The organism is bacterium (assembly GCA_035505375.1).
Classification (GTDB): domain Bacteria; phylum Hydrothermota; class Tepidihabitantia; order Tepidihabitantales; family Tepidihabitantaceae; genus UBA2258.
Genome location: DATJQV010000039.1, coordinates 1 through 57,671 on the forward strand (window position 1 = coordinate 1; position 57,671 = coordinate 57,671).

At 62.2% G+C, this 57,671-nt stretch carries 46 protein-coding genes and 1 pseudogene (1 of these 47 running past the window's edge); 25 read left to right on the forward strand and 22 right to left on the reverse strand.

Features of this window, described 5'->3' with window-relative positions:
• From VMH22_06200 to VMH22_06220, 5 genes are all read left to right on the forward strand, one after another.
• Positions 1 to 371, forward strand: a 371-nt coding sequence (locus VMH22_06200; GenBank protein HTW91284.1) for a hypothetical protein, incomplete at its 5' end; no start/stop codon positions are given.
• A 21-nt stretch (positions 372 to 392) separates the two neighbouring features.
• The gene (locus VMH22_06205; GenBank protein ID HTW91285.1) at positions 393 to 2,186 is read left to right on the forward strand and encodes an FAD-binding protein; all 1,794 of its coding nucleotides are present in this window, start codon (positions 393 to 395) and stop codon (positions 2,184 to 2,186) included.
• Positions 2,186 to 3,022 (forward strand): succinate dehydrogenase/fumarate reductase iron-sulfur subunit, encoded by an 837-nt coding sequence (locus VMH22_06210; protein HTW91286.1) that lies wholly within the window; start codon positions 2,186 to 2,188, stop codon positions 3,020 to 3,022. Before VMH22_06205 ends, VMH22_06210 begins: the two co-directional genes overlap by 1 nt.
• 100 nt (positions 3,023 to 3,122) lie before the next feature.
• Positions 3,123 to 4,538 (forward strand): aspartate ammonia-lyase, encoded by a 1,416-nt coding sequence (locus VMH22_06215; protein HTW91287.1) that lies wholly within the window; start codon positions 3,123 to 3,125, stop codon positions 4,536 to 4,538.
• An 11-nt stretch (positions 4,539 to 4,549) separates the two neighbouring features.
• Positions 4,550 to 6,481 carry a DUF3160 domain-containing protein gene (locus VMH22_06220; protein HTW91288.1) on the forward strand — a complete coding sequence of 644 codons (1,932 nt, stop codon included), beginning with the start codon at positions 4,550 to 4,552 and terminating at the stop codon, positions 6,479 to 6,481.
• A 140-nt stretch (positions 6,482 to 6,621) separates the two neighbouring features.
• On the opposite strand, the gene VMH22_06225 is transcribed toward VMH22_06220, so the two are convergent.
• Both VMH22_06225 and VMH22_06230 read right to left on the reverse strand, forming a co-directional pair.
• Positions 6,622 to 7,281 (reverse strand): hypothetical protein, encoded by a 660-nt coding sequence (locus VMH22_06225; GenBank protein ID HTW91289.1) that lies wholly within the window; start codon positions 7,279 to 7,281, stop codon positions 6,622 to 6,624.
• A gap of 333 nt (positions 7,282 to 7,614) precedes the next feature.
• Entirely contained in the window at positions 7,615 to 10,062 is a 2,448-nt protein-coding gene (locus VMH22_06230; GenBank protein ID HTW91290.1) for a TonB-dependent receptor, read from the reverse strand.
• 377 nt (positions 10,063 to 10,439) lie between these two features.
• On the opposite strand from VMH22_06230, the gene VMH22_06235 reads away from it, so the two are divergent.
• Positions 10,440 to 12,896, forward strand: a complete 2,457-nt coding sequence (locus VMH22_06235) for a TonB-dependent receptor (GenBank protein HTW91291.1) — start codon at positions 10,440 to 10,442, stop codon at positions 12,894 to 12,896.
• 250 nt (positions 12,897 to 13,146) lie between these two features.
• The gene (locus VMH22_06240; protein ID HTW91292.1) at positions 13,147 to 15,231 is read left to right on the forward strand and encodes a FlgD immunoglobulin-like domain containing protein; all 2,085 of its coding nucleotides are present in this window, start codon (positions 13,147 to 13,149) and stop codon (positions 15,229 to 15,231) included.
• A gap of 298 nt (positions 15,232 to 15,529) precedes the next feature.
• Here VMH22_06240 and VMH22_06245 read toward each other — a convergent pair whose 3' ends face one another.
• The 7 genes from VMH22_06245 to VMH22_06275 form a co-directional block, all read right to left on the reverse strand.
• The gene (locus tag VMH22_06245; GenBank protein ID HTW91293.1) at positions 15,530 to 16,225 is read right to left on the reverse strand and encodes a helix-turn-helix transcriptional regulator; all 696 of its coding nucleotides are present in this window, start codon (positions 16,223 to 16,225) and stop codon (positions 15,530 to 15,532) included.
• 938 nt (positions 16,226 to 17,163) lie between these two features.
• Positions 17,164 to 17,760, reverse strand: a complete 597-nt coding sequence (locus tag VMH22_06250) for a hypothetical protein (protein ID HTW91294.1) — start codon at positions 17,758 to 17,760, stop codon at positions 17,164 to 17,166.
• 59 nt (positions 17,761 to 17,819) lie between these two features.
• Positions 17,820 to 18,947, reverse strand: a complete 1,128-nt coding sequence (locus tag VMH22_06255) for a hypothetical protein (protein ID HTW91295.1) — start codon at positions 18,945 to 18,947, stop codon at positions 17,820 to 17,822.
• 107 nt (positions 18,948 to 19,054) lie between these two features.
• Complete coding sequence (locus VMH22_06260; protein ID HTW91296.1) at positions 19,055 to 19,363, reverse strand: type II toxin-antitoxin system RelE/ParE family toxin; 309 nt, start codon at positions 19,361 to 19,363, stop codon at positions 19,055 to 19,057.
• On the reverse strand, positions 19,360 to 19,539 hold the full coding sequence (locus VMH22_06265) for a hypothetical protein (GenBank protein HTW91297.1): 180 nt from the start codon (positions 19,537 to 19,539) through the stop codon (positions 19,360 to 19,362). Before VMH22_06265 ends, VMH22_06260 begins: the two co-directional genes overlap by 4 nt.
• Before the next feature lie 52 nt (positions 19,540 to 19,591).
• Positions 19,592 to 19,885 (reverse strand): nucleotidyltransferase family protein, encoded by a 294-nt coding sequence (locus VMH22_06270; protein ID HTW91298.1) that lies wholly within the window; start codon positions 19,883 to 19,885, stop codon positions 19,592 to 19,594.
• A 45-nt stretch (positions 19,886 to 19,930) separates the two neighbouring features.
• Complete coding sequence (locus tag VMH22_06275) at positions 19,931 to 20,917, reverse strand: NAD-dependent epimerase/dehydratase family protein (GenBank protein ID HTW91299.1); 987 nt, start codon at positions 20,915 to 20,917, stop codon at positions 19,931 to 19,933.
• 405 nt (positions 20,918 to 21,322) lie between these two features.
• Between VMH22_06275 and VMH22_06280 the strand changes: the two genes are divergently transcribed.
• The 12 genes from VMH22_06280 to VMH22_06335 all read left to right on the forward strand — a co-directional run bounded on the left by VMH22_06280 (position 21,323) and on the right by VMH22_06335 (position 31,389).
• Positions 21,323 to 21,739, forward strand: coding sequence for a hypothetical protein (locus VMH22_06280; GenBank protein ID HTW91300.1), 417 nt, complete (start codon positions 21,323 to 21,325; stop codon positions 21,737 to 21,739).
• A 130-nt stretch (positions 21,740 to 21,869) separates the two neighbouring features.
• A complete protein-coding gene (locus tag VMH22_06285; GenBank protein ID HTW91301.1) occupies positions 21,870 to 22,655 on the forward strand; it encodes a ParA family protein in 786 nt (261 codons plus the stop codon).
• A 98-nt stretch (positions 22,656 to 22,753) separates the two neighbouring features.
• A complete protein-coding gene (locus tag VMH22_06290; GenBank protein ID HTW91302.1) occupies positions 22,754 to 23,593 on the forward strand; it encodes a ParB/RepB/Spo0J family partition protein in 840 nt (279 codons plus the stop codon).
• Positions 23,594 to 23,738: 145 nt separating this feature from the next.
• Entirely contained in the window at positions 23,739 to 24,491 is a 753-nt protein-coding gene (locus tag VMH22_06295) for a M23 family metallopeptidase (protein ID HTW91303.1), read from the forward strand.
• A gap of 101 nt (positions 24,492 to 24,592) precedes the next feature.
• Positions 24,593 to 25,498, forward strand: a complete 906-nt coding sequence (locus VMH22_06300; protein ID HTW91304.1) for a nitroreductase family protein — start codon at positions 24,593 to 24,595, stop codon at positions 25,496 to 25,498.
• A gap of 209 nt (positions 25,499 to 25,707) precedes the next feature.
• Positions 25,708 to 25,920, forward strand: a complete 213-nt coding sequence (locus VMH22_06305; protein ID HTW91305.1) for a hypothetical protein — start codon at positions 25,708 to 25,710, stop codon at positions 25,918 to 25,920.
• Between the two features lie 67 nt (positions 25,921 to 25,987).
• Positions 25,988 to 26,536: a hypothetical protein gene (locus tag VMH22_06310; GenBank protein HTW91306.1), complete on the forward strand. Its 549-nt coding sequence runs from the start codon at positions 25,988 to 25,990 to the stop codon at positions 26,534 to 26,536.
• Positions 26,537 to 26,634: 98 nt separating this feature from the next.
• A complete protein-coding gene (locus VMH22_06315; protein ID HTW91307.1) occupies positions 26,635 to 27,345 on the forward strand; it encodes an ABC transporter ATP-binding protein in 711 nt (236 codons plus the stop codon).
• A 118-nt stretch (positions 27,346 to 27,463) separates the two neighbouring features.
• Positions 27,464 to 28,753, forward strand: coding sequence for an ABC transporter permease (locus VMH22_06320; GenBank protein ID HTW91308.1), 1,290 nt, complete (start codon positions 27,464 to 27,466; stop codon positions 28,751 to 28,753).
• 59 nt (positions 28,754 to 28,812) lie between these two features.
• The gene (locus tag VMH22_06325) at positions 28,813 to 29,253 is read left to right on the forward strand and encodes a CpXC domain-containing protein (protein ID HTW91309.1); all 441 of its coding nucleotides are present in this window, start codon (positions 28,813 to 28,815) and stop codon (positions 29,251 to 29,253) included.
• A 308-nt stretch (positions 29,254 to 29,561) separates the two neighbouring features.
• Entirely contained in the window at positions 29,562 to 30,284 is a 723-nt protein-coding gene (locus VMH22_06330; GenBank protein HTW91310.1) for a redoxin domain-containing protein, read from the forward strand.
• A gap of 901 nt (positions 30,285 to 31,185) precedes the next feature.
• Positions 31,186 to 31,389: a hypothetical protein gene (locus VMH22_06335; GenBank protein HTW91311.1), complete on the forward strand. Its 204-nt coding sequence runs from the start codon at positions 31,186 to 31,188 to the stop codon at positions 31,387 to 31,389.
• Between the two features lie 185 nt (positions 31,390 to 31,574).
• Here the strand turns inward: VMH22_06335 and VMH22_06340 are convergent, their stop codons facing one another.
• A complete protein-coding gene (locus VMH22_06340; protein ID HTW91312.1) occupies positions 31,575 to 31,970 on the reverse strand; it encodes a T9SS type A sorting domain-containing protein in 396 nt (131 codons plus the stop codon).
• Between the two features lie 658 nt (positions 31,971 to 32,628).
• On the opposite strand from VMH22_06340, the gene VMH22_06345 reads away from it, so the two are divergent.
• Positions 32,629 to 33,882 carry an ABC transporter substrate-binding protein gene (locus tag VMH22_06345; protein HTW91313.1) on the forward strand — a complete coding sequence of 418 codons (1,254 nt, stop codon included), beginning with the start codon at positions 32,629 to 32,631 and terminating at the stop codon, positions 33,880 to 33,882.
• A gap of 68 nt (positions 33,883 to 33,950) precedes the next feature.
• Here the strand turns inward: VMH22_06345 and truA are convergent, their stop codons facing one another.
• The 6 genes from truA to VMH22_06375 form a co-directional block, all read right to left on the reverse strand.
• Positions 33,951 to 34,757, reverse strand: a complete 807-nt coding sequence (gene truA, locus VMH22_06350; protein HTW91314.1) for a tRNA pseudouridine(38-40) synthase TruA — start codon at positions 34,755 to 34,757, stop codon at positions 33,951 to 33,953.
• Between the two features lie 90 nt (positions 34,758 to 34,847).
• Positions 34,848 to 35,210, reverse strand: coding sequence for a TraR/DksA C4-type zinc finger protein (locus VMH22_06355; protein HTW91315.1), 363 nt, complete (start codon positions 35,208 to 35,210; stop codon positions 34,848 to 34,850).
• Positions 35,210 to 38,182: an isoleucine--tRNA ligase gene (ileS, locus tag VMH22_06360; protein ID HTW91316.1), complete on the reverse strand. Its 2,973-nt coding sequence runs from the start codon at positions 38,180 to 38,182 to the stop codon at positions 35,210 to 35,212. Before ileS ends, VMH22_06355 begins: the two co-directional genes overlap by 1 nt.
• A 67-nt stretch (positions 38,183 to 38,249) precedes the next feature.
• On the reverse strand, positions 38,250 to 39,722 hold the full coding sequence (locus tag VMH22_06365; GenBank protein HTW91317.1) for a PQQ-binding-like beta-propeller repeat protein: 1,473 nt from the start codon (positions 39,720 to 39,722) through the stop codon (positions 38,250 to 38,252).
• Between the two features lie 233 nt (positions 39,723 to 39,955).
• A complete protein-coding gene (locus VMH22_06370; GenBank protein HTW91318.1) occupies positions 39,956 to 41,761 on the reverse strand; it encodes a PQQ-binding-like beta-propeller repeat protein in 1,806 nt (601 codons plus the stop codon).
• 30 nt (positions 41,762 to 41,791) lie between these two features.
• Positions 41,792 to 42,823, reverse strand: coding sequence for a hypothetical protein (locus VMH22_06375; GenBank protein ID HTW91319.1), 1,032 nt, complete (start codon positions 42,821 to 42,823; stop codon positions 41,792 to 41,794).
• A 457-nt stretch (positions 42,824 to 43,280) separates the two neighbouring features.
• On the opposite strand from VMH22_06375, the gene VMH22_06380 reads away from it, so the two are divergent.
• Complete coding sequence (locus tag VMH22_06380) at positions 43,281 to 44,924, forward strand: DUF362 domain-containing protein (GenBank protein HTW91320.1); 1,644 nt, start codon at positions 43,281 to 43,283, stop codon at positions 44,922 to 44,924.
• A 141-nt stretch (positions 44,925 to 45,065) separates the two neighbouring features.
• Positions 45,066 to 47,264, forward strand: coding sequence for a hypothetical protein (locus VMH22_06385; GenBank protein ID HTW91321.1), 2,199 nt, complete (start codon positions 45,066 to 45,068; stop codon positions 47,262 to 47,264).
• Between the two features lie 154 nt (positions 47,265 to 47,418).
• On the opposite strand, the gene VMH22_06390 is transcribed toward VMH22_06385, so the two are convergent.
• Positions 47,419 to 47,622 carry a hypothetical protein gene (locus VMH22_06390; protein HTW91322.1) on the reverse strand — a complete coding sequence of 68 codons (204 nt, stop codon included), beginning with the start codon at positions 47,620 to 47,622 and terminating at the stop codon, positions 47,419 to 47,421.
• Here VMH22_06390 and VMH22_06395 point away from each other — a divergent pair.
• Complete coding sequence (locus VMH22_06395; GenBank protein ID HTW91323.1) at positions 47,621 to 47,818, forward strand: hypothetical protein; 198 nt, start codon at positions 47,621 to 47,623, stop codon at positions 47,816 to 47,818. The genes VMH22_06390 and VMH22_06395 overlap by 2 nt on opposite strands.
• A 200-nt stretch (positions 47,819 to 48,018) precedes the next feature.
• Here VMH22_06395 and VMH22_06400 read toward each other — a convergent pair whose 3' ends face one another.
• Positions 48,019 to 48,360, reverse strand: a complete 342-nt coding sequence (locus tag VMH22_06400; GenBank protein HTW91324.1) for a DUF3795 domain-containing protein — start codon at positions 48,358 to 48,360, stop codon at positions 48,019 to 48,021.
• A gap of 320 nt (positions 48,361 to 48,680) precedes the next feature.
• Here VMH22_06400 and VMH22_06405 point away from each other — a divergent pair, with 320 nt between their 5' ends.
• Together VMH22_06405 and VMH22_06410 are read left to right on the forward strand one after the other, a co-directional pair.
• Entirely contained in the window at positions 48,681 to 50,210 is a 1,530-nt protein-coding gene (locus VMH22_06405; protein HTW91325.1) for a hypothetical protein, read from the forward strand.
• Between the two features lie 102 nt (positions 50,211 to 50,312).
• On the forward strand, positions 50,313 to 51,362 hold the full coding sequence (locus tag VMH22_06410) for a trypsin-like peptidase domain-containing protein (protein ID HTW91326.1): 1,050 nt from the start codon (positions 50,313 to 50,315) through the stop codon (positions 51,360 to 51,362).
• Positions 51,363 to 51,401: 39 nt separating this feature from the next.
• Here the strand turns inward: VMH22_06410 and VMH22_06415 are convergent, their stop codons facing one another.
• The 4 genes and pseudogenes from VMH22_06415 to VMH22_06430 form a co-directional block, all read right to left on the reverse strand.
• Entirely contained in the window at positions 51,402 to 51,746 is a 345-nt protein-coding gene (locus tag VMH22_06415; GenBank protein ID HTW91327.1) for a T9SS type A sorting domain-containing protein, read from the reverse strand.
• Positions 51,732 to 52,838, reverse strand: a pseudogene (locus VMH22_06420) (C25 family cysteine peptidase). The gene VMH22_06415 and the pseudogene VMH22_06420 overlap by 15 nt, the downstream one beginning before the upstream one ends.
• Positions 52,839 to 52,904: 66 nt before the next feature.
• Positions 52,905 to 55,676: a S8 family serine peptidase gene (locus VMH22_06425; protein ID HTW91328.1), complete on the reverse strand. Its 2,772-nt coding sequence runs from the start codon at positions 55,674 to 55,676 to the stop codon at positions 52,905 to 52,907.
• Positions 55,677 to 55,726: 50 nt separating this feature from the next.
• Positions 55,727 to 57,671, reverse strand: the 3' portion of a protein-coding gene (locus tag VMH22_06430; protein ID HTW91329.1) for a S8 family serine peptidase. 467 nt of this gene lie beyond the right edge of the window; 1,945 of the gene's 2,412 nt are visible here — the last part of the coding sequence; the start codon falls outside the window, past its right edge — the gene reads right to left on this strand; it ends in the stop codon at positions 55,727 to 55,729.

Sequence of the window (57,671 nt, forward strand, 5' to 3'; positions counted from 1 at the left end):
TTGACGGCACCACCGATGAAGAGCTGAACCTTCCCGGCCGCTACAATTCCTACGACGGTGTGCAGACCTGGTTGCGGGCCGTGCCACTGATTTCCGGAACTTCCTTCCGCGACAACCTTGTTATCCCATCCGAGTTCCGAACCGTGCCGGTCAAGTTACTGGTGCTCGGGACCAAGCTGGTGACAACCGGCGTCGGCGACATCATGTGTCGGGAGATCGTGCTGATACTCCCAACCCGCGAGGTGAAGTTCTGGTACGAGCTCGCCCAGCCGCACCGGTTCATCGGTTTCAACGACGCGCAGAACAACACCCAGATGCTGCTGCAGAGCTTCCGGGCCGGCCGCGCCGATTCGCTGCCACCGGCGCCCTGACTTGATGCGGCGATGGCAGGAATGTCGCTTCACACTCACGACATCGTTATCATCGGTGGCGGACTCGCCGGCCTGCGAGCAGCGATTGCGGCCCACGATGCAGGCTGCGATGTCGCCATTATCTCGAAAGTCCACCCGCTTCGTTCTCATTCAGTAGCCGCCCAGGGCGGCATCAACGCTGCACTCGGGAACGCTCCCGGCGGCGAGCACGACCGGTGGGAGGACCATGCCTTCGATACTGTGAAGGGCTCCGACTATCTTGCGGATCAAGACGCGGTTGAGGTTCTCTGCCGCGAAGCGCCGGCCGCGGTATTCGAAATGGAACACATGGGTACGGTGTTCTCCAGGCTTCCTGATGGCCGAATCGCCCAAAGACCGTTTGGCGGTGCCGGCTTTCCGAGAACTTGCTACGCCGCGGACCGCACCGGGCACAACTTGCTTCATACCCTCTACCAGCAGCTCATGACGCGCGGAATCACGCTCTACGAAGAGTTCTACGTTGCCGCCCTCGTCGTAGACGGGAACACCGGCGAAAATGGGGACTGTACCACAGCGAATCCGATGAGCTGTTTCGAGGGACTGTCCCCTTTTTCGCCCCACTGCAGCAGTCACGAGCGCAGGTGCGTCGGCTGCGTGGCCCTCGACGTCGCTACCGGGGAGTTGCACGGGTTTGCCGCCAAAGCGGTCCTGCTGGCGACCGGCGGATATGGCCGTCTCTTCGCCCGCTCTACCAATGCTGTCATCAACACCGGAGACGGCACGGCCTTGGCGTTTTCGGCCGGGGTGGCGCTGGAGGACATGGAGTTCGTACAGTTTCACCCCACAACGCTCTTTGGCACCAACATCTTGATATCTGAGGGCGCGCGTGGCGAAGGCGGCGTCTTGGTCAACGCCCGGGGCGACCGCTTCATGCGGGACTATGCAGCCAAGGCGATGGAGCTTGCGCCGCGCGACATCGTGGCACGGGCGATTCAGACCGAGATTGACGCGGGACGCGGTTTCGACGGCGGCTATGTGCTTCTCGACCTGACTCATCTTGGTCCCGACAAGGTCAAGGAACGGCTGCCCGGCATCCGTCAGATTTCCATTGACTTCGCCGGGCTCGACCCCATCGAGAAGCCCATACCCGTCCAGCCGGGGCAACACTACTCGATGGGTGGCGTCGCAACCGACAACGATGGTCGGACTTCGCTTCCCGGCCTCTACGCTGCCGGTGAATGCGCCTGCGTGTCCGTGCACGGCGCGAATCGCCTTGGTGGGAACTCGCTGCTTGAGACCCTCGTATTCGGCCGCCGGGCAGGCGCGGCGATGGCGCAGTATGCGGCGCGAGTCGAGCCGCCCGGGTCTGAAGTCGTGCAGGTGAAGCTCCGGTCCGAGAGAGAGCGGGTTGACCGGTTGCGCAGCCGGAGCGGAGGCGTTCGTGCGGCTCAAGTCAGGCAGGAACTCCAGACGACGATGTTCCGTGACTTCGGGATATTCAGGGAAGAGAAGCAGATGCGCCGCGGTCTTGACCGGCTGGCCGTTCTTCGCGGGGAATCACGCCGGGTCAGTCTGAGCAGCCGTGAACCCAGATACAACTTCGGCCTCGTCGCCGCGCTTGAACTGGAGGCGATGATGCTGATCGCAGAGCCAGTGGCGCTGGGAGCGCTCGCAAGAGAAGAGAGCCGCGGCTCCCACGCTCGAACTGACTTCACCAAGCGCGACGATGCCAAGTTCCTCAAACATACCATGGCCTGCTTTGTCGACGGCAGGACGGTGCTTGAACACAAGCCTGTAAGCATTACGCAATTCCCGGTGAGGGAGCGGACCTACTGATGAGGTTGAAGGTCTATCGATCTGGACACGACACGAGCTCACACTTCGACTTGTTCGAACTAGTGGCGGTGCCCGGTGCTACCGTTCTATCGCTGCTGTTCGATGCTCGTGACCGGTACGACGATTCGTTGGCCTTCCGATACTCGTGCCGCGGGGCGGTCTGCGGCAGTTGCGCGATGCTCATCAACAACGTGCCGCGACTGGCTTGCCGAACTCAGGTCGAACCCTTACTGGGAAGGGGTCCCAGTGGTCAAGGGTTCCAGGGTTCCGGCCGGCCCGGACCCTCGGACCCCAGAACCCCAGAACCCGATGAGGTGCTGGTCGAGCCGCTCCCGCATCTGCCGGTCTTGAAGGACCTTGTCGTTGACATGACGAAGTTCTTTGTTTTCTTGCGGGAGGTGCAGCCCGTGCTTCGCCCGGCCAGGGAGGCACCCGGACGCGAATACCGGATGGAACCATCAGCGGCGAGAGAACTCGAACGCTACACCAACTGTATCCTCTGCGGCGCATGTTACGGGGCTTGCCCGGTTTGTGGTGAGAATCCCGAGTACCTGGGGCCGGCCGCGCTCGCGCAGCTCTACCGTTTCCACATCGACCCGCGCGAAGCCCGTGACGGTTCGCGTCTCGCACTAGCCGACAAGCCCGACGGCTGGTGGGCCTGCCGGTTCTACGCGAATTGCCGTGATGTATGTCCTAAGGGAGTGCCGCCAAACCTGGCCATCGGCCGGGCGCGGCAGGAGCTGAAACCGAGAAACCCTCACCCTTGCCCTCTCCCAGAGGGAGAGGGAAGGGGGCAGGGCCCTAACGTGGGAGGAGAGGCCGATGTCGAGAACTGAGCGGGATGCCCTTGGTGAATGGAGAAAATGGGGACTGCACCGGATTGCGGCCGAGTCCTCTCGACCGGGGGCTGTCCCCATTTTCTGAGGCAGAGACGAGATGTCGAGAACTGAAAGAGATGCGCTTGGTGAGCTGGTACTGACGGACGAGGCATACTACGGCGTGCAAACGGCCCGCGCCGTCGCCAACTTTCCCGTCAGCGGCTTGAAGGCTTCGCCGGACCTTGTCCGCGCGTACGCTTTCGTCAAGAAGGCGGCCGCCCTCGCGAACGTGGAGCTCGGGGCGCTGGACCCGGACAAGGGCAAGGCCGTTGTCCGTGCTGCTGATGAGATTCTGGAAAACGGGGACTGTACCGCGCGTCCTCGCGCTCCGGGGGACTGTCCCCGCTTTCCAGAGGACCAGTTCGTGGTCGACGCGTTCCAGGCCGGTGCCGGCACTTCCTTCAACATGAACGTGAACGAGGTCATTGCCAACCGAGCGCTCGAACTGATGGGCCGGCACAAGGGCGACTATGCCTTCATCGGGCCGAATGACCATGTGAACATGTCGCAGTCATCCAACGATACCTACCCGACTGCGTGCCACCTCGCGGTCGTCTTCGCCACGGATTGTCTACTCCCGTTGCTATCATCTCTTGCCACGGTTCTTGAAGGCAAGGCTCGGGAGTTTGCAGAAATCTCGAAGGTCGGGAGAACTCACCTGATGGACGCGCTGCCGCTCAAGCTCGGCGACGAGTTCCGAGCCTGGGCGATTGCGCTCAAACGGGCAGGCGAGAGGATTGAGCAACGGAGGGCGGATCTTCTTGAAGTCGCCATCGGCGGAACTGCGGTGGGAACCGGCGCGAATGCCCCGGCCGGATTTCGTTCGCTCGTCATAGCGAAGCTGTCGGAGCTGACCGGTCTCGCGCTTGCCCCGACGCGCAACAGCTTCGAAGCGCTGCAAAGCCGGGCGCAGTTGGCGGCGTTCTCCAGCTCGCTTCGGGAACTGGCACAGGAGCTTGGCAGGATTGCGAACGACCTGAGGCTGCTCGGTTCGGGACCGGTTGCGGGACTGGGAGAGATATCGCTCCCGGCAGTGCAGCCCGGCTCCTCAATAATGCCGGGCAAGGTCAATCCATCGCTGCCCGAGTGCCTGAACATGATCTGCTTCCAGGTCATCGGCAACGACCTTGCCGTGTCGCTCGCGGCACAGGCCGGGCAGTTGGACTTGAACGTCTTCGCGCCGGTGATGGTCCAGAACATCCTGACGTCGCTCAGCCTGCTCACTAACTTCCTGCCGGTTTTCACAGAGCGATGCGTGGCCGGTATCACGGCTGACGTGGAGCGTTGCCGCGCCTGGCTCGAACTTGACCCGGCGTTGGTCACGCTGCTCGCGCCTCGAATCGGCTATCTGGCCGCGGCCGAGCTCGCCAGAGAGGCTCGCGAGAAAGGCACGTCGGTCCGTCAGCTCTCCATCGATAAAGGCATCGTCGATGCTGAAGAGGCCGACCGGCTGTTCGGCTCCGGCCGTAACTGAGGAGGTTGAACATGACTCGGACTCTAATCCTGCTCGCCCTCACGACCGGCGTCGTTGTGGCCGGTTCATTCCCGCTGGACTCTGCGGCCAATATCAGCCAGTTCAAGTTGACCACGACCGAGCGGGGAATGCTCAGCCGGAACGGCTTCGTAGTCGTGCCCGACTCGCAGGAGCAGCTCTTCCAGTTGTACGTCAGCAACTGGTGGGACAGCATCCCGAGCTTTGTCACGTCCGACCTGATGCTTCAGGCCTTCCATTTGTGCGTGAACTCTACGCTCCGGCGAATCGAGGAGGACAAGCTATACTTCAGGTTGGTTGAGTTCTCCGTGAAGATGTCGGACAAGTTCGGCGAGCAGCGCTCCATCCCGGCGCTGGGTGCCTACTTCGGCGTTGCCTGCCACCTTCTGGGCGTTGACATCCCGCAGAGCCCTGAGGTCGAGTCCCTTTGCCAGAACGAGCTCGCCCTGATTGAAGGACATGCGGGCCGTCACCAGTCTGCGATATTCCCGTTCGAGCTCGACTACTCACAATTCGTGCCGCGTGGTCACTACACGCGCAGCGACCGACTGCAGCGGTACTTCAAGGCGATGATGTGGTACGGCCAGGTTCCTTTTCCTCTCGACGACCCCGGTATTCCCTTCGAGACGCGGGCGAAGACGACATACTACGCACTCTCCATAGCCACGGCCATGCACGAGAGCGACAGCCTTGTCACGCTTTGGCGCGAGATCGCTGAAATTACGGGCTACTTCAGTGGGGCGAGCGAGGCATACACTCCGGTCGAGTACATGACTGCGCTAAACAAGGTCTACTCGGACAACGGCGACCGCCGAATGCGTTGGACAAACCCTGGACAGGTTTTCATGGACAGCTTCTCCGCGGTGGTGAAGCGAATCAGGGAGCCGAAGATTCACGCCATTTTCGTGGGTGTGCCGACCGGCAGTCAGTTCCGGGTGTTCGGCCAGCGATACGTGCCGGACACTGACATCATGCAACGGCTGGTCGAGTGGCCGGACAGACCTTTCCCGAAGGGGCTGGACGTGTTCGCTGCGCTCGGCTCCGGGCGGGCCGAACACATCCTGACCGACGTGTACCGCGAGCAAGACCGATGGCCGGACTACCCGGAGAGCCTGGCGCAGGTCAGGGCCGAGTTCGCCAGGAAGGACACTGAGTTCTGGTACCAGAACGTCTACTATGCGTGGCTTTACGCGCTTCAGGCCCTGAATGAGCCGGTGCCGAGCAGCGCTCCACGGCTTATGCAGCATGAAGCCTGGCAGGACAAGAGCCTGAACACGTCGTGCGGAAGCTGGGCCGAGCTTCGTCATGATGCGATTCTGTACGCGCAGGGGACTCTGGCTGAAGCCTCGGTGCCGGCGATGACCACGGGTTACGTCGAGCCGAACCCGGAGCTCTATCGCAGGCTGCTGCGTGCGGTCGCGACCATGGAGAACCTGCTTGCAAACCGGGGTCTGGAAACCAGCCGCATCCGGGAGGATCTGCTCTGGTTCAAGCAGACCCTCGGCGAGATGCAGGCCATCTCCCAGAAGGAACTCGTCGGCACAGACCTGACAGAGGATGAACGGAGCTTCATCTGGAACATCGGTAACGACGTGGAGAGGATTTCCTGCAGGCTCGTGGACGAAGGAATCGTGCGATGGTTTGCGCAGGCCCAGGGCACGGACCGGTTCATGGCCTGTATTGCAGACATAGCGACGGCACAGAACCGGTGCCTCGAAGTCGGGGTCGCGGCAGGCAATGCGATGTACGCGCTTGTGCCGATTGAGGGCAAGTGGATGCTAGCGAGGGGCGCAGTCTTTTCGTACCGGGAGTTTGAGTGGCCGGCAAGCGACCGGCTGACCGACGAGAAGTGGCAGCAGATGGTGAGGGACGGCAAAGCGCCGGCCGCACCCGTCTGGACCAAGAGTTTCACTGCCGGCGAGTAGGTTGGGCATTTGCCCGCGCCTTGACCGGCCGGAACGAACCCAGATAGTGCCGCTCCAAGCGCCAATGCGTGTGGACTTCGGGTCGCGATCCCCAGTCCCCGGTCTGCTGTCTACTGCTTACCAATGTCTCTTTCGGTGAACTACTCTCTTGTCGGGATGATGGCTTGCTCCGCAAGGTCGGCCGCGACCGGTGTGGCAACGTTCGTAAGGACTTCTTCCAAGGTCGCCGGGTCGGTCTTGTTGCTCGTGCCGCTCCAGACCATCGCCTCGCGGCCGTTGTCAACCAAGTACACGTCGACCTCGTTCCGCGGGTGCGGTAAGGTATCGACTTTTCCCGGCTGCTTGTAGTACCACCACGAGCGGTCATAGTGATCCCAATAGGGCGTGAACGAGGAGGGACCGGTCGTCCCACTGCTGGGTACGTATTCCTTGTCGGTGTTGAGCGTAAGCGGGGCTATCATCAGTATGCCGTCAAAGTCGCTGGTGTTGAGGCATGACCGCATCAGTTCGGTGTCAGGCCCCGCCACGTTCCGGCAAAGCCGGTACGACTGCGTGGCGGTTACGCCGTACTTCGACAGCTCGGTTGCGAATGCGTCCTCCCACATTCGCTGACGCGTTGCGTCCTTGCACATTGAGATGACGAGTATCTTCTTCAGTCGGGGTCGCGCGACAGATGGGTTGCGCCAGACATCTACGAGTGCGGCCGGCGCGCAGCCGACCATGGTCGCCAGCAACATCCCGGACAATGCCAGGAGAACACTCAGCTTCGGCCTCAAGGCGGCAACGTTCCTTCGGTTCATCACTGCTCCCTTCCAGGAATAAGTCGGAACTCCAAGTCGTTCATCGGGACAAGGCAAGCGCTCGCTCCGGCCAACGTAAGTCGAACTCGTCTGCTTCCTTCCTCGCGCCGCAAGTTGTGTACCACGAAGTCCTTCGGTCCCCATGCCTGGAGGCCCAGGCGTTCCTTGACCGGGTTCATCCGCAGCCGGCGAGGCACTTCGGAAACAATGCGAATGTCGTCCGTCCATAGGAAGGACTGAGGACCGCGGACGGACGTGCCGCATTTCCGTGTTGGCCTGATAACCATTCGGGGCAGGCGACGCGCCCGCCCCGGTTTGATGCCTTCGAAATGGCTATTGGCCGGTGTCGCCACCGTTGTCGATGTTGTCGTTCTGAAGCCGGTTGCTGAGCTTGAAGTTGTTGAAGTTCCAGTTCAGGCTGAGCGAAACGATGCGCGCCGGGCGCATGGTGTTTGAGTGCGTGTAGAATCCCGGTCCTTGCGTGGACGATTGATTCCCGCCCGTGCCGAGGATGTCGCGCACTTGCAGCACCAGCGCGAGCTTGCGGTCGAAGAGCTGCTGTCGGACCGAGGCGTTGAATATGTACGAGCCGGTCTCAGTGCCCTGCGCCGAAACTTCGGGCGCCTGATAGCGGGCGACTACCTGGAATCGAGTCTGGGGCAGGATTTGGAAGTCGTTCGTCAGGTTGCCGCTCCAGATGAAGGTGTGCACGGTGGAATCGGCGGCGATCGCCGGGTCGAGGGCGAGGCGGTAGTCGTAGGCGTCGTCGTTGAGGCTGACGGTCCACCACTTCCGCGGCCGGTATTCGCAGGTCAACTCACCGCCGAGCGAGCGGTCGGTGCCGATGTTGGCCGACTTGCGGAGAATCACGTTCTGGTATCCCGGATAGACCGACAGGATATCGTCCATGACGTTGTGGGTCACGCGGTAGTAGCCATCAACCGATAACTGGCTGGGGCCGAACGGCATCTGGTAGCCGGCTTCGTAGGAGTCGATGTTCTCCGACTTGAGCGCCGGGTCGCCCTGGCGGACGTCGTAGGCGTCGAACCACGTAATGAACGGTTCAAGGTCCCAGCCTTCCGGCCGTTCTATCCGACGGGTGTAGCTCGCCATTATCTGTTTTTCACCGGGGAAGTTGTACGATGCGTGGACGGTCGGGAACAGGTCCCAGCCGCGCACCGTCACGCTCGAATCGATGTCGAGCAACTTGACCAGCCGGTCGGTGTACTCACCGCGCAGGCCGAGCTGGTATCCGAACTTGCCGAGGTTGCCGGAGTAGAGGCCGTAGAGGGCGTGGAAGTTGTCGCGAAAGTCGACCCAGTGACTGTAGGCGGCCTGATACTCGAAGCTGTGGCTGGCGGGGTCGTACTGCTCGGCGTAGCTTGAATCGCGGGACAGGTCGAAGCGGCTCTGGTAGCCGGCTTCGAGCTTGTCGTCCTTGCGCAGCGGCAGGGCGTAGTCGAGCTTGAGCGTCAGCTCTTTGTCGGGCCCGGTTCCGGTGGTGCGCTGGCCGCTGGTGGTGTCTCCGGCCGAGTCGGTGAGCACCGTGGTCTGGAGCTCCGTACCGCTGCGGCCGACGAGGTCGGCGTGGGCCGTGAGTTGGTGCCCTTTCTTCTTGCCGAAGTCCTGCGCGTCGTCGAGGTTGAGCATGTAGAAGTTGCCGTTGCGGTTGAACGCGTCGACGCTGTTGTAGGTGTATGCGCCGGCGCCGGGGCGTGTGGACTCGGCGTAGACTGCCGTCTGGGAACTGCCGAAGCTCCGGCTGCCGTATCTGCCGCCCAGGCTGAGCAGGTTCTGCTTCGTGACCTGGAGGTCGCCACCGGCGCGCACGCCGTAGGGCAGGCCGTAGCGTGTGTTGTTGCCGCTCGTGCTGGTGAACAGCGTATCCTTTCCGGTAGAATCCACGGTCCAGCGGTCGCTTTGGCGCTTCCGGCCGAACTGACGCCGGTTGTAGTCCGCGCCCGCGAACAGGTTGGCAATGCCCTGGCGATAGCCGAGCAGGAAATCGCCGCCGTAGCTGCCGTCGGTGCCGCCCCGAAGGTTGGCGATGCCGTTGATGCCCAATTGTCGCTGTTTCTTCAGGATGACGTTCATGATGCCGGCCATCCCCTCGGGGTCGTACTTGGCGGAGGGGTTGGTAATCAGCTCGATATTGTCGATGGTGCTGGCCGGTATCTGCTGCAGGGCCTCGCTCGGGTCGAGCGGCGAGGGCCTGCCGTCCACGAGCACCTTGAAATTGCCGCTGCCCCGCAGGGTGACGTTACCGTCCGGGTCGACTTTGACCGAGGGGACGTTCTCCAGCACATCTACGGCCGTGCCGCTTGCCACGGTCTGCTGGTGGGCGACGTCAATGACCTTCTTGTCAATCTTGAGGGTCACGACCGGCCTTTCGGCAGTGGCCTCGACGCCCTGCACCGCGAGGGCACTCTGCTTCAGCGTCAGCCGTCCCAGGTCACGGGCAGCGCCGGGACCGACGGTGATGTTGTCCACTCGCTTGTCGCGGTAGCCGATGAATGACAAGTCCACGAAGTACCGACCAGGGCGGACACCGGTGATGGTGAACCGGCCGGAATTGTCGGTAGCCGCGCCATTCACCTGCGTGCTATCGGGGAGACTTCTCAGCACCACGTTGGCGTATTCGATGGGGGCGTTCAGGTCGGCGTCGTACACCTGACCGGACACAGTTCCGGTCGGCATCGAGAAACCGGAGTTTCCCGGGCGAGCGGGCTGCGCGAGTAGAGCGCCGGTCGAAAGCAGGGTAATAATGATTACGGCTGCCATAGGCAGCCGGGGTTTCCAGAGTTCCATCAGGTATCATAGCAAGAACTCAGTGCCCAGGGAAGCGATGCGGAGACGAATGACAAAGTCCTAAGGACAAAGGACTAATCAAGGGGAAAGTAGTAAGGACTAAGGACAAAGCAATGGGAAAGGACGAAGTACGGACCTCGGGTCTTACCCTTTGGGATTGCTTTGTCCTTTGTACTTTGTCCTTAGTACTTGGCCTCCGCGGCTGCCTTGTCTTGACTGGGTCGTGAGGGAGTGTACGATAACGCGTGATGACACACGCGACAACAGGGGTCGGATGCAATCTGCAACATAGCAGAGAGCAACCCTCGCCGGTGTGGCTGCGTCCTAACCACCAATAACGAAGGGAGCTCATGAAGAGGCGCGTAGTGCTGGCGGCAGTAGCTTTTTGTCTGGTCGGCGTCGTCGCGGCGCAGCCGGGCGCGGGTCAGAAAGCCGGGACAATCATCGGGCACGTGTTTGATGCCGTGCAGGGAGAGCCGGTGCAGTATGCCAATGTCGTGCTCCGTTCACTGCCGGACAGCACGCAGGTGGCCGGGGCGGTTACGGACAAGACCGGCTTGTTCCGGCTCGATGGGGTGAAGCCGGGCCGATACTGCGTTGAGGTCTCGTTCATCGGGTATCGGGACAAGGTCATGAAGGAGTTCGAGGTCGCGGCCGGCGCTCCGCTGGACCTTGGCCGGATCGAACTGCAACAGAAGCCGGTGTCGATGCCGGGGGTCGAGGCGTCGGCCGAGAAGCCGGCAATCAGCTACCAGGTAGACAAGAAGGTCGTGGACGTCGGCAAGCTCCCGAACGCCGCATCGGGCACCGCCGTCGACGCGCTGCGCGACGTACCCTCAGTCAAAGTCGATATCGAGGACAACGTGACCCTGCGCGGCAGCTCGAACTTCAAGGTGCTGATTGACGGCAAGCCTTCGCTGCTCGACCCGAACGAGGTGCTCAAGCAGACCCCGGCCCAGACCATCGACAAGATTGAGATCATCACCAATCCCTCGGCCAAGTATGAGCCGGACGGCGCGGCGGGAATTATCAACATCCTGTTGAAGAAGCAGAAGGGCCGCGGCACCAGCGCGCTCTTGAACGCGAACGGCGGGATGAAGAACCGCTACGGCGGCGATGCGCTGCTCAGCCTGAAGCAGGGAATCGCCAACGTCTACGCGGGCGGGAACTACCGGCACTACACCTATGACTGGAATACGGCCGCGGACAGGCGGACATTCGGCGCGACCGACACTCTCGCCATCGCCGACAGCGGGCTTGGCGGGTCGAACGGGATGACCGGTGCCGGCCGAGCCGGGCTTGACCTGACGTGGAGCCCGAGCGACAAGTCGAGCGTCTCCGGCCGCTTCGGCAAGTTCACCAGCAATACAAATGGCAGCTCAATCGAGGTCGACAGTGCCATTCCCGCCGGCACGACGCAGTTCCATCAAGTCGGCAGCGGCGGGGACTACAGCCGGCTCTTCTATTTCGTGACTGCCGACCACGAGCACGATTTTGACACGGCCGGACACAAGCTGACCGCGAGCGCGTACGTTGTCAGCAATGGCGGCAGCAGCAACTCGCTGTCGTCGCAAATGGACTCGGCCGGAACGGACACGACCAGCGGCCGGCGTTCCGAGGAACTGGGGCCGATGAACCGCGCGACCCTTGAGGTCGCGTACACGCTGCCCCTGCGCAAGAACGACAAGCTCGAGGTCGGGTATCAGGGCCGGTTGGAAGGTACGGACCAGGAACTCCGTATCACACTGTACGACACGACGGCCCGGAAGTGGAACCGGGACTCGCTTTCCAGCCACAAGTACGGCGGCACGCAGGACATCCAGTCACTCTACGCGACCTACACGTGGAACTGGCGTCAGCTCGGGCTACAGCCCGGCCTGCGGGGTGAGTACGGCAACCGGATTGTCAAGGTCACCGATACCGACAGCAGTTGGCGGGTGGAGGGCTGGAACTACTTTCCGAGCCTGCACGCGAGCTACGGACTGGGCTCAGGCCGGCAGTTGACGGCCAGCTACTCGCGCCGCATCGACCGGCCCGACGAGTGGTATCTGCGACCAGTCATGGTCTGGTACGACCAGCACTGGGTGAGCCGCGGCAACCCGGAGCTCCGTCCCTCGTTTACCAACTCATGGGAGGCGGGTTGCGAAGTGCCGTTCGGCGGCAACTTCCTGTCGCTTGACGGGTACTGGCGGACTTCGAGCGACATCGTCGAATGGGTCACGGAGCGGTATCAGCCGGACTCGTCGGTGCTCTATCAGACCGCGGAGAATGTCGGGCACGACCGGTCAATCGGCTGCGAGGCGACTGCCAACGTTTCCCCGTGCAAGTGGTTCACCGCGTACCTGACCGGCGACGTCTACCAATATCGGGAGGAGGCGACCCAGCTCGGGCAGGATACGGCCCGCACCGCCCTGGGGTGGAACAGCTCGGCCAACCTGACTTTCCGGCCTACTACTAACACGCAGGTCCAGCTCAACGGCTACTACACGGGGCCGAACCTGACTGCCACGAGCACGTCGGACGGCTGGCTTGGCGCCAGCCTTGCGGTCAAGCAGAGCCTGCTGAAACGGGCGCTCTCGATCACCCTGCGCCTGAACAACGTGCTTGGTTCGAGAATCCAGCACTGGTCATCCGACGGCCCGGGGTTTCGCACGCGCTCAGCGTACAGGACCGAAGGCCTTACGGCCTCGCTGGCGGTCAGCTATAACTTCAACAACTTCAAGTACGATGCGAAGATGCGCGCGGGCGAGGGAGTCGAGCAGGAAGGCGCCGGCGGCGCGGGCGGTGCCGGCGGTCCGCAGCACTAGACTCTTGGATTGTGGGAGCGCAACTCCCGCCCTTCCGAGGCTGCCGAAGGGCGGCGGCCCCGCTGCCGGATGGTAGCTCCCGCAGCAAGCGCGGCCCCTGCGCGGCTTGACTCCCGAGCCAATCCGCCGCAATATTGGCGTGTGACATGGCCGTTGGGGCCGCGTACGACCTTGACGAGAGCGGACTTGATTGTTGCGCCCCAGACCTCTCTCAAGTTCCTTGCGGCGGAATTACCTCGGGAGGAGTTCTATGAAGAAAATGATCTTCGCTACCGTACTTGCGCTGGTGTTCGTGAGAGCTGTCGGCGCAGCAGAGGAATGGCTGAGACCGGATGCGCACTCGATGGGCGCACCACTTGACACCGCGTGGATTACATACGCCGACTGGAACAAATCCTGGTGGATATCGTCGGATGGTCCTGAGCGTGCGACGAAATTCGACCCAGTCGCTTTTGGTCTATCCTATCCATTCCGCATTACCAAGGTCAAGACAGAGTTCTTCCTGCATCCGAGCCTCCCGTGGTCCGATTCGAGCTTCTACTTCAAAGTGTACGGCGGCGACGGTCAGACGCTCCTCTACCAGTCGCCAGTGTTGGAGGCCATACCTGGTACGCCAGGCCCACCCGTGATACATCAGCTGAGTTCGCCGGTGTGGATCACCTCTGGTCAGTTCTATGTGTCAGTCGACCCAGTAGATGGCAGCGGGCGCCCGACAAACCTCAGTGACAGTTGCGCGCGGGGCTACAACCAGCACAGTTGGTACGGCAGCGCCGGCAATTGGACCCAGTACACCTCTGGCGAGTGGCTCGCTTCCGCGCTGGTGTTCTCTTACTACTGCAAGCTTGTAGTCCCGAACGGAGGCGAGCATTGGGCCTCCGGTGACACACATACGGTCACATGGTCGGTGAGTCCCAAGGACTTCTCCCATGGAAAACTGCTGCTGTCCACCGACGGCGGAAACTCATTCCCCAGTGTCATCGCTACAGGCATTGCCCCGAACGAGACAACCTTCAACTGGACCGTTCCATCGGTGAACTCTGCATCCTGCCGTGTGAAGTTCCAGGCCCTCGACTCGACAGGTTCCCCAGTATGCGAGGACGCAAGTGACGCAAATTTCACGATTGGCTCACAAAGCCCACCTGCACCGGCTCTGATCTACCCACCGGACAGCGGAGCGGTTAACAACCAAACGGTAGTGTTTCGCTGGCACCGAGCTTCCGATGTGTCGGGCACTGCCTATTATACCATCCGAATCGCCTACGACTCGATGTTCGGAGCGTTGGCGGATACGGCGCGGTTAACAGACACCACCTACGCGAGGTCGCTACCCGGAGATACGTCATACTACTGGCACGTGCGCGCGACTGACAGCTTGGGGCACGTCGGTCCGTGGTCGCAGACGTGGAAGTTCGAGATAGATTTGCAGACCCCGGAGCCGCCGACCCAATTGGATCCGACCGATGGCCAATGGTTCAAGTCATCAACCATACAATTCCACTGGACTCCTGTCGTATTTGAGTTGAGGGTATGTTCTCCGATCCGCTACGTCATCGGACTAGACACCATACAGAGCATCAGGCCTATGTACGCGGACACCACTGTATCGGTCTACGACACATTCAGCTTCTTGCCTGAGCACCGTTACTGGTGGCATGTCCGGGCGTGCGACTTGGCGGGGAACCAAGGGCAGTTCTCACCGACTTGGCGATTCGGGATCGACATGACTGGACCGCTAGTACCGAGTCCCATCTACCCGCCGAACTACGGCGGAGTTCAGACCGACACGGTCAGTCTAGTCTGGCACAAATCCGTAGACGCCGTCAGCGGAACGTCGCTCTATCACGCTCAGCTGGCCCGCGACAGCTTGTTCGTAGACACGATCGCCTTGCCCGGAGGCCCAACCTTGCAGGATACGATGGGGGTCGCGAACCTCCCGGGCACGGCGGCGTACTTCTGGCGGGTGCGCGCCCAAGACACGGTTGGCAACTGGTCCAACTGGAGCCTCGTGAGGAAGTTTACATGCACCATCGGTATTGCTGAACAGCCATCCGGGCTACCAGGCAGGGCGCGTCTAGGGTGCGTGCCTAATCCATCGAGAGGACGGACTGCGATCACGCTAGCCCTGCCTTCGGCTACGAGCGCCTCTGTAGCTGTCTACGACCCTGCGGGGGCTAGGATAGCGGTGATGTGGAACGGGCCAATCCCGGCGGGTTGGCACACCTTGGACTGGGATTCGAGAACTAGCTCGGGCCGTGCAGTCGCACCTGGGGTGTACTTCGTTCGAGCGACAGCGGCCACACTGTCACTGGTTGTCTGCCTGCGTGTAGTGCAGTAGCGAGAGAGCGAATTGGACTGCTGACCCGCGGGCCGATTCACGTCTGTCTGCTTGCATCCCAGGCCGAGCCGAAGCCCTCTACGTCAGTCCATCCCCAGACTTTACTCCTATGATCACGTTCCTCTCCGCCCAGTCCTCGTTCCTCACTCCTCCTACTTCTGTCCCTCCCTCCTTCCGTCAACTCCGCCCGCGTCAGCGCTTGACCCGGACTGGCGGTAGTTCTAGGCGAATTCCGGGGACCTCGGAGATCATCCACCCCGCTCGGCGCATTCGAGCACGAAGTGCAACCGAATAGGCGTCAGCTTCGGTCGGAAGCGAGTGCAGTGATGCGCTCGCGCAGCACGGCACGTACCGGAAGCGTTCCGATTCCGACCTCCGCCGCCCAGCGTTCGAGTTCCTCAAGCTTGGGCTTGAGCTTGCGCTCATCCTTGCTGCGGCTGAGGACCCGATATAGCTTCCGCGCGTAGACCCTTGTCCAGGCCGCCTCGACCGAGGCCGACTTGATGCCTGCGGCGGAAAGTTCGCTTTCCACCAGTCGATTGAGGCGGCGCTGCGCCTCCTGCGCGTGGGCATAGGATTTGGCGTTCCTGATTCGCTGCCTCAGCGGCTCGGGCTTCTGCCTTGAGCGCGTGACCCCGTGGTCGTAGTTCTCGACTGCCTTTGCCACGCGTTCCGACAGCTTGCGCGTGAGGCTTTGCACACGCTTGTACCCGCGTTGCTCTATCACGGTTGGCTGCGAGGTGTAGGCATTGAGCAGGTCGGTGATGTCGTTGAACGAAGCTTTACAGGCACGTAGATAATCGGCGACAAACCCGAAGGAAGGATAGGGGACATGTCCGCTTTCGAAGCGGCTGATGAGAAAGGCATTCCCCTTCCCCTGCCTGCCCATGAGCACGGCAAGCTCCTGCTGGGTCACACCGGCCTTCAGCCGCAACTCGCGCAGCCGCGCACCCATATCGTCTGTGAACTTGAACGTCTCTTTGGACCGTCTCATATGGTAGCCGTGCTTATCCGCATTATACTGCTCAGTATAATGCGGGTCAATGGCCGGGATAGGGGATAAGACAAGGAACTAGAGGGAGTTGAAGTCGCTATGCGAGTCGCCCTGGGGGTCACAGGGGGAACGGTTCGGAGGGTAGTTCGCAAGGTGGTCCGGGTAGGGACTCTGAAGGCGAATCGGACGGCGATGTTCCGGGCAATTCGAAAGGTTACTTGCAGGGTCGTTCGGAGGGCGAACTGGAACGCGACCGGCGGAGCTACCCCGACGGCGATTTCCACCGCTGTCTGCGGCGTCACTCTCAAGGTGACTCGCGACGCAACTCGCAGGATGACCCGCAGGGCAACTTACAGGATGACTTGCAGAGTTATCTGTGGGGCAGCGGTCGGGATGATGCTGGGGATAGGAGAGTCGGGAATGAGATGCCGGACTCTATTGCTGCAATCCGTGTCCATCTGTGTTCATCCGTGGTTGTTCTCTTCGAGGCTAGGTTCCGGCTCAGTCTCTTGGCGTCCTTGGCGGTTGTCACGGTCTGGGTTCAAGGGTTCAGGGGTTCTGGGGTTCGAGTGAATCTGCGTCCATCTGCGTGCATCTGCGGTTACTTCCGTCCGGGCTATGGAATCGGTGTAATCTGCGTAATCTGCGAAATCTGTGGATGTCCTGTCCGAGCTATCTGCGGCATCTGCGCCATCTGCGGTTACCTCGGGTTCGGTTGCGGCCTCCGGGACCGCGCTATGTCAATCCGTGGTTGCGCGTGCGCCTTCGTTCGAGCCCACCGCCGGTACCTTGGTGATGGAGTCCCCGTATCGTTTTCTTGTCCTTCGCGCTTTCGTGGCGACCCAATCCGTGTTCATCCGTGTCAATCCGTGGTTGCTCGTCCCATTTCTGGATTCCGGTCTCTGGATTCTGAACTCTGAACTATCCGACCGGATGCGCTACGGCAGGTCGGCGGACTTCAGCTCGAACTGCCACGTTGGCGACGTGAGGGCCTCTCCCTTCACCGCTCCGACCCCGTCCGCATAGCATACTCGATAGAACAACTGCCCGAGAAGCCCGTAGTAGTCAACCTCGTAGCAGTTCTTGAATGTCCCGGCCGGAACAATGACGTCCGTCTTGCCTGCCACCACTGCCGAGTCGGTCCAGATCGCGTAGGTCCAGCGCCATGACGCGATTGAGTCCAACGGCTGCACCATCACCATGAGGGGCGTTGAGCCGCCGCTAGGCCCGAGCCAGGTCGTGTCACCGCTTACCGTGTAGAAACAGGACGTGTCGCCGTCGAGGTTGTTGAACGGGAACACATTCTTCAGTGACACGCCGCTGTCGGCAACTGCTTTGGCATAGTGCTTGACGTCGCCGACCTCGGTCACGGAGACGGTGAAGGTCCCATTCCCGGCGGAACCGGTCAGGTTGTACGTCCATTTGCTGCCGAGAACCAGCGGAAACCAACCTTGGGACACCTTCTTGTGGCAGCTCATGGTGAGCAACATTACCGGGACGATCAGGAAGGCGAGAAGCCTATCGCGGCTCAACATAGGTTGACCTCGATTCTAAGATTCGCACCCAAGATGTCAAGTGCGTTGCCCAGCGTAGGCTAGCGCTTTCCCTCCGGCGTGAGCTTTGTTAGGAACATGTAATTGACGCCCTGGGAGCCTGCTGACGGGTCGAACCGGCTACCCGTGGCGATGTATCCCCCGTCCCAGGTCTGACGGACGCATTCTGCCCCTCCGATGCAGAGGGTGTCCATCCATGATGGAGTCCCGTCCGATGACATCCGGAGCAGGATGGCCTTGGACCATACGTTCTTGCCGGGCTGGACTGCTCCTGCCACAATGTAGCCGCCGTCAGCAGTCTGTTCGACCCAATTGCCGAGACTGTACTCGCTTGGCGCGTACGTCTTGAGCCAACCGGCACCACCGGCAGTATCACCATTCGCGTTGGTCTTGAGCAGTCCGATTCCTCCACGTGTGGGCCCAACCGCGGCGTAGCCACCGTCGGACGTCGGTATCGCGCAACTTGCTTCTGCTAGATTGGCAAAGGTCTTGAGCCATTGCTGGGTACCTTGGGAGTTCACTCTCAACAGCGTTTGGGTGCCGACTATGAAGCCGCCGTCCGACGCTTGCCGCAAAGAGACCGATACCGGTTCGTGATAAGGATAGGCCACCGGATAGAGCTTCCATCGCGGGAAACCCGCGAGACTGTCCCCGAGGCTATCGGTCCAGCACAGCAAGAGCCCACTGTCGCTCACGATTCTCTGTGCGGCTACGACGAATCCCTGGTTCGCCAAATGTACCACCGAGTAGCCTTGGCCGTACACGCCTGGGGCGACCGTGTGCAACCATAGCAGGTTGCCCTGCGCATCGGTTTTGAACAGGCTCACACTGTCGGGAGGTTCAGTCCCGGCCACAACGTACCCGCCGTCGGCGGTCTGCAGAACCGAGTTCGCGTCAATCGGAACGCCAGTCTTGATGATCTTCTGCCATGCCTTGGTTCCGTCCGAATTCACCTTCGCCAGGAGAATCGCCGCATCAGGAGTGCTGTCATCCGAGTCGGTATTGCCGACAACGATGTAGCCGTCCGAAACCTGCTGTACGCAGGCTCCGTCACTCGAGCCCCAACCCGCGAATGCCTTCGTCCACTGCACCTTGGGCGGCTTGGCGGCACAAGCGATTAGCGCTGCCGCCAGCAGGGCGGTCAGGAACCACGCTGTGGGCACTCGCACCTTGGGTACAGGTTATGGCGTGGGCGGATAATGTCAAGCGTGCATCTGCTTCGGCTTCACGGTGCAGGCGGAGACGGTGGCGGGAAGGGCGGAGGCGAGGTCAGGTGTTACGTAATGTCCCAAGGCTTTGGCGTCTGGATCGTCAGGTCGCGGGCGGCATGGGCAACGGCAATGATCAGAACGCGGTCTGTCTCTACGCGATAGATGATTCGGTACGTTTGGAACAGGATTTCACGGATATCCGGCGAATTGGTCTCGGGGACTGTGCGTCCCATCTCAGGAAACGTTGAGAGGCTTTCCACCGCGCCGACGATTCTCTCGATGAAGCGATCTGCATAATACTCGGAATCCTGTGCGATGTACGCCCGAATACTGCTCAGGTCCCGAGTCGCCGGTCCGGCCCAGGAGATTCTCACCGGTTCAGGAACCGCTGCTTGACTTCTTCATGCGAGACCACGTCCCCCTCGTCAGCCGCTTTCAGTCCCGCGTCGACCTTCTTTCTGATGTAGAAAGTGTACATGAGGTCGTCCCAGGTTGCCTGGTCGGGCAGGCCGTCAATCAGTTCCCGCGCCTCTTCTTTCACTGTGCTCATTCTTCCTCCTGCTTTCAACTACAATCCAACATGTTCCTGCAGAGCGGCGAGGTCAAGGCAAGACCAGGACTTCGCTTAGGACCCGCTCACGGTATTGGGGTTTCAGGGCTGGAACCGTAACGAGGTCTACGCGCATCCCGAGGACTCGCTCCAAGTGCTCTTTGATGTCCACAATCTCCCAGCCGATGGGCGCGGAGAACTCTACGAGTATGTCAACGTCGCTCTCATCCGTCTGCTCGCCGCGCACGTAGGAGCCGAAGAGGCCGAGGCGTTTGACGTGGTAACGCGAGGTCAGCAGCGGAAGCGCCTCCCGAAGGGCTTGTTCTATCTCGGTTCGTGTCTTCACTGGCAATTGTCCTCTATATTCAGGTTAGGCGCGCAGGGCCGCATGTCAAGCGGATGACGTCTGCCGCTTCTCGGGACAGGCGGCGACGGTGGCGGCGAGGGCGTCGTCCAGGCCGCCGGAACCGAATCCAAGCGCGGCGCGGGCGGGAGCTGGATCGAAGAAGGTCTCAGCGGTCTGGACTTTGATGAACTGGACCGGGTCGAGGCCGGACTCGCGGTCTTGCAGCGAGTGTAGCGCGTGCAGGAGACTCGCGCCGGAGCAGACGAGCCAGTCCGGCAGAGTGAGAACGCGCTTTCTGCGGCCGGTCAGAGCGGAGAGGCGGCCGAGCAGATCCTTCCAGGGGAGATTCTCGTCGCCGACGAGGAAGCGACCGCTCTTGCCGATTGCTCCGACTACGGCTTCGGCCACGTGCTGCACGCTCACGCAGTTGGTGCCGCCGCGCGGGTAGGGGATGAGCGGCGCCGAGCGGACGTAGTCAATCAGCGGCTTCCAGAGCGGAATCCTGCCGGGCATCGCGCCGAAGACATACGGGAGTTCGAGGATGGCGAGCCTGACGTCGGAGCCGGCTTCAGCGGTTGCCGCGTCCTCCTGCGCGACGCGGCTGCGGATGTAGGGATGGTGGCGCGCCAGTTCGAGTTCCGGCCAGAGCCGGGCGAAGTGGCTGAAGTAGGAGCCAAGCGCAACCACGTCCGTGCATCCTGCCCGGCGGCAGAGCCGGATGAAACGGACCGTCGAGTCCACGTTGGCCTGTTTGAAGAATGGGTAGGCCGGGGCTTTGGGCGTCATCCGGTCGTCGGCACCGATGGCGAAGACTGCCGCCTCGTGTCCCTGCAGGAGGGCGGCGAAGGCGTCGTCGGATAGCATCCGGAAGTCAGCAAGCTCGACGCGCACCGCCGGCGGGAACAGGTCCGGAGCGGGGAGAGGCGGGAGCGCGACTGCGGTGACTTGCCAGCCGCGGCGCAGGAACTCGTGCGCGGCGTGCCAGCCGATGAATCCGGTTCCGCCAAGGATGAGCACGCTGCGCTCGGCCACTCTCGAAGATAGGGAAGACAATTCCCAAAGTCAAACCGGAGCCAGGAGGAGAGACGGATTCTACCACCAAGACACAAAGGCACAAAGAGGATTCGGAGAGACAGAGTGGTGAGACTAGGGCGTTCTTGGCGGTTCAATCATTCTTCTGTTCACCTCCGGGATGTCCGCTTGGTGACTTCGTGTCTTTGTGGTAGGACTCCGGGTTCGCGGCTGGGGCAGCTTGCGTCCGGGAGACAAGTCTGTAGAATGGGCGCGAGGAGATTACGCTCTATGCACGACGCCTTACGCTCAACGCCGAGTACCGGATGCCGGAGTTCGGTGCTCTGCTCATTTCTAGTGCTTTCGGCTTTGGTCACGGCCGGATGCGGGACTGCGTACGGGTGCTGGCATTCCTGGAATGCCGCAGTGGCGGCCGCGCCTGAGAGCGCGAAGGTCGACGGCCGCGCGTACACGATGACCGCCTACGTCTGGCGCGACTTCCAGCCAATAGCCCCGCCGGATGGCCGGCCACTCGCAGTAGTGGTCAAGGTTACAACGGTAGATGGGAAGCCAATACTCAATGACCTTTCGCTGGACCGGGTCTGGGTCGTGAATGCCAGGCAGCAGTGGTCGGCAGCGCCCGTAGCGCTGACCAACAAGCGCAGCCAGGTTCCAACGCCCTTTCCGGGCGAACTGGTCCCGCCCACGCGACTCGACGCCACGGTCCATGACGGGCCGAAATGGGGGCCGAGCATAAAGGTGGACGTGGTCGCGCGGTTGAAGCTGGGAAAGCAGACGTGGTTGGTACGGACGAAGGGAGTGGAGGTCAAGCGGACGGACTGAGGGCGAAGTCAGAAGCTAGAAGCTAGAGGTGAGAACGAGCGGACGAAGTAAGATGCGAAATGTGAGATGTAAGATGTCAGAGATCGAGCCTGCATCTTGCACTTCGCATCCGCGGCGATAGATTTCCGGCATGGCGCAGCGCATCGCGGTATGCAACCAGAAAGGCGGGGTCGGCAAGACCACGACCTCGGTCAGTCTGGCTGCCGCGTTGGCCCTGCGTGGAGGGCGCGCGCTGCTCGTGGACATGGACCCGCAGGCGCACGCCACGCTCGGGCTGGGAGTGGACCGCACCAAGCTCCAGATATCAGTCTATGAGGCGATGTGCGAGGCACAGCGGGTCACGGACGCCGTGCTCAAGGACAGGGGTGAGAATCTCGACCTGTTGCCCGCGTCGGTGAGCCTTGCCGGCGGCGAGGTCGAGTTGATTGACGCCGATGAGCGGGAGTTCCGTTTGAGCAAGGCCCTGGGCCTCGTGGACCCGGAGTACGAGTTCATCATTATCGACTGTCCTCCGTCACTTGGAATCCTGACTTTGAACTGCCTGGTTGCGGCGCAGAGCGTGCTGATTCCGGTTCAGGCCGAGTATCTGGCAATGGAGGGAATGTCGCGGCTGCTCGATACGGTCAATCTGGTAAGGCAGGGCCTGAACATGGCGCTGGCGATTGAGGGCGTGCTCGTCACGATGTATTCGTCTCGCCTGAGCCTGGCTCAGCAGGTGGCTGCCGAGGTGCGGAACTACTTCAAAGAGCAGGTGTTCGACACGGTGATTCCGCGCAGCGTCCGGCTGGCCGAGGCGCCGAGCTTCGGGAAGACGATATTCGGCTACGACGGCAGTTCGGCCGGGGCGCAGGCATACCTGGCGCTGGCGGATGAAGTCCTCGCCCGCCACAGGAAGGAAGTGCAAAGTGACAAGTAGCAAGGACAAAGCAAGACAAGACGAAGTCATAAGGACAAATCCGGTTCCACACTTAGTCCTTGGTCCTTTGTCCTTTGTACTTGCCCGGAGGGCGTGTCATGCGTAAGGCCTTGGGAAAGGGCATCAGGGCGATAATACCGGAAGAGACGCAGGCGGCGATGGCGGCGGAGGCGCGGCCCGTCCGGATTGATGAGATCAGGCCAAACCCGTTCCAGCCGCGGACCAAGGTCGAGGAGAATCTCGAGGAGTTGGTTGCCTCCATAAAGGCGCACGGCGTGCTGCAGCCGATTGTGGTGCGGCGCCGGCGCGATGGTTACGAGGTGGTGATGGGCGAGCGGCGGCTGCGGGCTTCCAAGCTCGCCGGGCTCGAACAGGTGCCGGCCGTCATCCGCGAGGTGGACGAACTGGAGATGCTCGAGTTTGCACTGATTGAGAACCTGCAGCGTCAGAACCTGAACGCGATTGATGAGGCAATGGGGTACGAGCGTCTGCACAAGGAGTTCAACCAGACCCACGAGGCTATCGCCGAGAAGGTGGGCAAGGACCGGTCCACGGTCACCAACGCGTTGCGGCTGCTCGAACTGCCGTTCAAGGTCCGCGATGCGCTGGCCGCGGGACAAATAACCGCAGGGCACGGGCGCGCTCTGCTGCAGAGCAAGAACCGGAGAGTGCAGGTCGAGGTATGCGAACGGATAGTGAAGGAAGGGCTCTCGGTCCGGCATGTCGAGAAGCTCTGCGGCGAATCCAAGCCAAAGGAGCCGACAAGGCCAAAGCCGGAGAAGGACATCCATCTGCGCGAGGTCGAAGAGAGACTGACCGAGCTCCTTGGCACCAAGGTCACCATCAATCCGGGTAAGGCTGGCGCGGGAGAGGTTGTGGTACGCTACTTCTCGGCCGAGGACCTGGAACGGGTGGTTGAGAAGATGAAAGGCAAGTGACAGACGTGAAGCCCCAAGGTTCAATACCCAATCCCCAATCAAGTCCCAATGACGGAGGGCCGGCAGTTCCACTGGGACTTGTGGATTGGGCATTGATTGAGAATTGGCTATTGGGGTTTGGGATTTCCCGCGCCTAGCGGGAGTCATGCCCCGCAAAGAGCTTTCGTTCTTCATCGCCAGCAACTACAGCACGAACTCGCTTCGATTCAGTCTGCCGCTGTGGGTCGTCAGGCTGCTTGCCGGGGTCGCGGGTTTTCTCGCGCTGCTGGTGGTCGCCTCGCTGGTGATGGCGCTGGTCGGAACGTACCGGCTCAGCCGGCTTTCCTATCTTGAGCACCGGAATCGCGACCTTGAGACCGAGTTCGCCAAGGTCGCGACCCTGCGAAACCAGCTCCAACAGGTGGAAGAGCAGAGCCAGAAGATGGCCACGATGCTCGGAATAGAGAAGACGCCGCCTCCGGCGAACTGGGATTCATTCCCGATCGATTCACAGGCGCTGCCCGGGTGGCTGAAAGGCAAGCCGTGGGGGAGTGAACTGGTGCCGAAGCTCGTTCCGCTCAAGCAATACGCCGTGTCACAGAAGGCCAAGGCATCTCACCTCGGTGTCGACCTCGCGGCCGAGGAGGGCGAACCGGTTCGGGCTACTGCGGATGGGCTTGTCGAGCAGCGGGGAGAAGACCGGCAGTACGGACGGTTCCTGCTGCTGAAGCACGGGCAGGGGTATGAGAGCTACTATGGCCACCTCAAGGACTGGAACGTAGACAAGGGCGACACAGTCCAGGCCGGCAAGGAAATCGGATGGGTCGGGATGACCGGCCAGTCAACGGCCCCTCACCTCCACTTCGAAATCCGCAAGGACGGACAGCGGATTGACCCGGCAAAGGTGCTGAAGTTCTAGTCCGGACCGGATCTCACCACCAAGACACAAAGACACCAAGGTTCGGAAAGCCCAGGCACCAGAATCCTTGATTCCTTGACCCCTCGTCCCTAGCATTGGGCATGGAAAGCGTGTACGACGTCATCATGCGGCGGAGGACAGTGCGGTCGTTCACTGACCAGCCGGTTGAGGAAGAGAAGGTCCAGATGCTGATCGATGCGGCCATCCATGCGCCGTCCGGCGGCAACATCCAGCCGATTTCCATCATCAGAATCGAGCGGCCGGAGGGGCGGGCGAAGATGGCAAAGCTGGCCGTGAACCAGCCGTGGGTCGCGAAGGCGCCGCTCTGCCTGCTTTTCTGCATTGACTTCCACCGGACCGGGAAATGGGCGGAGGCCGAGGGCGCGAGCTTCGGAGGGGAGAAAGCGCTGATGAGCTTCCTGCTCGCATACGCCGATGTGTTCTGCTCGGCGGAGAACGCCGTCCTCTGTGCGACCAGCCTCGGCCTGGGCACGGTCTATATCGGCATGGTGCTGGCCGCGATGACCGAGATTCGCAGGGAGTTCGGCCTGCCGGACAAGGTCGTGCCGATTGTGGCGCTCTGCGTTGGCTACCCGAAGAAGGTGCCGGCGGGCATCACCAAACTGCCGCGTGCGGCGATGGTCCACTCTGAGCGGTACGAGGAGAAGTCGTCCGAGGAACTGAAGCAGCTCTACCGCGACAAGTATGGGGACCTGACCGCGGATGTGAAGTCCTACTTCAAGCGGACGTACCAAGAGGCGCTGGAACTGAGCGAGCAAACCCGACCCGACTTCACCGACAAAGTTGCGCGGCTGATGGCGCGGATGGAAGTCGGCAATGCGGCCCAGCTTCTCTTCAAGATGCGCTACCCGGAAGATGGCATGAAGCGCATGGGTGAGAGGATAATCACCTCCCTGCGCGAAGCCGGGATTGACTGCCTTGACTTACCCGCCGAACAGCCGCCGGTAGCCCCCGAGCCGCAGGCGCGAGACCGCGAGTCAGCTTAGCACCCCCGAACTCGTCGCCCATCTTCGACGAGCACCCCAGTCCATTGACGTCGTCCTGCCAGAGGGTTAAAATGATGCGACGCAGACTGAAGAGGTAGTGTGAAGCTCAGGTCGACAGTGTCGGTTCTGATGTTACTGCCGTCCGCAATGGCGGCAGCCGCGGTCGAATGGACATTGGTTACGCCGGAGGAGATTCAATAGCGCCCTGCGTGACAACTGACGGAGGCACGGAGAGGGATTCCATGTCGCGTGCCGACACGAAGAAATGGAGCGCGCCAAGGCTGACGGTCTTTGTCAAAACGAAGATGGATGAGAGGGTCCTTGCCAACTGCAAGCATAGCTATCCGGCATTCAGCGGGCCGGAAGGCCGCAACAATATCTGCACCGTGTACACATCCTGCATCGGTCGTTGCTCGACTTGAGTCGGGAGCTAGTGTCCGGACGTGCGACCTTTCTTGACTCTCGGCCCTGAGGATGGACAATACCGCAATGATTAGCACTCCGCGGGCGGTCCTTCTTACTGCCGGCTACGTGATCGCCGGACTTGTCGCGTCTACCGCCGTCGGGTATCTGGGCAATCCCGTTGAATTCTTCCATTCCCTGGATGCAGCGCTGCCGTTTCTTGTACTCGGGTTGATGGGTGCGCTAATCTATGCCTCGGTGCAGATGGGCCGTGCCTGGTACGCGGTCCTGGTTATTGTGCTCTGGTGTCTGGTCCGCTCGGCCCTGACCGGCGATCTGTTCGGGTTCCGGGGTCCGGCCGCCTATGCGGTGCCGATCGGGCTTGCCTTCATGGTGGGGACCTACGCACAGAAGTCGCTGACCCGCCTCAAGTTCGGCCGGTTCATCGGCATGGCGCTCATCGTCGGCTTCGGTCACGCGTTGTACATGCTGGCGATTATCCTCGTCGGGTCGGTAACGACGCCCATCCATACGGTCCTGGAGCAGACGTTCCTCGGCCTGAAGCTGGGCGCGGCAACCGGGCTCGGGTTTGAGCTGGTTGACCTTCTCTGGCCCCGCCTTGAGGAGGAGGAGTAGCAGGAATGGGTCACTACTCATCACGCAGCCCATCGGTCCCTCGCCACGTCTTGCCCGGATGAAGACTCACTAGCGCCGCTGTGGAATTCGCCTGCTCGGTGCGCGACCTCGCCCGCAACTTCGGTGCCCTGCGGGCGCTCGCCGGCATCTCGTTCGACATCAAGCCCGGTGAGGTGTTCGGTCTGATCGGTCCGAACGGGTCGGGTAAGACCACGACCCTGCGCATCGTTTCGACTCTGCTCCGACCTTCTTCCGGCAGGGTCAGCTTGTTCGGAATAGACGTCGCGGAGAAGCCGGGCGAGGCGCGGCGCATGATAAGCTACCTGCCGGAGGATGCCGGCGCGTACAAGAACCTGTCCGGGCTCGACTATCTGCGCTTCATGGCCACATTCTACACCGATGACAACCGGGACCGCGACGCGATGGTCGAGAGGGCCACGGAGCTCGCCGGCCTCGGCCCGCGCATCCGAAACCGGGTCAAGACCTATTCGAAGGGCATGGCGCGAAAGCTCCTGCTGGCGCGGGCCCTGATGATGAAACCCAGGCTGGCAGTCCTGGATGAGCCGACCTCGGGCCTTGATGTGTCCAATTCGGTCGGTATTCGCAACCGGGTCCGGGAGTACGCGCGGGAAGGGACGACCGTGCTGCTCTCCTCGCACAACATGCTGGAAGTGGAGTTCCTGTCCGACCGGGTCGCGCTCATCAAACAGGGCGAGATAATCGAGACCGGCGCACCCGAGGAACTGAAGCAGAAGCACGGGTGCAGAAACCTGGAAGAAGTGTTCCTGAAGGTGGAACACCTGCAATGACCAATTCCCAATTCCTAATTCCTAACGAATGCCCAAGGGCGGGCAGTTCGGGATTGGTCATTGGCCGCGTTTGGTCATTCGTTAGTAATTGGGTGCTAGACATTAGGAATTCCCTCTCATGAGGGTTATCACCAACATCATCCTCAAGGAAGCGCGGGAGCTTCTGACGCCGCAGATGCTGGCGCCGTTCGTCGCAATCATGGTGGTGTTCGTGTTCATCGGCAGGACGATCCGGGGCGAGCGGGCCAAGTCGTCGCAACCGCAGACGGTCATCGTCGCGGACAGGGACAAGACCGCCCTGTCCGACAGCGTGCGGGCAGGGCTGGCAAGCGACCAGACCACCGTCGTCCCGGCCGAGGGAAATCTTGACCAGTTGCTGGCCCTGGCAAAGGACGCCGGCGCGACCTGGCTGGTGGTCATTCCCGAGAGCCTGGAGCAGCGAATACAGGCATTCAAGACCGCGCAGGTAGAAGTCTACAACATCGTCCACAGCTTCTCGATCATGCAGATGGAGAAGGGCGTGAAGCTCAAGTCGCTCTTCGATGCGGCGAACGAGCGGCTGGCGCGGGCTCAACTGGCCCGGGCCTATCCCGGCACCAACCCGGGTGACCTGCAGAACCCGCTCCGGACCTCCGAGTTCGTCGTAGTCAAGGACAGAGTCGCGCCCGGCAACGCCGAGGTGCTGAGCGGGCTGGTGATGTCCCAGACTTTCATGATACCCATCGTCCTGCTGCTCGTGCTGGTTTACTCGAGCCAGATGATTGCCGCGTCAATCGGACAGGAGAAGGAGAACAAGACGCTCGAGACGCTCCTGACCGTACCGATAAGCCGGACCGGCATCGTCATCGGGAAGATGGTGGGCGCGGCGCTGGTGGCGCTGGTGGTCTCCGGACTCTACATGCTGGCGATGGTGTACTGGACCGGGTCTTTCGGCGCGGAGATGAGCGCGCCGGCCGGAGCCGCCGCCGCGTCCGCGATTTCCCAGCTCGGGCTGAGTCTCGGACCGTTGTCATACGTGTTGCTGGCGGTGGGGCTGTTCCTCGCGGTGTTGTGCGGCCTGTCGCTCGCGACTCTGCTGGCGATATTCGCCGACGACGCGAAGAGCGCGCAGATGACGGTGATGCCGCTGATGATGGTCGTCATGATTCCCTACTTCCTCGGCATGTTCATCAACGTCGAGGCGGCGTCGCTGCCGATAAAGATAGTGATGTACGCGATACCCTTCTCGTACCCTTTCCTGATGCCGAAGGCGATGCTTTTCGGTGACTACGGTCTGGTCTTCATCGGGTTCGCCTACCTGGCCGTATTCGCCGCTGCCTGCATCTTCACCGCGGCGCGGCTGTTCAGCTCGGACCGCCTCCTGACGATGAAGCTGCGCTGGCTCAGATGGAGGCGGTTTGGCAGCTAGGAGCGAGGAGTGAGGATTCCTGCTGACTGGTGCCTGCTGACAGCCAGCCAGGTGCAATCATGTCCGTGAAGGAGACGGTCGAGGCCCGGTGCCCGGCCTGCGGCGAGGAAACCTCGACCACCGTCTGGCGTTCCGTGAATGTGACTCAGGACCCGGATGCCAAGGAACTGCTCCTCGCCGGGAGCGTGAACGTGTTCCAGTGTCCGAAGTGCCGGTACGAATCGATGCTCGATATCGACTTCCTCTATCACGACATGGAGCGGAAGTTCTGTGTGCAATACTACCCGTACGAGCGGCTTGCGGACGACGGCTTTCTAGCGAACTTCACCGACGATGCCGAACCGGCGATTGCGGTTCCCGACGGGATGCAGATGAAGCCGGGCATGGAATACATGATGCACCCGCACATCGTGTTCGACATGGGCGAGCTTGTCCGCTACGTCGCATTCCGCGACCGGCTGTCTGACCCGGGTTGCGCAGAACCCGAAGCCGCAGGTTAGCTCCTTCCGCTCCGCTGTTCCAACCAAGGTTTCACCTTCAGAGCCGCGACACGGTCAACCACAGAATCCACGGAGAACGCAGAGCGGGCGAAGCCGGTGTCCGGTTCCGGCCATCAGTATTTCTGTGCCCTCCGTAGTTCAATGCCGGATTCAGCATCGGCGCAACTTGACTCCCCGGGAGGGGGGCATAGAATTTCATGTTCCTCTAAGTCATGACTTGTGCCGTAACGCCGGCACAATGGAGGTATTACTATATGCGTAAGTCTCTACTGGCGCTGGCTGTGCTTGCTGCTATCCCCGCCATATCGATGGCAATAGGAGTAGGCTCAGTGGCACCGAACTTCACGCTGCCCGACACACTGGGCGTGAACCACTCGCTCTACGACTACCAGGGCAATGTGGTGCTGCTCCAGTTCTGGGAGACCTGGTGACCAGGCTGTAACGCGGAGTTTCCGCGTATTGCGCAGATGATGCTGGACTACCAGGGCCAGAACTTCGTCGCGCTCACCGTCGACATATATCAACCGATCGATAGCACCAAGACGAAAGCCCGGCTGTATCCGTTCATGTGCTTGGACGATGCTTCCGGTACGGTCTTTACCAAGTACAAGCTATCATCGGGAGGCGCGATCCCGACCAACTACGTGATTGACTCGCACGACACGGTCAGATACACGCTTGAAGGGTTCAATGAGGCAGCCGAACGCGCCGCCATCGAGGCGTGGTTCACCGGCATCAGCGAGACCCACACCCAGCCGCTTGCGTTCACGCGTATCGGCGCGAACCCGGCAGTCGGGCATAGCGCGGTCCAGTTCAATCTACCCAAGGCAGCGAATGTTACCGTGCGCGTCTATTCGACTTCGGGCGCGCTCGTGCGGACGCTCTTCAACGGGCAGATGCCGGCTGGTGCGAACACGGTCAACTGGGACCTTCGGAATGACGCGGGCAGGACGGTCGGTAACGGCCTGTACCTGTATGAGCTGAACAGCGGCTCGCAACTCGCGCAAGCCCAGGTTTCGGTTTTCAGGTAGCGTCAGCGGTTCGATAGTGTCAGGCGAGGGCCGTTCCGGCCCTCGCCTTCTGTATCGGCACGGAGTGCGGGTCGGGAGAACTCCCTTTGAAGCTCGTTAGAAAGCTCGTTTCAGAGCTCGCCGGGAAGCACCGTAGAATGCATACTCGAAAGCTCACTTCATAGCATCTTCCATTGCTTAGCTCAAAGCTCCTTACATCGCATCGCGCATAGCTCATCTCAAAGCTCAGCGCATTGCTTCTCGCATCGCTTGCTGCAAAGCTCAGTCGAAAGCTCGCATCAAAGCTCCTCGAAAAGCTCAACTCAAAGCTCATTTCAAAGCTCGCTTGAAGGCTTCTTCAATCGCTCCTCAGAAGGCATGCCCCCAGGCGACCCCTATATGCGGATTTGCTGTCCTGTGCCTTGCCTCAACCGGTCGATAATACGACAGTTACGTCTCCTACTCGTTCATCGCTAATTCGTCAGTTCTTTTCTCCCTCCTCCGTTCGTCATCAGGCCTTTGGACTTCGCGCTCTCCTGGCGTGCGTTCACTGGTTCAGACACGAGAGGCCCGCGACATGGTGGCCGTCATCCACTGAACCGAGTTCCCGCCTTCCGCGTATGACTGGAGTGCGGCCCGAGTTTGGCCGACGGGCAGGGAACAGGTGAACCGGCGTGTCCGCCGCTTCGGCTTGCCAGAGCAGGGAATCAGCATCTACAAACGGTGCATCACCACCTGTAAGATGGCAGCTCAGTTCTGGGTATGCGGCAGCGGGGCTACGGCCTTTCCGAGAGAATGCGGTTCTCTAGTCGGCATCATGCGGTACTGACAGAGCCTACGCACGAGACCGGCTGCGGGTCAAAGCATTCTTGTCAGAATTGGGTGGCTGGAGGCCGCCCTGAACTCAGCCTTCGCAGCCTCATTGAAGGCGCGACTCATCACTGCACTCTACTCACGGCTGAACGCGGAAGTGAGCGAGGCGCTCACGGCCGCGTTGGGCCGGCCGCTGACCGCGACGTTGAAGTCCGGAGTCTACGCGGCGTTGGTCGCAACACTGATCGCGCTGCTGAGTGCCACGCTGAATCCGGCGCTCTGTCCGGCACTGAGACTCGCACTAAGTCCTTGATTGACGGCCACATTGAAATCCCCATTGTATGCGGCTCTGAATGCCGAAGTCACCCCCGGATTGACTCCCCCCGTTCCGATTCAAGTCCCGGCTCAGGTTGACTGCCAGCACCCCTCAACAGGGCGGAGCGGGCTTTTCCCGCCCCTACCCTGTCTACTGCCTACTGTCTACTGTCTACTTGCGGCTCACCTCGTCACTACCGCCTTCTTCACGTCTCGGAAGCCCGGCGCGTCGAGACGAAGGAAGTAGATTCCGGCAGGAAGAGCACCCGAAGGTAGCTTGGCCTCGTACCGGCCCGGCGCAACATCGCCTTCTCGAAGTGACCTGACCAGCCTGCCATTGGCATCGTACACGCCGAGGGACACGACCCTCACCCCTTCCCTCTCCCTCTGGGAGAGGGCGAGGGTGAGGGACGAAGGTACCTCGTAGCGCACCGTGAATGTTCCACGGACCGGATTCGGGGCGACGGAGAGCGACCAGCGGAGCGGCGTTTTCCGGGTTCCCTCCGCCACGCCGCCGCCGACGAAGGTGATGACGCTGTCGGAGATGTCGTACTGATGGCCCGGACTAAATAGGGGCACCTCCCTATTTTCTAACACCCTTGCCCGACGCCATCGCCAAGTGGAGGGTGCGCCAGTTGGATGAGGTCATCCTCACGGAGCTTCGGTTCAAGCTGGTAAACGTGCAGGCGTAGGGCGGCTTTCAGTAAACGGCTGACGGCTTGCGGCTGAAGGCACAGGCGTGCACCTCACACCAACGCTCTCCTCAAGCGAGGAGAGGAAGAGCGGAACGTCGGCGAGGAGCGCGTGTCGGTTGCAGTCTACGTGATCTGCAGTTGTCATTTCCGGGCGAAACCACTCCGTGCTCGGCGCCCCGCGGGAGCGAGCAGGGGTGCGCAACGCAGTGTAGGAGCGAGCGGGGCGACACTCCGTGTCATCTGGGCGATTTGCGGTTCATCGTCTCTTCGTACATTGTTCGTTCGTCCTGCGTCGATTCTGAATTCTGGTTTCCAGATTCTGCTCAATCCGGATCCTGAATCTGCGCCATCCGCGGGTGTCGCAGGAGAGATGCCTACACTTCGTCAGACTCCGGTCGGAATGACAGGGCGAGGCGACTGATTCGCGTCGGAATCCGTGTTCATCCGCGGTTGCGGTGCGGGCCTTGGCGCTCTTGGCGGTTTCACTTCAGCTTCGGGAAGTGACGGGTTGACTGTCCGAACGACGGTTCTAGAATTACAGCATGAGCGGCAAGATATGCGGCGTCCTTGTTCTGGCAGTGGCCGTCATCGTCGGATGCAGGAGCACGTCGTCGAAGACGACCGTGACGTTCTGGCACGCGATGGGCGGAGAGTCGGAGAAGACCCTGAAGGCGATGGTTGCCGAGTTCGAGAGCACGCACGTGAACATCCATGTCGAGCTGGTCGGCATGGGCAACTACGACGCGCTGTCGCAGAAGCTCATGGGCGCGGTCGCCGCAAAGAACACTCCCGTCATCGCGCAGATGTACGAGAATTGGACGACCCAATTGCACGCGGGGGGGGAACTGGTCTATCTCGACAGTTTCGTGCACGGCCCGAACGGCCTGAACGCGGAAGACCTCGCCGATATCTATCCGGCCCTGCTCGAGAACAACACCTGGGACGGCAAGCTGCTGACCCTGCCGTTCAACAAGAGCGTGCCGGTCTACTACTACAACGTGCCGATGTTCACCGCCGCCGGCTATCCCGAGTTTCCGAAGACGTGGCCGGAGTTCAGGGCTGCGGCCATCAAGCTTACGAAGCGCGACGCGGCCGGGAACGTGGTGACCTGGGGTGCCGCGGGCGGGACAGACATCTGGATATTCGGTTCGATGCTGGCCCAGCGCGGTGGACGATTTCTCGACCATGAGGACGGCGGTCCGTTGTTCAACAGTAAGGAAGGCGTTGAAGCGCTGCAGTTCCAGGTGGACATGGTGCTGAAGGACAAGGTCCAGAACACGGACGTGGGCCGGACCCCGATGGACGATTTCCTCGTCGGCAGGATGGCGACCTTGACCGGCAGTTCGACCTGGCGCGCTACTGTGGTGGACAAGGAGTCGTTCCCGGTCGGAATGGCGCCGGTGCCGACATGGGACAAATCGGCGGCAATCGTCTACGGGACGAACATCGGCATGTTCCGGCGGGCGACGCCCCAGCAGAAGGCCGCAGCGTGGACTTTCATCAAGTGGTTCACCAGTCCGGAGCAGCAGGTGGAGTGGTCGCTAGGCACGTGGTACGTTCCCATTCACCGGCGGTCTCTGGATGACCCCAGGATGAAGGAGCGGTTGGACAAGACGCCGGGGCTGCGGGCTGCCTATGCCCAGATGGACTGCGCCGTGTTTGAGCCGCGCGGGTTGAAGTGGCTTGCCGGCCGCATGGCACTGGTCGAGGAGCTTGAGCAGGCGATGCTCGGCGCCAAGACGCCGAAGCAGGCGTTGGACGACGCCGCGGCGCGCTACGGGCGCGGCTCGAAATAGCCGAAAGCCGCGTCTCGCGCAAGTCCGAAACACGAATTCCGAATGACGATTGAAACCCGAATCACGGACTAGTATTCGACCGAGTCGAGCAACAGGCCGCAGGCCGGAGCAGTCTGGAAGCGGGGAGAGGACTTGCCGGCCAGCGCGGCGCGAATGTCCTTCTGAGTCAGTCGGCCTGAGCCGTTCGCGGCCAGCGCGCCGACGATTCTTCTCACCATTTTGTAGAGAAACCGGTCGCCGGTAACCGTGATGGTTACCTCATCTCCGACCGCCTTCAGCCTGACCGTCTTGACAGTGCAGATGCCGCTCCCGCAAACGGGGACAGTCCCACGGAGCGCTTGCGTCGAACTCAGCGCGGGACAGTCCACGTTTTCGCGTTTTCGGCCCAACTGGCAGAAGGGCCGGAAGTCTCTCCGTCCCTCAAAGAGCCGGGCGGCCTTGAGCATGCGCTCGGCGTCGAGCGGGTAGCGATACTCCCACGCATGGCGGCGGCGCAGCGGAGACATCGCGCGCACGATTCCGTAGACATAGGTCTTGCGCTTCGCGGAGAAGCGGGCGTGGAAGTCAGCCGGGGCTTCTTCGACCGAGATGACATGGATGTCGCGGGGCAGGAAGTGATTCAGGGCCGCGCGCAGGCGCTCGAGATTGGCGAATGGCGATTGGGAAATGGCGATTGGCAAATGGAAGTTGGCGACGTAGGCCCGGGCCGACACGCCTGCGTCGGTCCGACCGCAGCCGCAAACCGTGACCTGCTTTCCGACTATCTTCGCCAGCGCTGATTCGATCTCGCCCTGAATCGTCGGCTGGCCGGGCTGGTACTGCCATCCGGCGTAGTTGGTGCCGTCGAACTCGACGGTCAGCTTCAGATTGGGCACAGGCAGGGCCGCAGGTTGAGGCTAAGGTTCAGGTTGAGGCCCAGAATGACCCATGTCCTGTCTTGACCTCAGCCTCGACCTTAGCCTGTTCTACTTGCGTTTCTTCAGGCACTTCATGCAGAAGCGGGCGTGGGGCACGATATCAAGACGGGCCTTCGGTACGGCCCCGCCGCAGGACACGCAGACCCCGTAGGTGCCGTTGGCGACCCGTTCCAGCGCATCCTCGATCTGGCGCAGCGTGTCGGTCTCGATGGTCTTGAAACGTGACGCCATCTCACGCTGGTAGTTCTCGGTGCCCTGATCGGCGGAATGGGTGCGGTGGGTGGAAAGGTCACCGGTCTTGTCCGGACCGGCGGCTTCCATCACCTCATCGGTTGCCCGGCCCTGTTTCAGCATCCGTTGTTTCTCGGCCAGCAGCGCCTTTTCGTACTTGCGCGTCTCGCGTTTGTTCATTATTCCCTCACTCTCTTGAGCGCCAGCTCGGCCGGTTCCCGGTTGATTCTCGCGCTCTCCCGGATGTCGGGTTCGGGCAGCGGCTCGTCGGACACGACCACGGCCAGGGTTTCGCGTCGGATGTATTCGTCGAACGCGTGCACGGCCGCAGCCAGGCGGGGCGAAGCCTGACAGTGGAGTAGAATGCGGTCGGTGACCTCGAACCCGGCTGACTTCCTAAGATTCTGGATCTTGTGAACGAGTTCCCGGACCAGGCCTTCGTTCTCCAGTTCCGCAGTCAGCGTCGTGCAGATGCCGACCGCGTGTTCCGGGTTCTCTTCGACCGTGTAGTCGCTCGGGAACTGCGCGCCCTTGTCGCCGAAACGGATGTCACGGACATTCAGTTCCTCCTTGATGGCGTCGGCGTGATGGAGGATTGCCTCTTTCTCGCCAGGGTCGTTCAGCCGGACCAGTACCGCCTGGAGCGGCTGGCGGACCTTGAGTTTCGACTTCTCGCGCGCGGCCCGGCCCAGCGAAACGACTGAGCGGACGAGGCCGACTTCTTTCTCCAGGTCAATATCAATGAGCGACGCGTCCGGTTCCGGGTACGCGGTGAGATGGACCGACTCGGGAATCGGGGCCCGATCCGGATTGTCAGACACTCCGGCCATGTCCCTCGGCCGGACAAGGTTCTGATACAGCTCCTCGGCGAGGAACGGCATGACCGGCGCGACCAACTTCGTGAGTGTGACGAGGCAGTCGTACAGCGTCCGATAGGCGGCCTGTTTGTCGGTGTCCGACGCCGACTTCCAGAAGCGGCGTCGACTCCGCCGCACGTACCAGACCGACAGGTCGTCGATGAACTCCTCGACCGCACGCGGCAGCGACGAAGGGTCGAAGTCGTCGAGCCGCTCACGCGCGAACTTCACGAGCGAGTTCAGGCGCGATAGTATCCAGCGGTCGAGGTGCGACAGCGCCTGCGGCTGGGCCGCGAGGGATTCCGGATTCACCCCGTCGATATTGGCATAGGTAACGAAGAAGCTGTACACGTTCCAGAGTGTGAGCAGCTTCCGGCGCACTTCGTCGCCGAGGGCATAGCCGAAGTTCAGGTTCTGGACCGGGTTCTGACGGCAGAACGCCCAGCGCATCACGTCCGCGCCCATGTGGTCAAAGGCCTCGTCGGTGTCGATGGCGTTGCCCCAGGACTTGTGCATGTCCCGGCCGTCCTCAGCTTTCATGGTGGCGTAGCCGAGGATGGTCTTGAACGGCGAGCATTTCTCAAGCACCGTGCTCATGGTCAGGATGGCGTAGAACCAGTTGCGGAACTGCCCCGGGAAGCTCTCGGTGATGAAGTCGAACGGGAACCAGTCCCGCCAGTAGGGGTGGTCGGTGAGGTAGTGCGTGGTCGAGAAGGGCACGATGCCGGCGTCGAGCCAGGGGTTGCCGACGTCCTTGATGCGCGCCACCGGCCTGCCGCACTTTCCACACTTGATCCGAATATCGTCCAGCCACGGCCGGTGCGGCGTGTTTCCCTCGAACCGCTCCCAGCCGGAGATGGCTCGGGACTTCAGCTCTTCCCGGGAGCCGATGACGTCGAACCAGCCGCACTCGCAGCGGAAGATGGGCAGGGCAAGCCCCCAGTAGCGCTTCTTCGAGATGCACCAGTCGGACATGTTGCTGAGCCAGTCCAACTCGCGCGCCATGCCGAACTCGGGAATCCAGCGCACCTGGCGGGCCGACTCCTTTGTCTCTTCGCGCAGGGAGTCCATCGCGACGAACCACTCATCGACCAGCCGGAAAACCAGTTCCTGACCGCACCGCCAGCAGACCGGGTAGCGGTGAGCGTAGTCCTCGACTCTGAACATCAGGCCCTTCTGTTCAAGGCTGTCGAACACCGGCCGGGCTGCTGCCTGCGCGTCCATGCCCTTGAGCCAGTCGAACTTGTCGGTGAAGGTCCCGTCCTCGCAGAGCGGTGCAATGACTGCGAGGTTGAACTCCTTACCGAGCAGGAAATCTTCCTTGCCGCAGCCGGGGGCGATATGGACGATGCCGGTTCCCTCGGCCGCGCTCACCTCATCCCATGGAATCACTCGGTGCTCGACGCCCTGCTGCGGTCCGAGCTCGTCGAACGGGCCGTCGTAGAGCAGGCCGACGAGTTTCTCGCCCTTGAGTTCCTCGACGGTCTCGGTCCCTTTGCCGAGAACGTTCAGCAGCGGCTTCGCCACGACGTAGATATCGCCGTCCTTGCGCGCGCGGACGTAGTCGAGTTCGGGGTGGACCGCGGCGGCGACGTTGGATGTGAGGGTCCAGGGCGTAGTTGTCCAAACCAGCAGGTATTCGCGCTCACGACCCTTGATCGGGAGGCGGAAGAAGACCGCCTTGTGGGTCAGTTCCCGGTAACCCTCGGTCGCGATTTCCTGGTCGGAGATGGCGGTTCCGCAGCGCGAGCACCACGGCATCACGTCGGTCCCTTCGTAGAGCAGCCCGCGCTCGTGGCACTTCTTCAGGAAGTGCCAGATGGAATAGTTGTTCTCCTCGGCCATGGTGAAGTAGGAGTTCTCCCAGTCCATCCACTGGCCGAGCCGGATCGACTGCTCGGTCTGGACCCGCGAGTACTTCCGCACCCGTTCCTTGCACTTCTCGACGAATCGGTCGATGCCAAATGCCTCGATATCCCGCTTCGACTTGAAACCCAGCTCCTTCTCGACTTCGACTTCGACCCAGAGGCCCTGGCAGTCGAAGCCGTTCTGGTAGCGCTGGTCATGGCCGAGCATGGCGTGGTAGCGCTGAAACACGTCCTTGTAGGTCCGGCCCCAGGCGTGGTGCACGCCCATCGGGTTGTTGGCGGTAATCGGGCCGTCGAGAAACTTGAACTTCGGCCGGCCGCGGTTGCGCTCAACCAGCTTGCCGAAGATGCCGTGGTCGGCCCAGAACTTGAGCATGCGCGGTTCGATTTCCCGATGGTCCGGCTGGCGAGGAACGGGTGTGAACATCAGGATTCCAGCGTTTCGGGATTCAAGGGGTCCAGTTCCCGGCACTCGGTCGCTCTGCCTGAGTTATTCACTGCGCCCGGCCCGTGTTGGTGGCGTCGTGCTGGTACATCGGCCAGACGGACTGGGCCGGGGCGTACTTGCCTGTTACGCACCATACGGCAAAGCCGTCGCCGACGTAGATGTTGCCGTCGGCGTCGAGCTTCGGTGCCGAAAGGGCATACTCGCTCGCCTGCGGTGAACCCGTACCCAGACCGCAGGCCCAGTGGTACGAACCATCGGGGTTGACCGCGTAGAGCGAGTCAACGTCCTGCGCCGCGATCCCCTTCTTCTCGGCCGCGACCAGCACGTAGACGTAGCCGTCGGCGGTGACGGCCGGCGTCGAAACGGTGCCGCGCATGACTGGCGAAAACGTCCAGACCAGGATGCCGTCAGTCCCGAGCTTGCTGAGCACGCCGCCGCCGCCGATATAGACGCTGCCGTCAGGACCGACTACGGGCCCCGAAGCGTCGGCCCCGATGGCGCTGGACCAGCCTCCGGTGCCGTTGGTCAGGTCGATGGATTGAAGCGTTCCCTCGATGGAGACTGCGTACATGACGTTCCGGCCGGCATCGATGGCGACCGGCTCGACCGACTGGGCACCCAGGCCGGCCGTCCACTTCTGATGGCCATCGGTCGGGTCGAGCGCGAAGACCGTACCGTCCGAGTTCACGGCGTAGACCGTGCCGTCGGTGCCGACCGCGAGCGCGGCATTGCCGCCTCCGTCGGCGAACGTCCAGAGCCTGACCCCGGTCGAGCTGTTGAGGGCCACGACCATCGAGTCGTCGGTCTGGAAGTAGGCCGTGCCGTCGGCCGCCAGCGCGCCGGTGGCATTGACTATCCCGACCGAGTCGCGCCACTTGACGGTGCCGTTCGGATTGAAGGCGTAGATGAATTCGTCCGCACAGCCGGCGAGGATTGTGCCATCAGTGGTGAGTGTGGGCGCAGCCCAGAAGTCGGCGTAGTCGGGAGAGGTGAACGCCCAGGCTATTGCGCCTGATGGTTTGCGGGCAACCAGGGCGCCGGGGGCGTTACAGGTCAGGTAGGCAGTGCCGTCGGAGCCGAGGGCCAATGTGTTGGAGGTGAAATCGGCCGAGTCGCCGCTCTGGGGGTCGACGAAGCCGGTTTGCCACGCGACCGCGCCTTCGGCTGTCACGCTGACTTTCAGCGGCGCCGACCAGCCCGATGCCTTCTGGCTGTTCTTGGCCCGCGACCTGATCTGGAACGAGCCGAGGCTGTCGTAGGAATGAGTATCCGCGAACGCCACTCCGCCATTCATGAGGTCCGACCATGCGGACTGGCGGCCGTCGCCCCAGTCGAACTGGTATGATATCTGAACACCGGACGGGTCGGTAGTCTGCGTGCTGCAGGCATGAACCGAGTGAAGTTCCCAAATGGCCGGTCCGTGGGGCACGTCGGGAACGAGCGGCGCCCTACCGCAGGCGCCGACCAGCAACGCGGCGAGGGCGATGATCAGAAACGGCAGGCGTCTTCCGGATTCCACGTTTCCTCCATGACTTAGTATTGGCCTGCGGCGGAAGGTCGTGAGGCCCGACGTTAGAGGCGGCATTGACCTCTGCAGGCAAGTTACAAGGATACCCAGGAAGCGGCCACTGTCAATTGAGGGGCGCGCGAGCAGGGCCATTCTACCCCGCGAGAGCGGAGTCCGCCGTCTCCCCGCGCCCCGGCGAAAAAAGTCGGGCCCTCCGAAGAGGGCCCGCGCAGTCCAAGGGAGTCCTACTTGCTGCCCGCCGAGCCGGTGTTGCTGAGGTTCCTTTGCCACTTGGGCCAGGGGGCCGACGCGTCGAGCGGGCCCGCGGTGTAGCCGGCCACGCAGTAGACCGCGTCGATGCCGACCACGATTATGTTGCCCGTGCTCGTAATCGACGGATCCGGGTTGTTGCCGGTCAACCCGGCGATTCTCGCCCGGCGGTGGTGGAAGGCGGCGGTTCCGCCCAGGTAGCTGGAGCAGTCACACTTCCAGATAAGAGTGCCGTCGGCCTGGTTCATGCAGTACAACACGTCGTTGCCGTCCTGGGCGTACACGTAGCCGTTGGCCGCGACGATGGGCGCGGTTTCGAACCCGATGCCCGGGCAAAGCGAGTCATGCCAGTTCACGGTGCCGGTCGAAGGATTGATGGAATAGAACGTGCCTTCGTGGGAGCCGACAAAGAGCGCCGACTGGCCGAGAACCGGCCGGTCACCAATGTCGTTGAGCCTGGCAGACCACTTCACGTGGCCGCTGTCCGGGTCGATCGCATACACGTACGGGGAGTCCGAGCCGCAGTAGATCGTCTTGTCGCTGCCGATGATGATACCATTGACCTCGCCGTAGGGTATCAGATGCGAGCGCCAGATGGGCGAACTGATGCCCTTGTCGAACTTCGTCAGGTAGCCGGAGTCGGTGCCGACGAGGACATTGCCGTCCGCGTCCACTACCGGGGCGTCGACCACATTCGCGTTGAGGCCGTACTTACCCGCCATGCCGGCAGACGAGCCGTTGTCGGTGAAGTGATACAGGTTGTGGTCCTCGCGGCCGATGTAGATGTCGCTCCCGCTCAACGCCGGTGCACCCCACTCGTCATTCTTGTTGGTATCTTGCCAGGTCCAGGCCGTACCAAAGCTGCTGAGCGAGATGGCGTAGAGGGTCGTGTCGTCATCGCCGACGATGATGTGCCCGCTGGCGTTGAGCCCGGGGTCGCTCACGAATTCGGCGTTGGCTCCCTCTACCGTAGATGCGCTCCGCTTGATGGCCTTGTTGCCGGCTTTGATGGCATAGAACTTCTGCTCGCCCGTGCAGCAGCCGAGAATCAACTCGTCGGTGCCGTCGTTGGCTACGATTATGGTCGAGCTCATGGACGCTTGTTCGGTGGGGCTCTGCCATGACCACAGCACGCCGCCCGACGTCGTGACCGGAATCCGTATCGTGTCGGGTTTGGACTTCGAGCCTTTCCAGTCCTGAACCCAGACTACGACTATCGCCGCCGAGTCGACATTCGTGAAGGTGTCGCTGACCGCGAACTGACCGGGTGAGGACGAGAGCCCGGTGGTGGTTTTCCCATTCGGCCACTTCACGATGGCCCGGACGCTGTCGTAGTCGGGGTCCGAACCGAAGACCACGAAGTTCGTCATGGCGCCCTTTACCGCGAGGTACGGGCGTTGCACCGAGTCAACTATCGGCCGCTGATTGAGGATGACCTTGACTGACTTGGGCTGAGAGAAACCCGAAGCCTTGGAGGGGTCCGCATCAAGGATCGCCTGCGCCTTCACGTCGAAGGTGCCGGCCGTGCTCCAGACGTGGTCCACTTCCGCGGTTTCCGCGGACGCGTGGCTGACGTCGTCGGTGTCGGTCGAGTCGGTCCAGTTCACTACGTAGCGGACATTGCCGCCCGCCGTGGTCGTGAGACTGCACGGATAGGTGGCGAAGGTCCAGGTCGAATCCGGGCCCCACACGCTCGGAGTAGCCGGCGGCTTCTTGCAGCCGGTCATGCACAAGACAACCGCAAGTACAAGGACTGCTGCCGACGTCTTTCTCCAACTCACGCGAACCTCCTTCGGGCTGGTCAGTCCGAACTACCGGGTGACAATCGGGCCGCCAAAGACCCCGATTGCGGGCAGGCGGCAACTTCCTCCCTTGCCGTCCTCAAAGTAGTAGTAGTAGGTGTGCAAGGCCTCCAGGAACTCGCCGTTTACGTATGAATAGAGCCCGTTGTAGGCGCTGCCGGTGATGAGGTGCATCGCGTGCGGGATGTTGTCAACGTAGATCAGCGCCGTGACCGGGGTGTCGAAATCGACGTCGTTGTAGTGGACGAGGAAACCGTAGTGGGTGTGCATCCCGCCCGTAGCCGGCTCGACTCCCTGGTCGATGAGCGTCGGCGGCGTATTCCCCGCGGCGGCGATTTCCGGGCCGCGGATGAAGCCGGCTTCCGGAAGGGCGGCGCAGTCGCCGTCACCGTCCTTCGCCATGAAGTAATAGGCGTGCTGTCCTTCGGGCAGCATTGCCCGGTAGACGTAGGTGCCGTTGACCTGCGTGCCGGCATGGAGCTTCATGTCGTGCGGGATACCGTCGACGAACACCTTCACCGCCATGGGCGGCTTGCAGACATCGGGGTCCTGATAATGGACCGTGTAGGTGTAGAAGTTGCGTTCCGAGCCATTGTCGAAGTACACGCCGCCGTCGGTGAGGATCGGCAGGCGGTTCATCGGCTTGGTCGTGCCGACGGACGGGCCGTTGTACGCGCCGTAGCGGGGGAACCGCTCGCTCGCACCACGCGTGTCCTCGGTGTAGAAGCTGTACGTATGTTCGCCCGGAGGAAGAGTCAGCCGGGCCCGATAGGTGCCGTTGGCCGGAGCGCCGTGGACGCGGACCATCGGGTAGGCGACGTTGTCAACATAGACTTCCACCTTGGCGGGAAGGTCGCCGTCCGGGTCATGATACATGACCGTGGCGACGTATACGGTTTTCGCCGTTCCCTTCATAGGTGACATCGTCGGTTGGCACAAGCAGGGCTTCGCATTGCCCGGAGCGGCCAGCGACGGGGCGGCGAGGGCCAGTACCAAGAGAACAACTGAAGCTGCGGCAAAAGCATAGTGCTTTGTGCGCATTCTTCCTCCTTTTTTCATAGTGCGGGTATTATAGGTTTCTCGGTTTTGTGTGTCAAGGGAAGCGCCCCCTGACCGTGGCGCGAACACACGGAAGCAACGATGGTTGCGAATGATAGAAGCACGGGCATCCGGCCGCGGCGCGCCGCCGGATGCGCGGCACCTGCGGCCCAGCGGCGACCTGAAAGCTGGAACACCACCTTCATCTTACATCCCCTTATGTTCCTGTCAACAAGGCAGTTGCGCCCCAGACCCGAGACAGGACCGACAATGGAGGCCATGGAGGGTGAGGAGTCGGGCGCAGGCCGGGGTCCCGGCTCGTACCAGCGGCGCTCTCTTTGCGCTCAGCGGTTCAATGCCGGCTCCGGGGTTGCGGCGATGGCGACAGGCGAGACGATGCCGAACTTCCGGCCGGCGGCCGGCGGTTTGACTCTGAGGGGGCAAGGTGTATCATGGTCGCGTGAACAGAGCGGTGGTTCTTGTTCTTCTGGCTGCACTCACGGTCGGACCGGCAACCCAGCTTGGCCGGCGGCAGGACGAGCCTGAGTGGCGCGGGCCACTGAACTGGGGCCATGGGGCCGGCCTGCCCCCGTTGCGCACGCCTGCCCGCATGCCCGTCTGGGTTTCACTGCGGCCCAACCCGTCCCACATTTTCGTCGTAGACAGCATGCCGGCGCCGGATTCTAATGCGGTCTTTCACGAAGGCCTAGACTCGCTCCTCTCGCTCATGGCCGAGAACGGCGCCTCCCTCTATCGCTCTGCCAAGCACCTGCCCTGGTGCGATACCGCCGGGCTCATCGCCAGGAACGACGTCGTTCTTCTCAAGGTGAATACCGCCTACCCGGAAAGGGGGATGACCAACACCGATGTGCTCAAAGGGCTCATCGCCCGGATTGTGGCCCATCCCGACACCTTTGTCGGAGAGATAGAACTGGTCGACAACGGGCAAGGTCACACTTGCTGGACGTATGCATCCAACAACGCCGAGCGCCAGTCCCAGACCATGCAGAGCGTGGTCGACCTGTTTGCCGGACAGGGGTATCGCGTTGGGGACTACGACTGGAGCGCGATCGGCCACGGCGACAGCGCGCGCTGGGTCAGCGAGTTCGACCGGGGCGACACGGTATCAGGCTATGTCCACGAAGATACGTCCGGCATGACCTACCCCAAGTTCGTGACATCCTTCGGCACCAGCATCTCGACCCGGCTTGGGGTATGGGACGGCAACGCGTACCACCCCGAACGCTTGAAGCTCATCAACCTGCCGGTGCTCAAGTCCCACACGGGCATGGGCGTCACCGCGGCGGTCAAGAACTACGTCGGGTTCCTCTCCTATGCGGTCACCGGGCCTGGGCCGATGCACGACAGCGCGATGTCGCACGGCTTGCTTGGGGTCGAACTCGGCAAGGCCCGCTTCCCGGACCTGAACATCATTGACGCGACGTGGGCCTGCGCCGAGATTGCCACCGGCCCAAGCGCGCCCTATGGCTTATGCACGCGCCTGAACACCCTCGTCGCCTCACGGGACCCAATTGCGGCGGACTACTACGCGGGCAGGTACGTGCTCAAGCCGGCAAGCTGGTGGAGCGGCCGGGCCTGGGTCCACGACTACGCCCGGATGGACCCTGAAAGTCCCGACACCGAGAACCCGGGCAACGGCACGTTGTATTCCGACTCGACTCCGTGTCACGGCACGCCGTACAACGCCTTCCACCAGATGCTCGCCTCGACCTGTGCCAGGATGCTTGGTTACGGAAGACCGGTGACGATGGACACCTTGCAGATGACCATCCACGTGCACCATCTTGGGATAACAGAGGAAGAGGGTAGAAACCTGCCTGCTGCCGGGCGTCTGCTCGTGATTCCGAACCCGGCAACCGGCGGAATCTGGGTTCGCTGTCGACTGGAGAAACCCGGCGCGGTTCGGCTGAGCGTGGTCTCCGCGGACGGCCGAGTAGTCGACGCCATAGCCATTGGAGTTACTGCGGCGGGCGAGCACAGTATCAACCTCGACCGGCATCTCCCTGCCGGTACGTACCTGCTCTCTCTGGTAACTCCCACCGGCCGACTCTCTCAGCAAGTCGTCGTTCCCGGCCGCTACTGAGCTTCGCGCTAGCGATGGCGCAACCTCACCCTTCCCTCCCCCTTAAGGGGGAGGGAATAGAAGGGAGGGGGCGGAGCGTTCGATTACTTGTGCGGAAGCATGGCGGTTTGACAGTCCTGCGTCGTGGTGTATGATGGTCGCGTGAACAGACCGGTGGCTGTTCTGCTCGGAACGGTCCTGGCCGTCGTCGCGCTGGCTGGAGTGCCCGAGTTCAAGCGGTACCAGACCATGCAGGAATCCCTGCGCTGCCTGCCGCCCAACATCCGGTCGTACTGCATGGAGAAGGCCGGGTTCGGGATGTGGCCGGCAGCGCGGTCCCAGTCGGAGTCGTCGGGACTATCTCTCGTTGGAAAGTGGGGCGCTGGTCCGAGCTATCGCGTGACAGGCCGTGACTCGATTGTGTATCTCTCTCGCGGCAGCGAGGTCGTGGTCATCAACTACGCGGACACCGCCCATCCCCGCGTACTCAACTACATTGAGGCACCGGGCCTCGTGGCTAAGTCAATCCTGGTCGGGAACCGCCTCTATGTCTCCTCGGGCTACATCGAGACCTTCGACGTCTCTAACCCGGCCAATCCGGTCAAGCTTGGGAGCGTGCTCGTTCGTGCCCCGGCTATAGACGCTGTTGATACGCTCGTCTACACGCTGTATCGGGACTCGTTCAGGATATTCAACTTCTCCGACCCGGCTCACCCGCAGCTTATAGGGGCCTGTCGCGACTCGGGCTACGACCTCTCGGTCTGCAATGGTTATGCCTACCTTGGTGACCGCTGGGGACTCTATGTGCTCGATGTCGCCATCCCGACAAGTCCGCACCGTATCGCCGCCTGGGGCTCTGACATCATCAGCGTGAAAGCAAGAGGCAACATCTGCTGTGCGACGCTCGCCAACTCCAACGACCCGGCGTACCTCAAGTTCTATATCCTCGACACGAGGAACCCCGCATCCATCGCGCCTCTCGGCTCCTTGGATAGCTGTGGCGGGTACGACATGTATCTCGAAGACTCGTTGGCATTCATCTCCGGCTACTACACGGGCGGGCATGAGTTTGAGATACTCGACATCGCCGACTCGACTCAGCCATCGCCGATAGGGACGTGTCTGACTCCCGGCGATGGCTTTGGAGTTTGGACGCTGAAGCCCCTGCGCCGCTCCTTTGTCGCGGACTACTACGCTGGGCTGACGGTCATCGACGTGTCAGTGCCGACGTCGCCCGTGCTAGATACCACGATACTCACGGCGGGAGCGAGTGTGGATGTCGCCGTGCAGGGCAACCTTGCGTGCGTCGCGAACGACGGGTATGGGATGGTGCTGCTCGACATCAGCGTTCCTAGCCGCCCGGTGCAGATTGGAGTCCTGGACAGCACGACGCAGATAGTCACACGGGCTGTTGCTGTGAGAGATAGCTTCGCGTACCTGGGGTTCGGGCCGTCGTTGGGCGACCTCCACACTGTCGATATCTCTGACCCTGCCCACCCGCTCTCGGCCGGCGGTGTCAACCTGTTCAACGAGCCGGATGCCATTGTGCTCCGTGACAGCTTCGTCTATTGCGCAGAGGTAAGGCGCTTCGAGGTCGTCAACGTCGCCCGGCCGAGACAGCCGGTGCTGGTAGGAAGCTGCGTAACCGGGGACGCGACCTTCGCGAGTCTCTGTGTTCAGGAAACGCTGGCGTACGTCGGCAACTACGTCGGCGACATTGTCAACGTCCGAAGTCCCGCAAACCCGCAGGTCGTCGGGCAGTTCGGGCTCGGTTGCAGTATCTCCGTCAGAGACACGTTTGCGTTCTTGGCGACAGGAGATCCTACGCTCCTGGTCTACAGCGTGGCCGATCCGACTCAGCCTCGGCTGATAGATTCCGTCGATGTAGGAGCGAACACGCTGTATTGGGTAGAGGCAGTCGGTTCACTGCTGTACGTTGGCAATGATGACGGTGTAAGGGTCGTGGACGCCCGCGATGTTCATAACATGCGGGTCCGTGGCTACGCGACGGCTCCAGACGCAGCAGGAAGGTTGCGCTACGCGTCGCCGTATCTCTATGCCGCGTGCGGTGAGACCGGGGTCTGCGTCTACGAGTCAACGCAGGTCGCCGTCGCCGAGCCTAAGCAGTTCGCGGGAGAGCAGGCGCGGAAGGGGGCGAGCGTTGTCAGGGGAGTGCTCATGATAGGAGACCGGGGACAGAAGACGGGAGAACGGGCGGAACTGCTCGATGCGAGCGGGCGGAAGGTGATGAACCTGAGAGCCGGCGCGAATGATGTGCGGGCGCTGGCACCGGGCGTGTACTTTGTGAGAGAAGCACAAGCCCAAGCACAAGCTGTCACGAAGGTCGTCCTGACCGAATAGGCCCGTGCGGCGCGGAGCCGCCACTGCGTCAGCAAAGTCGCCGCCTTTCAGGAAAAGCGAGAGCTTCGCTCCCGTGCTCCAAATCCGTCCCCATCAAATAGGGACGCTACCCATTTTCGGCCAATCTGCAGATAAGTCTCGGAAACGGAGCGCGTTATGCTCTGGGATAGGCGAAAGCAGACGCTATGGGAGTCGCCTTGGGAACCGTTCCGGGAACGGTTCGGGGGGTGGTTCGCAGGGCGACAGCGACGGTGATTCCCAACATGGTTCTGGCGGGCGTATTCAGGGCGACCTGCAGCGCGACCTCGACCGTGATTTTCCCCGCGACTTGCAGGGGCATCTCCGGGAGCTTCTGCATGGCGACTCTGAAAGTGGTTTGCTGGGGGACGTTCGGCGTGACTCTCGGAGCGACTTTGAGGGCGGTTCGGGGCGGGACTTCCAGGGCGATTCTCGTAGGGACCGGCAGGGTGAAGCTCCATCCATCTCAGCGCGCGTCGGCCAAAGCGGGGACAGTCCCTGCGGGCGTCAAATGGGGACAGTCCCGCAGCGCGTAGGACGCGCAAGTCAAAGGCCAAAAGGCAAGAGCCAAGAGCCAAAGGTGTCGCAACCGGAAACGGGGACAGGTGCGCGGAGCGCTTGCGTCGGACGTGCCCGGGGCACCGTAGGAACGAGCAGCGCGGTGCAGTCCCCATTTGGGCGGTACGGTCCACGTCTTCGCGGGCATGACCCCGCCGGTCATGTCCTGCCGGCTGGCTTACCGCCGGGCGCGGAGGGCTTCGAGGTGGGCTTTGGCCTCGGGCGCGTTCTTGTGGAAACCGGAGAGAGTGGCGCAGCCGTAGTCGCCGCAGTCGGCGCAGGTGGCGACTTTGCGGCCGGTAGCGCATTTCCGGATCTCGCACATCGAGCAGTAGGCGTTTTGAGCGCCGTCGCCGGTACAGCCGGCGCAGTTGACTTGTTCCGGCTTGAATTCATGGCCGAACGACTTGGACCATTCGGCGGCAGTCTTCTCGCGCAGGGCGGCATCGTTCGTTCGCGTGGCAATCTGCGCCGGGCAGGCGTTGCAGTCGATTCCGCAAAAGGCAATCATCTCAGGCATTAGGCCTCCTTGGTTTGGTGTGAACGAGAATAGCCGGCACAGGGGCGGGGTCAAGACGCGTTGCGGATGGGCGAAGTCAGAAGCTAGAACCTAGAGGCTAGAAGCTAGAGGTCGGAAGCCAAAAGGCAGAGCGGCGGACGGGCGAAGTCAGAAGCGAGAGGCGAGAAGCAAGAGGCTAGGAGCTAGAGGTCAAGAGGCAAGAGTCAAGACCACAGACGGCGAATCTGGAAGCGAGAAGCAACTCGGTCGGGCTTGCTGTCGAATCGTGGATGCGTAGACTCGTGGCCGGCCCCAAGGAAGAAACTAGACCCGGAGGTCTTATGAAGAGAATCACATTTCTTGTTGCTCTGGTTGCGGTCGTCGCGTCGGCCCAGACTCGGCGCTGGCTTTGGCTGGAGCCGACCGGCGACGTGGGCCGCTGGCTGTACGACCAGGGCGGCGGCAACATGGTGGTGATGGGCACGGAGCGTGCGACCGGCAAGGCGCTGCTGCATGGCCTGTCGACCGGCGGGGTGAGCACGTGGCATACCACCGTTGACAGCATCCATGACCCGGTGCTGGGCATCGGCGCGGGCGGCCGGCTGTTTGTGGCCGGGCATTTTCCCTCGCCTTACGACGAGAACGCGGTGATGACCGCCCTGACCGCCGCCGGCGGCTTCCGCTGGTCCGCGCTGTATGACGGGCCGGGCCTCGGCGACGACGAGGCGTTCCAGCAGGTCATCGAAGGGTCGCAGGGCACGGTCTTTGCCGCCGGCTACGTCACCCCGACCACCAACAAGGACATCGGCGTGTTCGCGTTTGACGGGACCGACGGCAGGCTGATGGACACGATGTTTTACGACGGGCCCGACCACGGCGCAGACGAGCCGGTCGACATGGTGTGCAGCGCCGCGGGCGACGTCTACGTGCTCGGGTCGACGTACTTTGGCGGCAATGTCGACTGGGTCGTGCTGCAGTGGAACGGCACCGGCGGGTCCGGGTGGACCGCGACCTTCAACGACTCGGGCAACGGCGACGACTACCCGGCGGCGCTGGCGGTCAGCGCGGCAGGGAATATCTACTCGACCGGGATCGGCCAGCCGAGCTACAACAACAACGATATGGTCGTAGTCAGCATGCAGGCGGCGAGCGGGCACGAGAACTGGGTTTACCATTACCACAACGGCGGCAGCACTTCTCTGGGCCGCGACGTCGTGGTGGGCACCGACGGCAACATCTACGCAGTGGGCGAGGCCAGCGACTCCAGCGGGTTTTCGAGCCTGGTCGTGGTGTCACTCACGCCGGGAGGGACCGAGCGCTGGCGCTACCGGTACGCACCGCGCCCGATGGTCACCGCGATGGCGTCGGCGATTGCCTGGGGCGGCGACGGCAACATCTATGCTTTCGGCTCGGCCAAGAACACGAGCTACAACTGGGACATGCTGGTCACGAGCCTGACTCCGGACGGCAGTCAGCGCTGGGCCTACACCGAAGACGGAGGCTACGACGACTATGTCTTCCGCGGCCTGTACGGGGCCGACGGCAACATCTACGCGGCAGGCAGAGTTGACACCGCGAGCCAGACGGCGCGGATGGCCGTGCTGAGTCTGAATCCGGTCTCGGGCATCGAGGAAGGCGGACGGCCCACGGTTAGCGGCTCACGGCCGGCGGCGACGGTCGCGCGCGGGGTGCTGATGCTCGGGGCCGTAGACAGTAGACAGAACACAGGATGCAGGGCGGAATTGCTAGACGCAGCGGGACGGAAGGTAGCCGAACTACACCCGGGCGCGAATGACGTGAGCCGGCTCGCGCCGGGCGCTTACATATTGAGAACCGGGACTTCAACCACGCGCGTTCTCGTGGTGAAGTAGGTTCCGCAGCATTGAACCAGAAGGGCGGCCAAGGGGCCGCCCTTTGAGTTTGAGGGCCAACGGCGCAGAACCGGGTGGGGCGAGCAGGCTATCTAATAGAGTGTGAAACCTGATAACAGGCGGGAATTACCACCGGACGACTTTCTATTCACCTCTGTGGACACGGCCGAGACTCAGGCCGCCGGAGCTTCAATCTGCCCGGAGGACGCGCTGCTGGATTCACACTCTCAGGCGGTGACCAAGGTTGTCGAGCAGGTGAGCCCTTCGGTCGTCAACATCACCGTCAGCAAGGGACGGCCGACCCGGTACAACCCCGAGGGGCAGGGCACCGGTTCCGGCTTCGTCTTCACGCCCGACGGCTACATCATGACCAACAGCCACGTGGTCCACGGCGCGTCGGAAATCGAGGTCGTGTTGGTGGACGGTCGCCGGTTCCAGGCCCGGTTGATTGGAGACGACCCGGGCACTGACCTTGCGGTCATTCGAATCACCGCCCCGGACCTGCAGGCGGTCAGGCTGGGCGATTCGCGCTACCTCAAACCAGGCCAGTTGGTCATCGCTATCGGCAATCCCTACGGGTTCCAGTGTTCGGTTACCGCCGGTGTGGTCAGCGCGCTCGGGCGTTCGCTGCGCTCGATTTCGGGTCGTCTGATAGACGATGTGATTCAGACCGATGCCGCGTTGAATCCCGGCAACTCGGGCGGGCCGTTGGTCACCGCCTGCGGCGACGTCGTGGGCGTGAACACGGCAATCGTGATGGCGGCGCAGGGCATCTGCTTCGCGATACCTTCGAGCACTGCCCGCCAGGTGGCCGTGCCGCTGATTCGCACGGGACACATCCGGCGCGCCTACGTTGGACTCGGCGGGCAGAATATCAACCTGCCGCGCCGGCTGGTGCGGTATCACGGACTGGCTGCGGAGAGCGGAGTGCTCATCATCCAGGTTGAGCCGAACAGCCCGGCCCACAAGGCCCGTGTGCTCGATCGCGACCTGCTGGTTGAATACGATGACCGGCCAATCACCGGAATTGATGACCTGCGCCGGATGCTGACCGAGCAGCGCATCGGCGCCAGGACCCGGATGGTTGTTATCCGAGGGCCGGACAAGCTCGTAATCGAAGTAATCCCGGAAGAATCTCCACAGCCGTCCTGACGCCGTTCCGCAGGGCGGCGCGGGCGAGCGGAGCAGGACCTATCGGGCCAATGCGGCCTGGTGGTGCACGACCAGCTTGTTGGTGGTCGTGTGCGTGCCGGCCTGAAGTCGTAAGAGGTAGACGCCGGCGGGGAATGACGAGGTGCGAAGGTCGAATGACGAAGCGCGGACGGCGCGGGAATCAATCAGTCGACCGCAGGCATTGTAGATAGCGACCCGGCTGCAGTTTCCTGCTTGTTGAGACGAGGAGAAGCTGAGGCGGACAGTGGCGTCGCACGGATTCGGAACCGCTGACAGCCTGCAGCCTGGAGATTGCGGTTTGAGGTTCTCCTCAATCCCACTGCCGACGTGGTGCTTGATACGGAGCGCAGGGTCGCCGAACAAGGTCCAGAGAACCGCCGGGCCGTAGATGGTGTCGTTGGTCGGATTGCCGGCGATAACGGAGCACTTGGCGGCGAAGAACGCCCGGCCGAGGCAGTGTTCGCTATCCTTGAACATGGTGTTCAAGAATTCCTTGTACAGGAGCTGGCTGGTCGTCGTAACGCCGCAAGGGCAGTAGGCTACATTCGCAATCGAGCCGCCATTGGGCGCTTCCAGCAGGTACTCACTCATCGCACCCCAACTGGGGTTGTCAAAGTAGCCGTCGGTTCAGCCGCGGTCGAGTACGACCGGCAGCGCGCCGGAGTTGGTGAGCGAGTCGACGTCGGTGTATGAGAAGAGCGTCTTCGAGCCGACCCACGACGGCGGCTGGGAACCGTGCGCACTGTGACAGACGAGCGACACGCCCTGATTGAAGCCCGCGACAGTCTTGTGCCGCAGGAACGCGCTCGACCCGTCGGATTCCTCGACGACGTAACATGAGTCGCCATTCGGCTTGAAATAGAGCGATTCGAGCTCGACGCCGTCGGGCGCGCGGTCATCCGAGGAAACGAACATCGTCGTGTGGGTCCAGAGGCCGGTGTCGGGCGAGGTCTCGTACCCGACGATCTTCGTGACCAGCGATTCGGCGTCGCCGAGCGTGTTCACCGGCAGCCGGCCGATGAAGACGTCGGGGATGGAATCCGCGCCGGACAGGGTCGCATACCAGTTGTCCGCACCATGCTCGGTCAGACCGTCGGCATAGTCGTAGCTGAACTTGGGGAACAGCTTGACCGGGACAAAGTCATCGTGAGTCGAGTCGCGACAGGCATCACCAACCAGCAGCACAAACTCGGGCCGCGGGTTCCAGTGCGCGTAGACCTGTTCCATGAACGCGCGGATGCGGTCGGTGCGTGCTCCAGTGGGGAACGTCGAGTAGATGAGATTTACCTCGGCCATCTTTACATCGTGGCCGAGGCTTTCGCGCAGGGCGCAGAGCGGGTAGAGCGCGCTGGTGAAGTCGGGATGGGTTATGACGAGGTAGTCCGCGCCGTTGGTCTGCAGAGACTCGGGCGTGGTTATGAGATAGCCGGCCGCAAGGGGAACGACCAGGGCCACGAGCGCCAGCGCGCAGCGGCAAGAGGAACAAGACCGATGGGGCCGATAGAGCCTATGCAGTAAGACCTACCTCTGCACGACCAGCTTGCGAGTGGTCATGAACGTGCCTGCTTTGAAGCGGAGCAGGTACACGCCGGCGCTGGCCTTGCGACCATGCAAGTCGTTGCCGTCCCAGGCTGCGTCATACCAGCCCGGATTCTGGTTGCCAGCCACGATTCTCCGGACGAGCGTACCGGCGGTGGTGTAGACTGAGAGATCGACAGTTGCCGACTTAGGCAGTCCGTAGCGAATGCTGGTCCGGCCGATTGTAGGATTAGGCACAACCCGGTCGAGGCCGAACATGGCGGGTACGCCGTGGCCTTCCTCGATGCCAAAGGACGAACTGACCACGACCGATGTCGCAGCGACGTCGTTCGACGGGTCCTGGTCGGTGGCGAGCCCGGTGCTGCACTTCACCGCGTAGGTGCCGGCAGGGTTCGCGACCCAGTTCTTGAACGCCAGCGTCTCGGAGATACCGGCGGCCAGCGTTTTGGTCATTGTGTCGGTGTAGCTTGTCCCGATGGTCAGCCGGGTGAGGAACGTTTCCTGTGACGTGCCGAAGTTGCTCACCACCGCTTTGGGCGTCACGACCGCGCCGGTATCAACGGTGTCGGTCGGCGCGATTATGGCCGTCGCGCCGACATCGTGCGTCCAGGCAGCGGCTGCGACATCACCGGTGATGGTCCACGCGAAGCTCTGATTGCGCGCGGTCTTCACGTTGTGGGCGCTGACACGGATGGTCCAGACCCCGGTATCGGGCGCGTTGACGCGCACGCACTCTTCGGTGTTCACGGAGTCGCGCCCGGTCGGGTTGGGCGTAGACTGCCCGCTGGTGTACTTGTTCCCCTTGTAGACTATGCCGCCGTGCGACGTCACGGTGAGGTCGAGGTCGTTGACCAGCGTCGGGTTGGCATTCGGCGCCGCGGCGGTGTCGGTCCAGGCCAGGCAGATCCGCAGCGGCATCGCCGTGGCCACGTGGAACTGCCGTGTCTCATACTCGCCGGTGGCGATGCCGAATGTGTCGTCAATGATTATGAGCTTGCGCGTGTCGCCGGTGAAATAGAGGACTGATTCGGCGTCGATGCGGCCCCAGCCGGCATCGGTACTCGGTATTGTGATGGAGTTGATATTGGGGTCGGCTGAGGCAATTGCCATGGAGCGGAGCAGGGCGGACGAGATGTAGGTAATCCGGTTGGCCGGGACCGGGCTGCCGGTCGGGTAGTAGCCTTCCTGCAGGTAGCAGCGCATCAGGCCGACCGTGCCGTTGGCGGCAGGTGTGGCCATTGACGTACCGGACATCGTGGTGTAGTCGTTCGTGCCGGTATTGAGCATCGAGTTGATGTCGATGCCGGGAGCGTCCACGTTCGGCTTGATACGGCCGTCCTGAGATGGGCCGCGGCTAGAGAAGTCGGCCAGGCTCTCCGCCTGCGTGCCTCTGCCGGTCGCGCCGATGGTGAGGACGTCCTTGGCAAGTGCCGGGTTGCTGATAGTTCTGGTGCCGTATTGGCCGTAGTTCCCGGCTGCGAGGATGTTCATGAAGTCCTTGTGCACCCAGCAGTACGCATCGGTCGAGGCATCCTGAAGGAGATAGTTGCCGGTGAAGTTGCCCCAGCCCCACGAGCCGGAGTGCTGCTTGATGGGCCGGAGCGAATCGGGCAGGCCGCGGCCGAGGTAGACAGTGTCCCACAACGGCGTGATGTCGGTGCCACCGACGAGGTTGCCGCTGGCATCGCTTATGTCGGTGAAGTAGAACCGCGCATCCTTGGCCATGCCGTCGTAGTAGCTCGAGTCGCCGTTGACCGAATCGTTGCCGCAGACTGTGCAGGCGACGTGGCTGCCGTGGTACTCGTTCTCGCCCGGGTCAGCGCCCTCGTAGAGTTTGTAAGCAACGATCTTGCGGTGCGTAGGCCAGATGCCGGGCGGGGTAATCGGCAGGTTCGGGTCACGGAACATGTTGTGCCCGGTATTCACGCCGGTGTCAGTCGTCGAGAGGATGATGTGCTGGCCGCGCACGCCGTGACGCCAGACCGGCCGGGCGGCCATGCTCGTGTCGGGTGGTTCGGACGAGCGCCATCCCTCCTGCATGACCCACTGGCTGCTGTTGTTGCAGAGTGTCGGCGCCGACCATTCCTGCATCCAACAGGTCTGCGGAAGCTGGGCCAATGACGCGATATCAGTGCCAGCAAGCGTGGCGGTGATGGTGATGCCGAAACTCGATGTCTGCACGTCATTCACCGTTCCACCCAGCGCGGCAATCTCCGCCTTCACCGGTGCCGGGTCGGCACCGGGCATGACCATGATGACGACCTTGGTCCGGCTTGGGACACGATCCGAAACTCCAGGAGAGTTTCGGTCATGTCCCAAGCCCAACAGCCCGGACTCCAGCTTGTAGGCCGGCTGGAACAGGCCGACCCAGTGTACCATCGGCAGCGACGCGACGTACGCCCGCTGGTCGGGACTGAGCAACGCCAGCACCGCGTAATGCGGTAGGTAGCCGAACGTCTTGATGCCGGCGCGGTCGAGCTCGCTGAACCACTGGCGCAGGAGCGGGCCGTTGAACTGCACGATGTAATACTCGCTCTGGCCGGCGGGCGCATTGAGCTTGAGGCCGGCCGGCAAAGCGGGCTCCCCGGTGCGGGTGTCGATGGTGATGCCGTTGGCGAAGGAGATGGAGTTCACCTCGTCGCCGGCGGTGGGCGTGAACCGATGCACCGCGCCCATGTTGTAGATGGCCGGGCGTGCAGCCGCCAGCCCGACGGCCAGAATCAGACAAAGAACGACTGACTGCAGGCCTTTCACAGGACCTCCTTGGGAGCAGGACCTACCGGACGCATAGGACCCATGAGCAGCTATCGCTGTACGACAAGCTTGTGCGTTGTCATCAACGTGCCGGCTTCGAGTCGAATCAGGTACACTCCGGCGCTGACCCTGCGGCCGTGGGAGTCGTTGCCGTCCCAGGCGGCTTCATGCCAGCCCGGATTCTGGTTGCCCGCCGCGATTCTGTGCACCAGCGTCCCGGCGGTCGAATAGACTGAGATATCGACGGCCGCAAATCTGGGCAGTCCGTAGCGGATGCTGGTCCGACCGCTCGTAGGGTTGGGCACGACTCGGTCGAGGCTGAACGCGGCGGGCAGGCTCAGGGCTTCCGCGATACCGCCGGACGCGTCGAATCCGCCGGTCGCGGTCCACGCGAAGGTCTGCTTTCGCGCGGTCTTCACGTTGTGGCCGCTGACACGGAGGGTCCACGTCCCGGTGTCGGGCACATTCACGCGCGCACACTCCTCGGAGTTGATCGAGTCGCGGTTGGTCGGGTTGGGCGTTGACTGCCCGCTGGTGTATTTGTTGCCCTTGAAGACCGTTCCGGTCGGCGAGGTCAGGGTGAGGTCGAGGTCATTGACCAGCGTCGGGTTGGCATTCGGAGCGGCCGCCGTGTCGGTCCAGGCCAGGCAGACGCGCAGCGGCATCGCCGACGCCACGTGGAACTGCATCTCCTTGTATTCGCCGGTCGCCACGCCGAAGGTGTCGTCGATGATGATAAGCTTGCGGGAGTCACCGGTGAAGTAGAGGACCGACTCGGCGTCGATGCGGCCCCAGCCGATGTTGCTGTCGGGCACCGTGTAGGAGCCGATGTTGGGGTCGGCCGAGGCTATGGCCATCGAGCGGAGGAGGGCAGATGAGATGTAGGTAATCCGGTTAGCCGGCATCGCGCTGCCGGTCGGGTAGTAGCCTTCCGACAGGTAGCAGCGCATCAGGCCGACGGTGCCGTTGGCGGTGGGCGTAGCCATTGACGTGCCGGACATCTCGTAATAGTCGTTCGTACCTGTGTTCATGGCCGAGTAGATGGTGTCACCGGGCGCCATCACGTCCGGTTTGATGCGGCCATCCTGGGCCGGGCCAAGGCTGGAGAAGTCCGCGATTGCGTTGGAGAAGACGCTGTGCACGGTCGCGCCGATAGTGAGGACGTTCTTGGCAAGCGACGGGTTGCCGATGGTCCTGAAGCCGTATTGGCCCTCGTTGCCGGCCGCGAAGATGTTCATGAAGTCTTTGTGCGCCCAGCAGTAGGCGTCGGTCGAAGCATCCTGAATCAGATAGGTGCCATTGTAGTTGCCCCAGCGCCACGAACCGGAATGCTGCTTGATGGGCCGGAGCGAGTCGGGCAGGCCGCGACCGAGATAGACGGTGTCCCACAGCGCGGTGAAGTCAGTGCCGATTACGAAGTTGCCGCTGGCGTCGGTCACGTCGGTGAAGTAGAACCGCGCGTCCTTTGCCATGCCGTCGTAGTAGCTCGAGTCGCCGTTGACCGAATCGTTGCCGCAGACCGTGCAGGCTACGTGGCTGCCGTGGTACTGGCTCTCGTACGCGTCGGCCCCCTGGAATTCCTTGTAGGCGACCAGCTTGCGGTGGTCGGGCCAGATGCCAGGCGGAGTAATCGGCAGGCTCGGGTCGCGGAACATGTTGTGGCCGGTATTCAAGCCGGTGTCGGTCGTCGAGAGAATCAGGTGCTGGCCGCGGACGCCGTGGGCCCAGACCGGCCGGGCCGCCAGGCTGGTGTCGTCGGGCGCTGATGAGCGCCACCCCTCTTGCATGACCCATTGGCTGCTGTTGTTGCACACGGTCGGCGCCGACCATTCCTGCATCCAGTAGGTCTCGGGAACCTGCGCCACGGCCGCAATGTCAGCGCCGGCGAGCGTCGCGGTGATGGTGACGCCGAAGCTCGATGTGCTCACATCATTCACGGTGCCGCCCAGCGTGGCAATCTCTGTCTGCACCGGTGCCGGGTCAGCACCGGGCATG

Coding starts and splice junctions, on each gene's coding strand:
- VMH22_06210 (HTW91286.1), top strand. CDS start 2,186: ATGAGGTTGAAGGTCTATCGATCTGGACACGACACGAGCTCACACTTC.
- VMH22_06310 (HTW91306.1), top strand. CDS start 25,988: ATGATTAGCACTCCGCGGGCGGTCCTTCTTACTGCCGGCTACGTGATC.
- VMH22_06250 (HTW91294.1), bottom strand. CDS start 17,760: ATGTTGAGCCGCGATAGGCTTCTCGCCTTCCTGATCGTCCCGGTAATG.
- VMH22_06375 (HTW91319.1), bottom strand. CDS start 42,823: ATGCGCACAAAGCACTATGCTTTTGCCGCAGCTTCAGTTGTTCTCTTG.
- VMH22_06355 (HTW91315.1), bottom strand. CDS start 35,210: ATGAACAAACGCGAGACGCGCAAGTACGAAAAGGCGCTGCTGGCCGAG.
- VMH22_06390 (HTW91322.1), bottom strand. CDS start 47,622: ATGCAGAAGCTCCCGGAGATGCCCCTGCAAGTCGCGGGGAAAATCACG.
- VMH22_06230 (HTW91290.1), bottom strand. CDS start 10,062: ATGGCAGCCGTAATCATTATTACCCTGCTTTCGACCGGCGCTCTACTC.
- VMH22_06295 (HTW91303.1), top strand. CDS start 23,739: ATGCCCCGCAAAGAGCTTTCGTTCTTCATCGCCAGCAACTACAGCACG.
- VMH22_06245 (HTW91293.1), bottom strand. CDS start 16,225: ATGAGACGGTCCAAAGAGACGTTCAAGTTCACAGACGATATGGGTGCG.
- VMH22_06320 (HTW91308.1), top strand. CDS start 27,464: ATGAGGGTTATCACCAACATCATCCTCAAGGAAGCGCGGGAGCTTCTG.
- VMH22_06395 (HTW91323.1), top strand. CDS start 47,621: ATGGCGACTCTGAAAGTGGTTTGCTGGGGGACGTTCGGCGTGACTCTC.
- VMH22_06405 (HTW91325.1), top strand. CDS start 48,681: ATGAAGAGAATCACATTTCTTGTTGCTCTGGTTGCGGTCGTCGCGTCG.
- VMH22_06225 (HTW91289.1), bottom strand. CDS start 7,281: ATGAACCGAAGGAACGTTGCCGCCTTGAGGCCGAAGCTGAGTGTTCTC.
- VMH22_06400 (HTW91324.1), bottom strand. CDS start 48,360: ATGCCTGAGATGATTGCCTTTTGCGGAATCGACTGCAACGCCTGCCCG.
- VMH22_06215 (HTW91287.1), top strand. CDS start 3,123: ATGTCGAGAACTGAAAGAGATGCGCTTGGTGAGCTGGTACTGACGGAC.
- VMH22_06220 (HTW91288.1), top strand. CDS start 4,550: ATGACTCGGACTCTAATCCTGCTCGCCCTCACGACCGGCGTCGTTGTG.
- VMH22_06240 (HTW91292.1), top strand. CDS start 13,147: ATGAAGAAAATGATCTTCGCTACCGTACTTGCGCTGGTGTTCGTGAGA.
- VMH22_06300 (HTW91304.1), top strand. CDS start 24,593: ATGGAAAGCGTGTACGACGTCATCATGCGGCGGAGGACAGTGCGGTCG.
- VMH22_06325 (HTW91309.1), top strand. CDS start 28,813: ATGTCCGTGAAGGAGACGGTCGAGGCCCGGTGCCCGGCCTGCGGCGAG.
- VMH22_06205 (HTW91285.1), top strand. CDS start 393: ATGTCGCTTCACACTCACGACATCGTTATCATCGGTGGCGGACTCGCC.
- VMH22_06285 (HTW91301.1), top strand. CDS start 21,870: ATGGCGCAGCGCATCGCGGTATGCAACCAGAAAGGCGGGGTCGGCAAG.
- VMH22_06290 (HTW91302.1), top strand. CDS start 22,754: ATGCGTAAGGCCTTGGGAAAGGGCATCAGGGCGATAATACCGGAAGAG.
- VMH22_06265 (HTW91297.1), bottom strand. CDS start 19,539: ATGAGCACAGTGAAAGAAGAGGCGCGGGAACTGATTGACGGCCTGCCC.
- VMH22_06345 (HTW91313.1), top strand. CDS start 32,629: ATGAGCGGCAAGATATGCGGCGTCCTTGTTCTGGCAGTGGCCGTCATC.
- ileS (HTW91316.1), bottom strand. CDS start 38,182: ATGTTCACACCCGTTCCTCGCCAGCCGGACCATCGGGAAATCGAACCG.
- VMH22_06235 (HTW91291.1), top strand. CDS start 10,440: ATGAAGAGGCGCGTAGTGCTGGCGGCAGTAGCTTTTTGTCTGGTCGGC.